The 56,199-nt window shown below is 70.3% G+C and carries 52 protein-coding genes and 2 pseudogenes (2 of these 54 cut by a window edge); 39 read left to right on the plus strand and 15 right to left on the minus strand.

Annotated features, from left to right (window positions below; all coding sequences use genetic code 11):
• The 14 genes from CAL24_RS11175 to CAL24_RS11240 all read left to right on the plus strand — a co-directional run.
• Positions 1-1,616, plus strand: partial view of an ATP-binding cassette domain-containing protein gene (locus CAL24_RS11175; protein WP_094806736.1) — the 3' portion only. The gene continues 1,084 nt to the left of window position 1, outside the view; only the last 1,616 of its 2,700 coding nucleotides appear in the window; its start codon lies beyond the left edge, outside the window; it ends in the stop codon at positions 1,614-1,616.
• A 154-nt stretch (positions 1,617-1,770) separates the two neighbouring features.
• Positions 1,771-2,514, plus strand: a complete 744-nt coding sequence (locus CAL24_RS11180; protein WP_051439570.1) for a BON domain-containing protein — start codon at positions 1,771-1,773, stop codon at positions 2,512-2,514.
• A gap of 36 nt (positions 2,515-2,550) precedes the next feature.
• Positions 2,551-2,979: a PRC-barrel domain-containing protein gene (locus CAL24_RS11185; RefSeq protein ID WP_038853986.1), complete on the plus strand. Its 429-nt coding sequence runs from the start codon at positions 2,551-2,553 to the stop codon at positions 2,977-2,979.
• A 91-nt stretch (positions 2,980-3,070) separates the two neighbouring features.
• On the plus strand, positions 3,071-3,799 hold the full coding sequence (locus CAL24_RS11190; RefSeq protein WP_028356140.1) for an SDR family oxidoreductase: 729 nt from the start codon (positions 3,071-3,073) through the stop codon (positions 3,797-3,799).
• A complete protein-coding gene (locus CAL24_RS11195) occupies positions 3,790-4,380 on the plus strand; it encodes a D-glycero-alpha-D-manno-heptose-1,7-bisphosphate 7-phosphatase (RefSeq protein WP_094806737.1) in 591 nt (196 codons plus the stop codon). Before CAL24_RS11190 ends, CAL24_RS11195 begins: the two co-directional genes overlap by 10 nt.
• The gene (locus CAL24_RS11200; protein ID WP_094806738.1) at positions 4,377-5,492 is read left to right on the plus strand and encodes a glycosyltransferase family 9 protein; all 1,116 of its coding nucleotides are present in this window, start codon (positions 4,377-4,379) and stop codon (positions 5,490-5,492) included. The genes CAL24_RS11195 and CAL24_RS11200 overlap by 4 nt, the downstream gene beginning before the upstream one ends.
• A 28-nt stretch (positions 5,493-5,520) precedes the next feature.
• Positions 5,521-7,257 (plus strand): carbamoyltransferase family protein, encoded by a 1,737-nt coding sequence (locus CAL24_RS11205; protein ID WP_094806739.1) that lies wholly within the window; start codon positions 5,521-5,523, stop codon positions 7,255-7,257.
• Positions 7,254-8,243, plus strand: coding sequence for a glycosyltransferase family 2 protein (locus CAL24_RS11210; RefSeq protein WP_094806740.1), 990 nt, complete (start codon positions 7,254-7,256; stop codon positions 8,241-8,243). Before CAL24_RS11205 ends, CAL24_RS11210 begins: the two co-directional genes overlap by 4 nt.
• Positions 8,240-9,310, plus strand: coding sequence for a glycosyltransferase family 9 protein (locus CAL24_RS11215; protein WP_094806741.1), 1,071 nt, complete (start codon positions 8,240-8,242; stop codon positions 9,308-9,310). The genes CAL24_RS11210 and CAL24_RS11215 overlap by 4 nt, the downstream gene beginning before the upstream one ends.
• Positions 9,297-10,265: a glycosyltransferase gene (locus CAL24_RS11220; protein ID WP_094806742.1), complete on the plus strand. Its 969-nt coding sequence runs from the start codon at positions 9,297-9,299 to the stop codon at positions 10,263-10,265. The genes CAL24_RS11215 and CAL24_RS11220 overlap by 14 nt, the downstream gene beginning before the upstream one ends.
• Complete coding sequence (locus tag CAL24_RS11225; RefSeq protein WP_094806743.1) at positions 10,262-11,260, plus strand: UDP-glucuronic acid decarboxylase family protein; 999 nt, start codon at positions 10,262-10,264, stop codon at positions 11,258-11,260. Before CAL24_RS11220 ends, CAL24_RS11225 begins: the two co-directional genes overlap by 4 nt.
• A gap of 9 nt (positions 11,261-11,269) precedes the next feature.
• Entirely contained in the window at positions 11,270-11,971 is a 702-nt protein-coding gene (locus CAL24_RS11230; protein WP_028356134.1) for a PIG-L deacetylase family protein, read from the plus strand.
• Positions 11,972-11,991: 20 nt separating this feature from the next.
• Positions 11,992-12,828 (plus strand): glycosyltransferase family 2 protein, encoded by an 837-nt coding sequence (locus CAL24_RS11235; protein WP_432759294.1) that lies wholly within the window; start codon positions 11,992-11,994, stop codon positions 12,826-12,828.
• Between the two features lie 16 nt (positions 12,829-12,844).
• Complete coding sequence (locus tag CAL24_RS11240) at positions 12,845-13,447, plus strand: hypothetical protein (protein WP_094806744.1); 603 nt, start codon at positions 12,845-12,847, stop codon at positions 13,445-13,447.
• A gap of 8 nt (positions 13,448-13,455) precedes the next feature.
• Here CAL24_RS11240 and ligD read toward each other — a convergent pair.
• A pseudogene (ligD, locus tag CAL24_RS11245) lies at positions 13,456-15,991 on the minus strand (DNA ligase D); the annotation flags it as partial.
• Positions 15,992-16,003: 12 nt separating this feature from the next.
• Positions 16,004-16,936, minus strand: coding sequence for a Ku protein (locus CAL24_RS11250; RefSeq protein WP_094806745.1), 933 nt, complete (start codon positions 16,934-16,936; stop codon positions 16,004-16,006).
• A gap of 174 nt (positions 16,937-17,110) precedes the next feature.
• Here CAL24_RS11250 and CAL24_RS11255 point away from each other — a divergent pair, with 174 nt between their 5' ends.
• The gene (locus CAL24_RS11255) at positions 17,111-17,368 is read left to right on the plus strand and encodes a hypothetical protein (protein WP_094806746.1); all 258 of its coding nucleotides are present in this window, start codon (positions 17,111-17,113) and stop codon (positions 17,366-17,368) included.
• Positions 17,369-17,386: 18 nt separating this feature from the next.
• Here CAL24_RS11255 and CAL24_RS11260 read toward each other — a convergent pair whose 3' ends face one another.
• On the minus strand, positions 17,387-18,436 hold the full coding sequence (locus CAL24_RS11260; RefSeq protein WP_051439567.1) for a DNA topoisomerase IB: 1,050 nt from the start codon (positions 18,434-18,436) through the stop codon (positions 17,387-17,389).
• Positions 18,437-18,446: 10 nt separating this feature from the next.
• Between CAL24_RS11260 and CAL24_RS11265 the strand changes: the two genes are divergently transcribed.
• A complete protein-coding gene (locus tag CAL24_RS11265) occupies positions 18,447-18,998 on the plus strand; it encodes a type 1 glutamine amidotransferase domain-containing protein (RefSeq protein ID WP_028356128.1) in 552 nt (183 codons plus the stop codon).
• A gap of 22 nt (positions 18,999-19,020) precedes the next feature.
• Here the strand turns inward: CAL24_RS11265 and CAL24_RS11270 are convergent, their stop codons facing one another.
• Genes CAL24_RS11270 through CAL24_RS11280 form a run of 3 tightly spaced genes read right to left on the minus strand, consistent with a single transcriptional unit; the run spans position 19,021 to position 21,626 of the window.
• Positions 19,021-19,731 (minus strand): nicotinamide-nucleotide amidohydrolase family protein, encoded by a 711-nt coding sequence (locus tag CAL24_RS11270; protein WP_081760483.1) that lies wholly within the window; start codon positions 19,729-19,731, stop codon positions 19,021-19,023.
• Positions 19,732-19,744: 13 nt separating this feature from the next.
• Positions 19,745-20,503, minus strand: coding sequence for an alpha/beta hydrolase family protein (locus CAL24_RS11275; protein ID WP_028356127.1), 759 nt, complete (start codon positions 20,501-20,503; stop codon positions 19,745-19,747).
• The gene (locus CAL24_RS11280; protein ID WP_094806747.1) at positions 20,487-21,626 is read right to left on the minus strand and encodes a DUF3182 family protein; all 1,140 of its coding nucleotides are present in this window, start codon (positions 21,624-21,626) and stop codon (positions 20,487-20,489) included. The genes CAL24_RS11275 and CAL24_RS11280 overlap by 17 nt, the downstream gene beginning before the upstream one ends.
• A gap of 347 nt (positions 21,627-21,973) precedes the next feature.
• Between CAL24_RS11280 and CAL24_RS11285 the strand changes: the two genes are divergently transcribed.
• The 10 genes from CAL24_RS11285 to CAL24_RS11330 all read left to right on the plus strand — a co-directional run bounded on the left by CAL24_RS11285 (position 21,974) and on the right by CAL24_RS11330 (position 32,197).
• Positions 21,974-22,702 carry a TerC family protein gene (locus tag CAL24_RS11285; RefSeq protein WP_094806748.1) on the plus strand — a complete coding sequence of 243 codons (729 nt, stop codon included), beginning with the start codon at positions 21,974-21,976 and terminating at the stop codon, positions 22,700-22,702.
• Positions 22,703-22,881: 179 nt separating this feature from the next.
• Positions 22,882-23,466: an NADPH-dependent FMN reductase gene (gene ssuE / locus CAL24_RS11290; protein WP_094806749.1), complete on the plus strand. Its 585-nt coding sequence runs from the start codon at positions 22,882-22,884 to the stop codon at positions 23,464-23,466.
• 18 nt (positions 23,467-23,484) lie between these two features.
• On the plus strand, positions 23,485-24,438 hold the full coding sequence (locus CAL24_RS11295; protein WP_094806750.1) for a sulfonate ABC transporter substrate-binding protein: 954 nt from the start codon (positions 23,485-23,487) through the stop codon (positions 24,436-24,438).
• 34 nt (positions 24,439-24,472) lie between these two features.
• On the plus strand, positions 24,473-25,645 hold the full coding sequence (ssuD, locus tag CAL24_RS11300; RefSeq protein WP_094806751.1) for an FMNH2-dependent alkanesulfonate monooxygenase: 1,173 nt from the start codon (positions 24,473-24,475) through the stop codon (positions 25,643-25,645).
• On the plus strand, positions 25,645-26,430 hold the full coding sequence (gene ssuC / locus CAL24_RS11305; RefSeq protein WP_094806752.1) for an aliphatic sulfonate ABC transporter permease SsuC: 786 nt from the start codon (positions 25,645-25,647) through the stop codon (positions 26,428-26,430). The genes ssuD and ssuC overlap by 1 nt, the downstream gene beginning before the upstream one ends.
• Before the next feature lie 23 nt (positions 26,431-26,453).
• Entirely contained in the window at positions 26,454-27,353 is a 900-nt protein-coding gene (locus CAL24_RS11310) for an ATP-binding cassette domain-containing protein (protein WP_094806753.1), read from the plus strand.
• A 29-nt stretch (positions 27,354-27,382) separates the two neighbouring features.
• Positions 27,383-27,598, plus strand: coding sequence for a TOBE domain-containing protein (locus tag CAL24_RS11315; RefSeq protein ID WP_028356119.1), 216 nt, complete (start codon positions 27,383-27,385; stop codon positions 27,596-27,598).
• A gap of 118 nt (positions 27,599-27,716) precedes the next feature.
• Positions 27,717-29,021 (plus strand): sulfite dehydrogenase, encoded by a 1,305-nt coding sequence (gene soxC / locus CAL24_RS11320; protein ID WP_094807249.1) that lies wholly within the window; start codon positions 27,717-27,719, stop codon positions 29,019-29,021.
• Positions 28,999-29,610 carry a c-type cytochrome gene (locus CAL24_RS11325; protein ID WP_094806754.1) on the plus strand — a complete coding sequence of 204 codons (612 nt, stop codon included), beginning with the start codon at positions 28,999-29,001 and terminating at the stop codon, positions 29,608-29,610. The genes soxC and CAL24_RS11325 overlap by 23 nt, the downstream gene beginning before the upstream one ends.
• A gap of 169 nt (positions 29,611-29,779) precedes the next feature.
• A complete protein-coding gene (locus CAL24_RS11330) occupies positions 29,780-32,197 on the plus strand; it encodes a mechanosensitive ion channel domain-containing protein (protein ID WP_094806755.1) in 2,418 nt (805 codons plus the stop codon).
• A 16-nt stretch (positions 32,198-32,213) separates the two neighbouring features.
• Here the strand turns inward: CAL24_RS11330 and CAL24_RS11335 are convergent, their stop codons facing one another.
• Positions 32,214-32,993: an IclR family transcriptional regulator gene (locus tag CAL24_RS11335; RefSeq protein ID WP_094806756.1), complete on the minus strand. Its 780-nt coding sequence runs from the start codon at positions 32,991-32,993 to the stop codon at positions 32,214-32,216.
• On the minus strand, positions 32,990-33,793 hold the full coding sequence (locus CAL24_RS11340) for an IclR family transcriptional regulator (RefSeq protein WP_094806757.1): 804 nt from the start codon (positions 33,791-33,793) through the stop codon (positions 32,990-32,992). The genes CAL24_RS11335 and CAL24_RS11340 overlap by 4 nt, the downstream gene beginning before the upstream one ends.
• Before the next feature lie 157 nt (positions 33,794-33,950).
• Between CAL24_RS11340 and CAL24_RS11345 the strand changes: the two genes are divergently transcribed.
• The 11 genes and pseudogenes from CAL24_RS11345 (at position 33,951) to CAL24_RS11395 (ending at position 46,764) form a co-directional block, all read left to right on the plus strand.
• Positions 33,951-35,117, plus strand: coding sequence for an acyl-CoA dehydrogenase family protein (locus CAL24_RS11345; protein ID WP_094806758.1), 1,167 nt, complete (start codon positions 33,951-33,953; stop codon positions 35,115-35,117).
• A gap of 58 nt (positions 35,118-35,175) precedes the next feature.
• A pseudogene (locus CAL24_RS11350) lies at positions 35,176-36,148 on the plus strand (Bug family tripartite tricarboxylate transporter substrate binding protein).
• A gap of 12 nt (positions 36,149-36,160) precedes the next feature.
• Complete coding sequence (locus CAL24_RS11355; RefSeq protein WP_094806759.1) at positions 36,161-37,132, plus strand: tripartite tricarboxylate transporter substrate binding protein; 972 nt, start codon at positions 36,161-36,163, stop codon at positions 37,130-37,132.
• 5 nt (positions 37,133-37,137) lie between these two features.
• Positions 37,138-38,334, plus strand: coding sequence for an acyl-CoA dehydrogenase family protein (locus tag CAL24_RS11360; RefSeq protein WP_094806760.1), 1,197 nt, complete (start codon positions 37,138-37,140; stop codon positions 38,332-38,334).
• A complete protein-coding gene (locus tag CAL24_RS11365) occupies positions 38,331-39,329 on the plus strand; it encodes a YhdH/YhfP family quinone oxidoreductase (RefSeq protein WP_028356110.1) in 999 nt (332 codons plus the stop codon). The genes CAL24_RS11360 and CAL24_RS11365 overlap by 4 nt, the downstream gene beginning before the upstream one ends.
• 20 nt (positions 39,330-39,349) lie before the next feature.
• Entirely contained in the window at positions 39,350-41,449 is a 2,100-nt protein-coding gene (locus tag CAL24_RS11370) for an acetate--CoA ligase family protein (RefSeq protein ID WP_094806761.1), read from the plus strand.
• A gap of 59 nt (positions 41,450-41,508) precedes the next feature.
• A complete protein-coding gene (locus tag CAL24_RS11375; RefSeq protein ID WP_094806762.1) occupies positions 41,509-42,183 on the plus strand; it encodes a heavy metal response regulator transcription factor in 675 nt (224 codons plus the stop codon).
• Positions 42,180-43,562, plus strand: a complete 1,383-nt coding sequence (locus tag CAL24_RS11380; protein ID WP_094806763.1) for a heavy metal sensor histidine kinase — start codon at positions 42,180-42,182, stop codon at positions 43,560-43,562. Before CAL24_RS11375 ends, CAL24_RS11380 begins: the two co-directional genes overlap by 4 nt.
• 46 nt (positions 43,563-43,608) lie before the next feature.
• A complete protein-coding gene (locus CAL24_RS11385) occupies positions 43,609-45,351 on the plus strand; it encodes a copper resistance system multicopper oxidase (protein ID WP_094806764.1) in 1,743 nt (580 codons plus the stop codon).
• Between the two features lie 109 nt (positions 45,352-45,460).
• Positions 45,461-46,258: a copper resistance protein B gene (locus tag CAL24_RS11390; protein WP_051439600.1), complete on the plus strand. Its 798-nt coding sequence runs from the start codon at positions 45,461-45,463 to the stop codon at positions 46,256-46,258.
• 23 nt (positions 46,259-46,281) lie between these two features.
• Entirely contained in the window at positions 46,282-46,764 is a 483-nt protein-coding gene (locus tag CAL24_RS11395; protein ID WP_419670711.1) for a DUF411 domain-containing protein, read from the plus strand.
• 43 nt (positions 46,765-46,807) lie between these two features.
• Here CAL24_RS11395 and CAL24_RS11400 read toward each other — a convergent pair whose 3' ends face one another.
• The 7 genes from CAL24_RS11400 to CAL24_RS11430 form a co-directional block, all read right to left on the minus strand.
• Entirely contained in the window at positions 46,808-48,205 is a 1,398-nt protein-coding gene (locus CAL24_RS11400) for a M20 family metallopeptidase (RefSeq protein WP_094806765.1), read from the minus strand.
• Positions 48,202-49,173, minus strand: a complete 972-nt coding sequence (locus CAL24_RS11405; protein ID WP_038854038.1) for an oligopeptide/dipeptide ABC transporter ATP-binding protein — start codon at positions 49,171-49,173, stop codon at positions 48,202-48,204. The genes CAL24_RS11400 and CAL24_RS11405 overlap by 4 nt, the downstream gene beginning before the upstream one ends.
• The gene (locus tag CAL24_RS11410; RefSeq protein WP_094806766.1) at positions 49,173-50,153 is read right to left on the minus strand and encodes an ABC transporter ATP-binding protein; all 981 of its coding nucleotides are present in this window, start codon (positions 50,151-50,153) and stop codon (positions 49,173-49,175) included. The genes CAL24_RS11405 and CAL24_RS11410 overlap by 1 nt, the downstream gene beginning before the upstream one ends.
• A 2-nt stretch (positions 50,154-50,155) precedes the next feature.
• Positions 50,156-51,073, minus strand: a complete 918-nt coding sequence (locus CAL24_RS11415; RefSeq protein ID WP_028356100.1) for an ABC transporter permease — start codon at positions 51,071-51,073, stop codon at positions 50,156-50,158.
• A 3-nt stretch (positions 51,074-51,076) separates the two neighbouring features.
• Complete coding sequence (locus CAL24_RS11420) at positions 51,077-51,994, minus strand: ABC transporter permease (RefSeq protein ID WP_094806767.1); 918 nt, start codon at positions 51,992-51,994, stop codon at positions 51,077-51,079.
• 21 nt (positions 51,995-52,015) lie between these two features.
• Complete coding sequence (locus CAL24_RS11425; RefSeq protein WP_094806768.1) at positions 52,016-53,569, minus strand: ABC transporter substrate-binding protein; 1,554 nt, start codon at positions 53,567-53,569, stop codon at positions 52,016-52,018.
• A gap of 78 nt (positions 53,570-53,647) precedes the next feature.
• Positions 53,648-54,400, minus strand: coding sequence for a GntR family transcriptional regulator (locus tag CAL24_RS11430; RefSeq protein ID WP_094806769.1), 753 nt, complete (start codon positions 54,398-54,400; stop codon positions 53,648-53,650).
• A gap of 217 nt (positions 54,401-54,617) precedes the next feature.
• On the opposite strand from CAL24_RS11430, the gene CAL24_RS11435 reads away from it, so the two are divergent.
• Together CAL24_RS11435 and CAL24_RS11440 are read left to right on the plus strand one after the other, a co-directional pair.
• Positions 54,618-55,820 (plus strand): pyridoxal-phosphate-dependent aminotransferase family protein, encoded by a 1,203-nt coding sequence (locus tag CAL24_RS11435; protein ID WP_094806770.1) that lies wholly within the window; start codon positions 54,618-54,620, stop codon positions 55,818-55,820.
• Positions 55,821-55,823: 3 nt separating this feature from the next.
• Positions 55,824-56,199: the start of a serine hydrolase domain-containing protein gene (locus CAL24_RS11440; RefSeq protein WP_094806771.1), read on the plus strand. The gene runs 674 nt beyond the window's last position; the window shows 376 of its 1,050 coding nt (coding positions 1-376); its start codon is at positions 55,824-55,826; its stop codon lies beyond the right edge, outside the window.

Genomic DNA, 56,199 nt, shown 5'->3' on the forward strand with positions numbered 1-56,199 from the left:
AGATCCTGTGGGATGTCGACTTCAGCGTGCCGGCCGGGGCCACGGTGGCCGTGGTCGGCGGCAGCGGCTCCGGCAAGTCGACGCTGGCGCGCCTGCTGTTCCGCTTCTATGACCCCGACGCCGGGCGGGTGCTGATCGACGACCAGGACCTGCGCTCGGTGGACCAGAAGAGCCTGCGGCGCGCGCTGGGCATCGTGCCGCAGGATACGCTGCTGTTCAACGAGACCATCGCCTACAACATCGCCTACAGCGACCCCGGGGCCAGCCGCGAGGCGGTAATCGAGGCCGCGCGCGGGGCGCGCGTGGACGAGTTCATCGCCAGCCTGCCGGCCGGCTACGACACGCAGGTCGGCGAGCGGGGCATCAAGCTTTCCGGCGGCGAGCGCCAGCGCATCGCGATCGCGCGCGCCCTGTTGAAGAACCCGCCCATCATGGTGTTCGACGAGGCGACCTCGGCGCTGGACACCCGCACCGAGCGCGCCATCCAGGCGGAGCTGATGCGCATTTCGCGCGGCCGCACCGCCCTGGTGATCGCCCACCGGCTGTCGACCATCGTCGATGCCGACCGCATCCTGGTCGTGGATCACGGCCGGGTGGTGGAGCAGGGCACCCACGAGGAGCTGCTGGCGCGCAAAGGCATGTATGCGCAGATGTGGGACCTGCAGCGCCAGCAGAGCGCGCTCGAGGCGGCCGCCACGCGCATCAGCCGCCAGCCGGTCAACCTGGTGACCCTGGTGGCGGCGGTGCTCGACGCGGCGCGCCCGCTGCTCGAGGCCAAGGGGGTGAACCTGTACACCTTGCTCAGCAGCGAGGCGGCGCGCATCACCGGCGACCCCAGCGCGTTGCAGCAGCTCATCTGGGATTTGTACGCGCACGCCGTCGCGGTCACGCCGCCCGGCGGCCGGGTCGAATTGCGGCTGGACCGCGCCGGCCCTGCGACCCGGCTCACTATCACCGACGGGCGCCCGCCGCACGATGAGGCGGCCGCGCAGGCGCCGGCGGACGGCGAGCCGGAGGTGCTGCGCAGCATGGCAGCGCTGGATCCGGCCCGCGCGCAGGCCGAGGCCGAGCGGCTGGGCGGAACGCTGCGCGTGGTGCCGGCGGCGGCCGGCGCGATGGCCTACACGCTCGAGTTTCCCTTGCGCGCCATCGACGAGCTGCCGGCTTCGGCGCAACCCGCCGCCATCGACCTGGCCGGCCGTTCGATCATGGTGGTGGATGACCAGGAGGACGCGCGCGGGCTGGTTGCCGAGGTGCTGGCCGATTGCGGCGCCGCGGTGCAGACATGCGCCAGCGGCGGCCAGGCGCTGGGCGTCCTGCAGCAAGGCGCGCCCGGGGACTGGCCGGACTTGCTGGTTTGCGACATCGCCCTGGGCGATATGGAAGGCTACCAGGTCATACGCCGCATCCGCGCCCTGGAAGCCGAGCGGGACGCGCCGCTGGGAGACCGCATGCCGGCCATCGCGCTGTCCGGCCATACCGGCGCGGAGGACCGCTTGCGCGCGTTGCTGGCGGGCTTCCAGGTCCACATTGCCAAGCCCGTGGATCCGCGCGAGCTGCTGGCCACCGTGGCAAGCCTGCTGCGGCCGGCGCAGCGGCGGGCTGCTTCTTCCTAGCGGCGCGGGCGCCGGCTTTCTTACTGTCAGGTGTAAGAAGTGCTTCGCCGCGGCGGCGGGCCGGGATGGGCCGCCCGTGGCACAGCGTTTGCGTAGCCCCTGGGACCGGCGGACCGGATTCTCCGGCGCCGGAGAGGCATGCAGGAGGCGAGCCATGCGTAACCGAAATCAGTCCCCGGAGCGGTATTACGCCGACGACTTCGATCGGCCGCGACGCGATTCGGGCGACGAGCGCGATGACGCGCATCAATACCGGCGCGAGCACTACACGCGGCAGAGCGGCCGCTGGGGCGCCGAAGAGCCGCCCTATGGCAGGCGCTATGGCGAGCGGCCGCAGGAGCAGGCCGGCACCGGGCGCCCCAACCGCCGGGGACCGCAATACGAACAGGGCGGACAGTATCCCGGCACCCGCGCCACCGGGCCGTTCGAGGGGCTGCGCAGCCGCAGCGCCGACCCCGGACAGAGCAGCTATGGCGGCTTTCGCGACGAGGACCCGCGCTGGCAGCGCCAGCAGCTCGACTACGGCGATGAGCCGTCCTATGGCGAATTCGAGGGCCAGTCGCACGACTGGAACTATGGCGAGCGCCGCGGCGACCCCTATGGCTGGCAAGGCCAGCCCCGCAGCAAATCGCAGCGCATCACCCCCAAAGGCTACGTGCGCAGCGACGAGCGCGTGCGCGAAGACTTGTGCGAGCGGCTCAGCCACAGCGGCCTGGACGTCAGCGACGTGTCGGTGGACGTCAGCGACGGCGTCGTCGCGCTGGAGGGCACGGTGCCCGACCGCCGCACCAAGCACGCCATCGAAGACTGCGCGGACGATTGCCTGGGCGTGACCGACATTCAGAACCGCATCCGCGTGGCGAGCGGCAATCATCCGGGCATGACTCGCATGGAGTGAGCCCGGCACACCCACCCGATATCGACGGAGATCACCATGAGCAATGAAACCATCGGCCAGCCCGGCGCGGACCAGCAGACCCGCATCGTCGGCAAGGGCAAGGCCACCGCGGACGGCCCGGGACCGGAGATCATGGCCGCCGACACCTTGACCGGCAATGACGTGTACAACCCCGCCAACGAGAAGCTCGGCACCATCCAGGACATCATGCTGGACGTTCCGCACGGCCGCATCGCGTATGCGGTGCTGTCGCATGGCGGCGTGCTAGGCATGGGCGACAAGCTGTACGCCATTCCCTGGAGCGCGCTGGTGCTGGACACCGACCGGAAATGCTTCGTGCTGGATGTCGGCAAAGACCGCCTGAAGAACGCCACCGGCTTCGACAAGGACCATTGGCCCAGCATGGGCGACCGCCAGTGGGCCCAGGAACTGTACGAGTACTACGACCAGCCTCCGTACTGGTAAGGGCCGTGCGCCCGCGGCGCCGCGCGGCGCCGCTTTCGATCCCGGCGGGCGCGCGGCGCCCGCCGTTCCTCGGTACTACGGAGCAACGACGATGATGGAAAACGAAACGCTGGCCGGGCGAGCAGTCCTGGTCACGGGCGGGGGCAGCGGCCTGGGCGCCGCCATTTGCGGCATGCTGGCGGCCGAGGGCGCCAGCGTCATGGTGGCGGACCTGGACGAGTCGCGCGCGCACCAGGTGGCGCGCCGGCTGGCAGAGGGCGGCGCGGCCGCGCGCGCGGTCGTCATGGATGTGGGCGACCAGGCCCAGGTGACGGCCGCGCTCGATGCAACCGTGCAGCATTATGGCAAGCTCGACGCGGTGGTCAACAACGCGGGCATAGACGTGACCGCGCCGATCGACGAGCTGGACGTGGCCGCCTGGGAGCGCGTGCTGCGCACCAACCTGACCGGCCCGTTCCTGATGGCCAAGCTGGCCAAGAGCCGCCTGGCGCCGGGCGGGCACATCGTCAACATCGCGTCGACCGCCGCGCGGCGCGCCTGGCCCAATGCCAGCGCCTATCACGCATCCAAATGGGGGCTGATGGGCTTGTCGCACGCGCTGCACGCGGAGCTGCGCGGCATGGGCCTGAAGGTGAGCGCGGTGATCGCCGGCGGCATGCGCACCCCGTTCCTGCTGGACCGGTTCCCCGATATCGACACGAGCTGCCTGCAGGACCCGGAGAACGTGGCGCGCGCCGTGCGCTTCGTCCTGACCCAGCCGGCCGAGACGGTAGTGCCGGAGGTCATGGTCCTGCCCATGAAGGAAACCTCATGGCCCTGACGCCCGCGGTCTTTCTCGACAAGGACGGCACGGTCCTGGCCGACGAGCCCTACAACGTCGATCCGGCGCGCATGAGCTATGCGCCGACGGCATTCGACGGCCTGCTGCGCCTGGGCGCGACGGGCCTGCCGCTGATCGTGATCAGCAACCAGCCCGGCGTGGCGCTGGGCTATTTCGATTGCGCCGCGCTGGCCGGCGTGGAACAGCGCCTGGCCGCCATGTTCCGGGCCGCGGGCGCCCGCCTCGCGGGCTTTTATTGGTGCCCGCACCATCCCGAAGGCTGCGTGCCGGGCTACGCGCGGGCCTGCGCGTGCCGCAAGCCGCGGCCCGGCCTGCTGCTGCGCGCGGCCCGGCAGCAGGGCATCGACCTGGCGACTTCCTGGTTCATCGGCGACATCCTCGATGACGTCGAGGCCGGCAATCGGGCCGGCTGCCGCACGTTGCTGCTCGACGTGGGCAGCGAAACCCAATGGCGGCCGGGCCCCTGGCGCACGCCGACGGCCCGGGCCGGGGGGGGGCTGGGGCAGGCGGCGCGGCATGTGGTCGACGCCATGCGCGGCGTGCAGCGGGAGGCCGCATGAGAGACGATGCCGCCACGGCCTGGAAGAGCGCCCGTCACATCGTCTGCGTGCGCCTGGACAACCTGGGCGATGTGCTGATGACGACACCCGCGATGCGCGCCCTCAAGGCGCTGCCGGGACGGCCGCGCTTGACATTGCTGGCCAGCTCGGCCGGCGGGCAGGCGGCGCCGTTCCTGCCGGAGGTGGACGAGGTGCTGCGCTACGACGCCGCCTGGGTCAAGAACGACGCGCACGGCAATAGCCAGGACCTGGAACTGCCCGCGCGCCTGCGCCAGCTGCGGGCGGATGCCGCGGTCATTTTCACGGTCTACAGCCAGAGCCCGCTGCCGGCCGCGATGTTGTGCCACCTGGCGGGCATTCCGCGCACCCTGGCGCATTGCCGCGAGAATCCCTATCGGCTGCTCACCGACTGGGTGCGCGAACGCGAGCCCGAATCCGGCGTGCGGCACGAAGTGCAACGGCAACTCGACCTGGTGGCCGCGGTCGGCGCGCGCGCGGCCGACACCTCGCTGTCCTGGCGGGTAAGAGACGTCGACCGCGCCGCGCTGCGCCAGCGCCTGCATGAGCGCGGCGTCACCGAGCCGGATGGGTGGATCGCGGTGCATAGCGGCGCCAGCGCCGCTTCGCGCCGCTATCCCGAGGAGCAGTTCGCCGAGACCGTGGCCGCCTTGCGCGGCGAGGGGCGCCGCATCGTGCTGCTGGGCACGGCGGCCGAGCGCGGGCTGGGCGGCGCGCTGGCCGCGCGGCGGCGCAGCGCGCCGGGCCTGGTCGACCTGTGCGGGGAACTGTCGCTGGGCGAGCTGGCGGCGGCCATCGAAGGCGCCGCGGTGCTGATCTGCAACAACAGCGGGCCGGCGCATATCGCCGCCGCGCTGGGGGTGCCGGTGGTCGACCTGTATGCGCTGACCAATCCGCAGCACACGCCCTGGCAGACGCCGAGCCGGGTGCTGTACCACGACGTACCGTGCAAGTACTGCTACCGCAGCATCTGCCCGCAAGGCCACCACGCCTGCCTGGCCAAGGTCGAGCCGGCGCGGGTGGCGGCCGCCGCGCGCGAACTGCTGGCGCATCCGGCGCCCGCGCCAGCGCCCGTTGCCCCGTTGGCCACCTGAGCGCAAACCGGAAGAAGAGGAAACGACTATGTACTCGTTGGGAATCAATGCCGCTTTTCACGACTGCTCGGCCACGCTGGTGCGCGATGGCGTGGTGCTGGCGGCGGCGGAAGAAGAGCGGTTCACCCGCATCAAGCATGGCAAGCGCCCGGTGCCGTTCTCGACATGGCAATTGCCGTATCACGCCATCGACTACTGCCTGGCCGAAGCCGGCATTGCCTTGAGAGACGTCGACCAGTTGGTCTATGCCTTCGACCCGGCGCTGCTGCCGGACCCGCCCCAGGCCGACGGCCACATCGTCCTGCCGCTCGAGCCGTCGCGCGCGACGGCGCGGCCCCACGAGGGCTCGCCCTGGGACCCCTTGTTCACCTCGTACGTGCTCAACGCGCCGCGCCAGTTGCTGGACGGCGCGCCCCACCACCTGAAGGCCCGTTTCGAAGGCCTCACGCTGGATCATATCCTGTCGCGCTGGACCTTCCTGGACCACCACCTGAGCCACGAAGCCAGCGCCTTCCTGGCCGCGCCGTGCGAGGAATCGGCGGTGCTGACGCTGGACGGCCGGGGCGAGCGCACCAGCACCAGTTTCGGCCTGTTCCGCGACGGCCGCTATACCCGCCTGAAGCAGATCGAGCTGCCGCATTCGCTCGGGCTGCTGTACGAGGAGGTGACCCGCTACCTGGGCTTCCTGCATTCCTCGGACGAATACAAGGTGATGGCGCTGGCCTCGTTCGGGCAGCCGGAGTACCTGCGCCAGTTCCGCGAGATCGTGCGGCTGGAAGAGCAGGGCGGCTACCGCCTGGAGCCGGCGCGGCTGGAGCAGCGTTTCGGTCCCGCGCGCAAGCGCGGCGCGCCGTTCGAGACGCGCCACAAGAACCTGGCCAGTTCCCTGCAGCACGTGCTGGAGGAGACCGCCTTGCACATGGCCGGATGGCTGCATCGCGAGACCGGCGCGGCCAATCTCTGCATGGCGGGCGGGGTGGCCCTCAATTGCGTCATGAATGCGCGCCTGAGCCGGGATGGGCCGTTCGACAGCGTCTGGGTGCAGCCCGCCGCGGGCGATTCCGGCACCTCGCTGGGGGCCGCGCTGCACGTGGACCACCAGCGGCGCGGCGGGCCGCGGCGCTGGGCCATGGAGCACGCCTATCTCGGGCCCGCCTACGACGATGAGGAGATCGAGCGCTTCTTGTACCGTTCCAGGCTGGCGTTCCGCAAGCTCGACGACGTGGCCGAAGAGGCGGCCGAGTTGCTGGCCCAGGAGAAGATCCTCGGCTGGTTCCAGGGCCGCATGGAGTTCGGGCCGCGCGCGCTGGGCGCGCGCTCCATCCTCGCCTCGCCGCTGGACAGCGGCATGCAGGCCCGCCTCAACGGCCTCAAGGACCGCGAGGATTTCCGGCCGGTGGCGCCGGTCGTGCTGGAGGACCGCGCCCATGAATGGTTCGATGCGCGCGGCGAACAGCCGCTGTGCGCCCCGTTCATGCTGTTCGTCTATGACGTGCTGCCGCATCGCGCGGCGCAGATCCCGGCCGTGCGCCACATCGACGGCACGGCGCGCGTGCAGACCGTGCGCCGCGACCAGAACGCGCGCTATCACGACTTGCTGGCGGCATTCGAACGGCGCACCGGCGTGCCGGTGCTGGTCAATACCTCGTTCAACACGCGCGGCGAACCGGTGGTGTGCTCGCCGCGCGACGCGGTGGAGTGCTTCTGGACGTCGCCGCTGGGCGCCCTGGTCATCGGCTCGTACTTGCTGGAGAAACCCCGATGAGCACGCAGGCAGAGCCGATCCTCGTGTCGGTGGTGGTGCCCACGTACCGGCGCCCGCAGTTGCTGGAGCGCTGCCTGCAGGCCTTGCTGGCCCAGGACTTCCCGGCCGATGCCTACGAAATCATCGTCTGTGACGACGCGGACAGCCCGCAGACGCGCCGCCAGGTGCGCGAGCTGGCCGCCGCCGCCGGCGGCGCGCCAGCCTTGCGCTACCTGGCCGCCACGGGCACCCGCGGCCCGGCGGCGGCGCGCAACCTGGGGTGGCGCCATGCGCGCGGCCGGATCATTGCCTTCACCGACGACGACACGATCGCCGATCCCGACTGGCTCGGCCAGGGCGTGCTGGCGCTGCGGCCCGGCATCCAGGCGGCGGCCGGCCGCACCGACATGCCGATCCCGGAGATCCCGACCGACTATGAGCGGGACGCCGCGGGCCTGACCCGCAGCGAGTTCATCACCGCCAATTGCTTCGTGCGGCGCGGCGCGCTGGAAGAGGTGGGCGGCTTCGACCAGCGCTACACAATGGCGTGGCGCGAAGATTCGGACCTGTTCTTCGCCTTGCTGGAACGTGGCATGGAAGTGGTGCGGGCGCCGGCGGCGCGGGTGCTGCATCCCTTGCGGCCGGCGCCGTTCGCGGCCGGCCTGGGGATGCAGAAGAAGGTCATGTTCGACGTATTGCTGTATCGCAAGTACCCGCGGCTCTACCGCGCCCGGGTGCGGCAGGGACCGCCCTGGTTCTACCTGTCCGTGGCGCTGTCCCTGGTTGCGGCGCTGGCGGCGGCCGCGGCCGGCTACTGGATCGCCGCGGCCGTGCTGGGCGGCATCTGGCTGGCCTTGACGGGCTACTTCTTCGCGCGGCGCCTGGCCGGCGTCTCGCACGCCCCGTGGCACGTGGCCGAGCTGGCATTGACCTCGGCCGCCATTCCGCTGCTGTCGATCGGCTGGCGCCTGGTGGGCGCGGCGCGCTACGGCGCGAGGTTTCCATGAGCGCGTCCCCCGACATCGGCGAACGGCCGGCCCGCATAGCGGTGTTCCGGGCCTTGCAGCTGGGCGACATGCTGTGCGCCGTGCCGGCGCTGCGGGCCTTGCGGCAGGCTTTTCCGGCGGCCTGGATCACCCTGATCGGCCTGCCCGGGGCGCGCGGGTTCGTGCAGCGGTACCGCCATTATGTCGACGAGCTGCTGGAGTTTCCCGGCACCGCGGCGTTTCCGGAGCAGGCGGCGCGCGAACAGGCCTTGCCGGCCTTCTACGAACAGGCGCGCCGGCGCCGCTTTGACGTGGCGCTGCAGTGCCACGGCAGCGGGCAGCATTCCAACGATATCGTGCGTTGCCTGGGCGCCCGCCAGTGGGCCGGCTTCGTGCCCACCGAGGCCGAGGCCGTGCCCGGCTGCCGTATGCCCTGGCCCGACCGGCTGCCCGAGCCGCTGCGCTACCTGGCATTGCTGCGCTACCTGGGGATCCCGGCGTTCGATTCTTCGCTCGAACTGCCCTTGACCGAGCAGGAAGAGCAGGGCGCCGAGGCGCTGCTGCGGCAGGCCGGCCTGGATCCCGCCCGTACCGTGCTAGTGCATCCCGGCGCGCGGCTGCCGTCGCGCCGCTGGCCGGCCGCGCGCTTCGCCGAAGTGGCGGCGGCCCTGGCGGAGCAGGGGTGGAAAGTGGCGCTGACCGGAACCGATGAAGAGGCGGAGTTGGTCTGCGCCGTATGGCGCGACTGCGGCGGACGGGCCGTCAACCTGTGCGGCCGCACGTCGCTGGGCGAGCTGGCGGCGCTGGTGCGGCGCTGCCGCCTGGTGGTTTGCAACGATACCGGCATGTCCCATGTGGCCGCCGCGGTGCGCACCTGCAGCGTGGTGATCGCATCGGGCAGCGACGTGCGGCGCTGGGCGCCGCTGGACAGCCGCCGCCGCACGGTCCTTGCCATGAACATGCCGTGCCGGCCCTGCAGCCATGCGGTCTGCCCGATCGGCCATCCCTGCGCGCTGGGCGTGACAGTGCCCGAGGTGCTGGCGCGGGTCCGGCGACAACTCGAAGAGGCGCAACATGTCCCGTCCTGACATCGCCGCTGCGCGGCGCCTGCGCGTGCTGGTCTGGCACGTGCACGGCAATTATCTTCATTCCCTGACGCAGGCGCCGCACGACTTCTACGTGCCGCAGCGCGAGGGCGGCGGCCCCGGCTATGGCCCGCTGGGCAGGAAGATTCCCTGGGGCGACAATGTGCACGCGGTGCCCGCCGAGCAGGTGCGCGACCTGCCGCTCGATGTCGTGGTGTACCAGTCGACCCACAACCTGGCGGACGCGCCCGCGCTGCTCTCGCCGGCGCAACGGCGCCTGCCATGCGTCTACATCGAGCACAATCCGCCCGCCCCGCTGGCCGCCGAGACGGTGCATCCCTTTCGGCACGATCATGGGCTGCTGGTGCACGTGACGCACTACAACGCCGTCATGTGGGATGCGGCGGACATGCCGCAGTGGGTGGTCGAGCATGGCATCGCCGACCCCGGCCACCTGTATCGGGGCGAGCTGGCGCGCGGCATCGTGGTCGTCAATCACCTCATGCGCCGCGGCCGCAGGGTCGGCGCCGACCTGTACGCCGAGGCCGCCGCCGAGCTGCCGCTGGACCTGATCGGCATGGAGTCGGCCGAAACCGGCGGCCTGGGGGAGATTCCCAACATGGAAGTGGCCGCCTTCATGGCGCGCTACCGCTTCTTCTTCAGCCCGGTGCGCTATGCCAGCCTGGGCCTGTCGCTGGTCGAAGCGATGATGTGCGGGGTGCCGGTAGTGGGGTTTGCCGCCACCGAATTGCCGTGCGTCATCACCAGCGGCCGCGACGGCTATGTGGACACGCGGCCCGGCCGCCTGCACGAAGTCATGCGCCAGCTGCTGCATGAACCGGCGCTCGCGCGTGAATGGGGCGACGCGGGCCGGCGCACGGCGCTGGAGCGGTTTTCACTCGACCGGTTCATCGATGACTGGAACCAGGTGTTCGCCACGTTGACGGAGGCAACATGAAAGACAACCACACTGCATCGCAGCGGATACTCGTGGCCGGCGGCGCCGGCTTCCTGGGGGCACACCTGTGCCGCCGCCTGTTGCTGCAAGGCAACGAGGTCATTTGCGCGGACAATTTCCACACCGGCCGCCGGGAGAACCTGGCGGCCCTGGCGGCGCATCCGCGCCTGACCGTGCTGCGGCACGATATCGCCCAGCCGCTGCCGGACGATATCCAGGTCGACCGCATCTACAACCTGGCCTGCCCGGCCTCGCCCGTGCATTACCAGGCCGACCCCGTGGCCACGCTGCGCACCTGCGTGCAGGGCGCGACCCAGCTGCTGGAACTGGCGGGACGCACCGGCGCGCGGATCCTGCAAGCCTCCACCAGCGAGGTCTATGGCGACCCGCTGGAGCACCCGCAGCGCGAGGCCTACTGGGGCCACGTCAACCCCGTCGGCCCGCGCTCCTGCTATGACGAGGGCAAGCGCTGCGCCGAGACGCTGTTCATGGAATACGGCCACCGTCGCGGCGTGACCGTGAAGATCGCGCGCATCTTCAACACCTATGGCCCGCGCATGGCGGCCGACGACGGCCGCGTGGTGTCCAATTTCATCGTGCAGGCGCTGGCGCGCCGGCCGCTCACCATTTATGGCGACGGCAGCCAGACCCGTTCGTTCTGCTATGTGGAAGACCTGATCGATGGGCTGGTGCGGCTGATGGAAAGCCCGCCGGAGCTCAGCCAGCCGGTCAACCTGGGCAACCCGGCCGAGATCACGGTGCGGCGCATGGCCGAGCTGGTGCGTGAGCTGACCGGCTCGAACGTGCCCCTGCAATACCGCGAGCTGCCGCAGGATGACCCGACGCAGCGCTGCCCCGACATTGCGTTGGCGCGCACCCGCCTGGGCTGGCAGCCCGTGACGCCGCTGGCGGTCGGGCTGCGGCGCACGGTCGAGTATTTCCAGGCCCTGGCCGTGGCGTCGCCCGAACGCGCGCCGGCATTGAGCGCCCAATGAGGCTGGAACATGGACTTGTCCGGTAGCGTCGTCGCCATTTCGCCGCATTTCGACGACGCCGTGTTCAGTTGCGGCAACTTGCTGGCGGCACGACCGGGCAGCACGGTGCTCACCGTCTACTCGGCGGTGCCGGGCAGCGCCACGCCGGCGCCCGACTGGGACCGGCGCTGCGGCTTCGAGCGGGCCGATCAGGCGGTGCTGGCGCGCCACGAGGAGAATCGCGCCGCCATGGCGGTGCTCGGCGCGCGCGGGCTGGGCCTGGACTTGCTGGACGACCAGTATGGCGGGCCGCGTGCCGAAGCGGGCCGGCTCACCGGCGCGCTGGCCGCCGCGTTGAACACCCTGGCGCCCGACGTGGTGCTGTTGCCGCTCGGATTGTTCCATCGCGACCACTTGCGCACATCGGATGCGGCGTTGACGGTCTGGCGCTTGTTCCGCGACGTCATGGACACCGCCTGGCTTGCTTATGAAGAGGCGCTGTACCGCTGCAAGCCGGGCCTGGTGCAAAAGCGGCTGGCGGAACTGCGCGAGCAGCGCGTGCTCGCCACGCCGCTGAGCGGCCCGGCGCCGGTCGATCCGGACCGCAAGACGCGCGCCGTGGCGGCGTACGCCAGCCAGCTCCAGGCGCTGGGCCTGGTGCCGGGCAAGGGCGACGATGCCGCGCCGGAACGGTACTGGCGGCTGCAATTGGCGGAAGGGGAAAAGCAGTGACCGTACCGGCCCGTGTGTCCGTGGTGGTGCTCACACACAACCGGCGCGAGGAGTTGATGCGCACGCTCCAGCGGCTGGCCCGCCTGCCGGGCCGGCACCCCGTCATCGTGGTCGACAACGGCAGCACGGATGGCACGGCGCAAGCGGTGATGCAACAATTTCCCGGCATCGAACTGGTGCGCGCGCCGGCCAACCTGGGCGCCGCCGGCCGCAACCTGGGCGTGCGCGCGGTCGGCACCGAATATGTGGCGTTCTGCGACGACGATGCCTGCTGGGAGCCCGGCGCGCTGGAGACGGCGGTGCGGATCATGGACGCCACGCCGGAAATGGGCGTACTGGCCGCCCGCATCCTGGTGGGCGAACAAGGGCGTCCGGACCCGGCCTGCGGCGTCATGGAGGAAAGCCCCTTGCCGGAACAGCCCGGGGTCGGGCCGGGCCTGCTGGGGTTCATGGCGGGCGCTTGCGTGATGCGCACCGAGGCCTTCCGCCGCGCGGGCGGCTATTGGCCGCCGCTCCTCATCGGCGGCGAGGAACACCTGCTGGCATTGGACATCCTCGAGCACGGCTGGCGCATTGTCTACGCGCCGGCGGTATGCACCCGCCACTGGCCGTCCACGGCCCGCGACGCGCCGCTGCGGCGCCGGTTGCTGGCCCGCAATGCCGTGTGGACGGCCTGGCTGCGCCTGCCCGCCGGCATGGCCTGGCGCGCCACGCTGCGCGAGTTCCGGCTGCAGCCCACGGCGCGCGCGCGCCTGCGCCTGGCGCGCGACGTGAGCCGGGGCCTGGCCGCCGTGCTGGCGCGCCGGCGGGTCGTGTCGCCCCGGGTACGGGAATTGCTCGCCTGTGTCGAGCATTGATCTCCCTGGAGGCTATATGTCATTGATTGTTGCAGCCCGCTTTCAGACCTTCGACCAGGCCGAGGCGGCCGCGCGCAGCCTGTTCGGGGCCGGCTTCCGCGACGAGGATATGCATACCTTCTATGTGAACATCGCCGGCGAGCACGCCCGCTATCCGGTGGGAGGCGACCGCAAGGCCGATCCCGATGCGCGCGGCGCCTCGATCGGGGCGGTGGTGGGCGCGGCGGCGCTGGGCATCGGGTTCGCGCTGATATGCGCCGTGATTGCCTGGCAGATCGATCCCTCGGCCATCGCGGTCACCGCGGCCGGCGGGGTGGGCGCGTACATCGGCGCGCTGGCCGGCGCCTTGTGGGTCACCGGCCAGGGCCGGCGGCTGCGGCGCGGCGCGTGGGCGCGCGATGTCCATCCCGAGGTGCGCCAGGCGGGCGTACTGCTGGCCGTCCATATCGCGCCCGACCAGGAGGGCCGCGCAGTGGCCCTGCTGCGCGAAGCGGGCGGCGTGGATGTCGAGCGCGCCAATGGCCGCTGGATGAACGGCAAATGGGAGGACTTCGACCCCCTGACGCCGCCGCAGCGCGAGCCGGCCCAGCCGGGCTCGGCGTCGGCGCGCCAGGCCTGAGGCGCCGGTCAGCGTTCCAGCCTGGCCACCATGCGCGGCCCCAGCGTGCGGCGGCGCGATGCGTAATCGCGCCAGGGGTCGGGCCCGGCTTGCAGCGTGTCCAGCGCGTTGCGGATGTTGAACACCGCGCCGCGCAAGTCGTTGTCCTCGTCCAGGGTTTCCCAGGCGATCGGCATGGAGACCGGGGCGCCGGCGCGCGCGCGCACCGCGAACGCGGCCACGGCGGTAGCGCCATTGCCGTTGCGCAGATAGTCCACGAAGATCTTGCCGCGCCGCCGCGCCTTCGACATGTTGGCGGTGAAGTCGGCCGGCGACTCGCGCGCCAGCTGCGTGGCCAGGGCCTGGGCGAACGCCTTGACCGTATCCCAGGGCTGGGTCGGCCGCAGCGGGGCGACCACATGCAGCCCTTTGCCGCCGGTCGTCTTCAGGAAGGGCACCAGCCCCACGTCCTCGAGCAGGGCCTTGGCGCGTCGGGCGCCTTGCACCACTGCGCGCCACGATACGCCCGGACCCGGATCGAGGTCCAGGGTGATGCGGTCCGCCTTGTCGTGGTGGGGCGCGCGCGCCCCAGGTGTGGAATTCGATGGCGCCGTACTGCACCAGGGCGAGCAGCCCCGCGACTGATTCGATGATCAGGCCGGTATCGTCCGCCGCCACGCCGTCGGGCAGGGTCGAGCTCAGGTGCTTCTGGAAGAAGCAGGTGGCGTCGGCGCCTTCCGGACAGCGCAGCAGCGCCACGCGCCGGCCTTCCAGATGCGGCATCATGTGGGCGCCGATGGCTTCGTAGTAGCGCGCCAGGTCGCCCTTGGTGGTGTCCGGCTCGTGCAGGACCACGCGGTCCGGATGGGTGATGGTCACGCCGGCATGGCGGCTGCGGGTCTTGGCCACGGAGTCTCCTTGGGCGGCGCGCGGCGCCACCTGGTCGACCGGCCGGGCGATCTCGGCCCCCGCCTGGCTGGCCGGCTTGTCTTCGCGCAGGCCCAGGAACACGGCCTGGCGCAGCAGTTTATCGCGCGTCCAGCCGGCATAGCGTATTTCCGCCACCAGTTCCGGTTGCACCCACGTGATGTCGCGCTGCGCCGCGCCGTGGAAACGCTGTCCGGAGCGGGGCGCTTGCGCAAACGGACTGGTGGCGCGGCGCAGGGGACGCAGGCGGCGGGCCAGCATGTCGAGCGTGCGCGAGTCGAACCCGGTGCCGACCCGTCCGGCATAGTCCAGGCGCTTGCCCTGGCGCAGCCCCAGCAGCAGCGAACCCAGGTGCGAGCGCGAGCCCGCCGGCGCGGTATAGCCGCCGATCACGAATTCCTGGCGGGGCTGGCATTTGAGCTTGAGCCAGGTGCTCGACCGCCCGGCGACATACGCGGAGTCCAGGCGCTTGCAGATCAGGCCCTCCAGGCTGAGGCGGCAGGCCTCGGTCCAGGCCGCCGCCCCTTCGGTGTCGTCGGCGACTTCGAGGCGCTGCGTCAGCAGCAGCGGCGCATCTTCGGGCAGCTCGGCCAGCAATGCCTCCAGCATGGCCTGGCGCTCGGCCAGGGGCAGGCGGCGCAGGTCGCGGCCGTTCCAGTAGGGCAGGTCGAAAGCCACGAAACGCAGGCCCTGTCCGTCGCCGTCCAGCGCGTTCTGCAATGCCTGGAAATCGGAGATACCGCGCTCGTCCAGGCAGACGACCTCGCCATCCAGCCAGCCTGCGCCGAGTTCCAGGCGCCCCAGCGCCTCGGCCAACGGCTTCATCCGGGTGGTCCAATCGTTGGCGTTGCGGCTGGCCAGGCGCGCCGTGCGCCCTTGCAGCGCGCACATGATGCGGTAGCCGTCGTACTTGATTTCATATGACCAGCCGGAGCCGCTGGGCGGGCGGTCGACCAGGGTGGCCAATTGCGGCGCGAGATCGCGCGGCATGGCGGCGGCGCGGCCGGGAGGCCGCGTCTTGGCGCCGGACTGGCGCGCCGCCTTGGCGCTGGCGCCGCTTTTGCGCGCCGTGGCCGCCTTGCGCGGCGCGGCGCGCTTGCGCGGGCGGCCGGCGGCGGCCGGCGCGCCCGCCTCGGCATCGTCGCCCGGCACAGTATGCGCGTCGTCGAGCTTGCGCAGCAGCCACTGGTCTTCCTCTTTGCTGATCCGCAGCAGCACCCAGCCGCCCTGCAGCCGCCCACCTTCCAGTTCAAAGCGCAAATGACCGCGCGCGAGGCCCCGCGCCGGATCGCCGGAGGGCTTCCAGGTGCCGCTGTCCCAGATATCGACATGGCCGGCGCCGTACTGGCCCTTGGGGATGTCGCCTTCGAAGCCGCCGTACTCGAGCGGGTGGTCCTCCACATGCACCGCCAGGCGCTTGACTCCGGGATCGCGCGATGGCCCTTTGGGCACGGCCCAGCTGACCAGCACACCATCCAGTTCCAGGCGGAAGTCATAGTGCAGGCGGCGCGCCTGGTGACGCTGCACGACGTAGGCAAGCGGCTGGTCGCGCGACCGGCGCGCGCGCGCCGCGCCGGCCGGCTCGCCGGTCGAGCTGAAATCGCGCTTGTCGCGGTAGCGGGTCAGCGACCGGTCCACGGCCATGCCCCGTCAGGCCGCCTTGCGGCGGCTGCTGGCCGCGCTGCTCTTGCGCGCGGCCGTCTTGCGGGCCGGCGTCTTGCGTGCGGTCTTGCGCGGCGCGCGCTTGGCTGCCTTCTTGGCCGTCTTCTTGGCCGGCGCGGCCTTGCCGTCGCCGCCGCGGCGCTCGATGCTCTGCTTGAGCATCGACATCAGGTCGATGACCTTGGCCGAGCCGCGCGGCGCTTCCTCGCCCGGTTCGGCCAGAGCGTGGGTCTTGCCCGATTCGATCTTGCGGTCGATGGCGGCGAGCAAGTCGTCGCGGTATTCGTCGCGGTAGCGCTCGGGATCCCAGCTTTGCGTCATGTCGTCCACCAGGCGCAGCGCCATCTCCATTTCGCGGGCGCCGGGCGCGTGCTCCTTGCCGTGCGGCAGGTTCAGGTCGTCGGCCGCGACGATCTCGTCCGCATAGCGCATGGTGATGAGCATCAGCGCATCCCCCAGCGGCAGCAAGGCCGCCAGGTACTGCCGCGTGTGCAGCACTACCTGGGCCAGCCCCAGCCGGCCGCTTTTGCGCAGCACTTCGCGCAGCAAGACATAGCCTTTCTCGCCGCGCCGGTCCGGCGCCAGGTAGTAGGGCGTGTCGAAGTAGTACAGCGGCACCTCGGCCGCCTCGACGAAGTCCAGCACATCGACCGTCTGCGTCGCGGCCGTGTTGGCCTGGCGGAAGTCCTCGTCGTTCATGAAGACATATTCGCCTTTTTCGTATTCGTAACCCTTGACGATGTATTCCGCATCGATGGCCTTGCCGGTGCGCTTGTTGATGCGCTGGTAGCCTACCGGCGCATTGTCGCGCCGGTCGATCCAGTCGAAGTCCAAGCGTCCCGAGCGCGCGGCGGCATATACCACCACGGGAACATGTACCAGGCCGAAGGTGATGGCGCCTTTCCAGACTGTACGCGGCATGTTTGCTCCTTGCGGGCCGCCGGCCGGGAGCCGCGCGGCGCGTGATCTGCCGGCTCGCCAGCAATTTCCGGGCCCGCCTCGCCGCGATGGCATCTCTGCTTGCAAAATGCGCGACAAGGTCGCATTTCGCGGCGTGCCGGCGTACTACCATGCACATATGGTCAGGAGAATCCCATGACGACACGCAAACCCGCCAGACCCGCCCCGGCGCGGCAAGCGGCCCATCGCGCCGACGCCCCGGAAGGCGGCAAGATCCTGCCGCCGCGCGATCCCGTGGATGTGCCGCGCCAGCCGCCCAGGCCGGACGCCAGTACGCCGGACGAGGCCGCCAAGGACAGCCGTCCCGTGCGCGACAATCGCGACGACTCGAACTGGGCCGACGGCTCCAAGCCGCGCCCGCACGCCAAGAATACGCGCACGCATTTGCTGTAGCCCGGCCGCCGCGCCCCGTCAGCCGGCGCGCAGGAAATGCCACAGGCGCCGTTCGTCGGCGTTGAGCCCGCGCGGGCCGGCGGGCGCCGCGCCGCGCGGCGGCAGGCGCGCTTCCTGGTAGGCCGCCAGGATGGCCGGATGGATATAGCAGCGGCGGCATACTGCCGGCGTGTTGCTCAGGCGCCGCGCGACCTGCTTGACGACCTCGACGATGACGCGCCTGGCTTCGGTTTCGCTGGCGGCCGGCTGTCGCTGCAGCAGCGCGAACGCCATGACGGAGCCGGCCCAGGTGCGATAGTGCTTGGCGGTGAAGGCGCCGCCGCCCGCCTGCTTCAGATAGGCATTGACCAGTTCCGAGCGGATCGCGCGCGGTTCGCCGTCGGCGTCGCGGTAGTGGAACAGTTCCTGGCCGGGCAGGTCCAGGCAGCGCTTGACCGTACGCGCGATGCGCGCGTCCGTCACGGTCACGTCATGCGCCACGCCGCTCTTGCCGGTGAAGCGCAGCCGCAGCTTGTCGCCGGCCACTGCTGTGTGGCGCCGTTTCAACGTGGTCAATCCGTACGAGCCGTTGGCGCGCGCGTACTCGCGCGTGCCGATGCGTATCAGGGTGATCTCGAGCAGGCGCACCAGCACGGCCAGGACCTTTTCCTGCGACAGCGCGGGGCGCGCCATGTCGCGCTCGACCTGCTTGCGGATGCGCGGCAGGCAGGCCGCGAACTCTGCCAATTGGTCGTATTTGCCGGCATCGCGCAGTGCGGTCCAGTCGGGGTGGTAGCGGTATTGTTTACGGCCCCGGGCGTCGCGGCCGGTGGCCTGCAGGTGCCCGTTCGCCCGCGGGCATATCCAGACATCCGTATAGGCGGGCGGAATGGCCAGCGCGTCGATGCGCCGGATCACGTCCCGGTCGACGATGCGCCGTCCGCGCGTGTCGAAGTAGTGGAATTTGCCCGTGCGGCCGCGGCGCCGGCTGTAGCCCGGCCGGCGGTCGTCTACATAGACCAGGCCGGCGTCGCTGGGCGCCGGGTATGGAGGTTGCTGCGCGTCAGGTTGTTGCGAAGCTGTGGACACGGAGGTTTTTATGGAAGGTTCCCTGAAAGATATGACCGTGGCGATTCTGGCGGTCGACGGTTTCGAGCAGGTCGAGCTGACCGGCCCGCGCGATGCGCTGCAGCGGGAGGGCGCGCGCACGGCGCTGATCTCGGCCCGCCGCGAACCGGTGCAAGGCATGCACCATGACCGCAAGGCGGACCGGTTCGACGTCGACCTCAGTTTCGCCGAGGCCCAGCCGGCCGAGTTCGACGCCGTGCTGTTGCCCGGCGGCGTGGTCAACGCCGATGAAATCCGCATGCACCCCAAGGCGCGTGAATTCGTGCGCGCCATGCACGAGCAGGGCAAGCCGATCGCCGTGATCTGCCATGGGCCGTGGCTGCTGGTGTCGGCGGACCTGGTGCGCGGGCGCACGTTGACGAGCTGGCCGTCGCTGCAGGACGACCTGCGCAATGCCGGCGCCCACTGGGTCGACCAGGAGGTGGTTGTCGACGGCAAGCTGGTCAGCAGCCGCAAGCCGGACGACATCCCGGCGTTCAACCGCGAAATGCTGCGCGTCTTCCAGACGGCGGCGGCCCGCTGAGCCGGACGCGGCGCGCGCCACGCTATGAGCGGCGCGCGCCCGCGCCGCGGTTGCGCTGGCTTTGCTGGTCCTGGCCCGAGCCGACCTGCGTGGCGTGGCCGTCCTTTTTCGAACGATTCTGGGCGTCGCCGTGGCTTTTCTGCGCTTCGCGCGGGGTATCGTCCCGGGTGGCGGGGGAGGGCTGTGATTGCGATTTCATGGTGGGCTCCTTGGCTGGCTGCGCGGGAGCAGGAGGCTCGCCGGCTTGCCAGGCTTGGTAGTAGTGCGGCAGGCGCGACAGCGCATAGCGCGCGCTGGCCTGGCGGATAACATTGCGGCCGCCGGAAAACCGGCGGGTCTCGGTATAGACGGTAGGCCGCGCATCGGCCGCGCCGGCACGGAACAGCCATGCGTAGCACTGGGTGCCGGGCGGAATCCCATCGGCCGTATCGTCGGTGACGCCCGTATTGGCGATCGCGACCGAGGCGGGGCTGAGGCGGCTCGCTCCCAGCGCCATGGCGCGCGCTACCGCCTCGCTGGTGAGATTGCAGCGCTGCAGGAGTCCGGCGTCGATGCCCAGGCAGCGGATCTTCGCCTGCGGGGCGTAGGTGACGAATGCACAATCGAGCAGTTCTCCGGCGCCAGGCACATCGGCCAGCGTCGCGGCGATCAGGCCCGCCGTGCAGGATTCGGCGGTCACCAGCACCAGCGAGTGTTCGGACATGAAGCGGGCAACGCGTTCGACTTCGTTCATGGCGGATGCTCCGTTAGCGCGCGGCCTGGTCGCCGCCGGTGCGGGCGCCGACGATCATTTCCGTGGCCCAGTTCAGCAGGATGGACGTATACGAGCGTTGCGCCGATTTATCCGTCAGGGCGTGGTCCGCGCCGTCGACGATCCGGTGCGTCATCGAGTGCGCCTGCCGGAACGCCGAGCGGTAGTTCATGATGGTGGAGTGGGGAATGAAGGCATCATGTTCGGATTCCACGATCAGCACATCTCCTGTAAAAGCTTCGCAAGCGGCCAGGGCGCGGTTCTCGTCAGGCCCCACCCGCGTCAGGCGGTAGGCCTGCAGGCTTTCGCGGCTCAGCGAACCCTTGGGACGGTCCCATTCCTCGTCGCGATACAGTGCCGGCACGTGCAGCGCCAGCCACTTCACTGGCCGCAAGGTCGAGAGGATGGCGGCCAGGTAGCCGCCGTAGCTGCTGCCGACCACCGCCACCTCGCTGGCGTCGATGGCCGGATGCCGCAGCAGGCAGTCGTATGCCGACACGACATCGCGCAGATTGTCGGCGCGCGACACGCGCGAGCGCTGCGCCTCGGTGGCGGCGTGGCCGCGCAGGTCGAAAGTCAGGCACACGCAGCCCAGCCCGGCGATGCTGCGGGCGCGCACCAGGTCGAAGGCTTGGCTGCCGCCCCAGCCATGCACGAACAGCACGCCGGGGATCTTCGCCTCGGGAGCCAGGAATGTGCCCGACAGCCGCTGGCCTTCCACCGGGATCGAGACGGACTCACTGTGTGTCGCCATGTCCCACCACTCCTGCCGATTTGGCGATGCGGCCGACCGTCGGGTCCTCGTCGTCGAACACGATGCCGGCGCCCGCGGGATGGGCCTGGCCGGCGCCGTAGCTCTCGGTGGTGCGCGCGCGCACCCGGGGCAACGACGGGTCGTCGCGCAGCGCTTCCAGCGCGCAGATTTCGGCCATGCTGGCGCCGCCGGCCCGCCAAGACTGTTCCAGCACGCCGCACCGGCAATCGCCTTGCGGACCCCGGCCTTCGGCCACGTCATAGTTGCGGCGCGAGGCGAAAAAGCCTGCGTAGCAGTCGGCGACGGCGCCATCGTAGCGGCGCGCCAGCCCGATGGCGCGCTGCAGGGGGGCAGGCCAGTGCTGGGCCGCGAGGTTGTCCAGGCCGCCCCGCACGAACAGGATGTCGGAGCCGCCGTAGACTGGCTTGCCGGCGTTGTCGCGGGTCAGGTGCTGGGTGCCCACGTAGCTCGCGGCCATGACCGGCAGCCGCACGGTGCCGACGCTGTAGGTGGTGACTGCATCGAGATGTTCCTCCAGCACCAGCCCGCAGCGCGCGATGTCGTCGGCATTCTGGGCCCGGATCGCTTCCTGCAGTTCGGTGGCGTCCCGCACGGTGCGCTGGCCGCGGCCCGCCGTGGCCTCGACCGGCTTGATGCGCACGGGGCCGGCGCGCAGCAGCAGGTGGCCGGCCAACTGGGCATCCTCGGGAGAAAACACCGTGTAGCCGGCCAGCACCGCGCCCTGCAGGCGCGCTTGCAGCCGGGCGGACCAGCCGGCTGGCGGCGCGGTCCGGGCGTTGGGCGGCGTGGGATGGGTAATGGCCTTGGTGGATACGAAATCGTAAGGAACCACGCCGCCGTACAGGTCGGCCTCGCCGGCGATCCCCAGGCGGGTCGCGGCCGCGGCGCCCAGCGTCATGGCCGGTACGTAGTAAAGTCGGCGCGCCGCGCCGGCCGGGTGGGCGGGCGGCTCGTAATCGACGTCGCAGGCGCAGCCCAGCAGTCCCGCCAGCCGCCTGGCCAGTTCCTGGTGGCTGGCGGTTTCATGGGCGGATGCGCCAAGCCGGCGCGGATAGGCGACGACCAGATCGGGGCGGGCAACGGCATCGGACGAGCGGAGCATGGACGGCCTTGCAAGAATCAGACGACTGGCGCTACGCACGCCGCGTGCCTGACCGGATCAGCCGTTCAGCCAACGCATGAACCAGGCCAGCAGGGCCAGCAGCAATGCGGCGACGGCCCATACCCGGGCGACTTCCCAGACTCTCTTCAGTCCCCGATTTTTCATGCGCAACTCCCTGTTTTAAAAAGGAAAAATTCTTGTCACGATTGTCGTGAACGGGTGCGCGACGCAGATTTCATGCCCGCCCGGGGCGCGGCCGGGGAAAGAAATAGGTTACAGGGATGTTCAGCTTGCTGTAAGAAATGCTAAAACACGGGTTTCGTCTTATTTGCCACCACGGAGATTGCATGCTCGAGTTTTTGCAGACCCTTAGTTGGGCCGCCGTTTTTCAGATCATTCTCATCGACATTCTGCTGGGCGGCGACAACGCCGTGGTCATCGCGCTGGCCTGCCGCAATCTGCCGCCCAAGCAACGCATGCAGGGCATCCTGTGGGGCACCGCCGGCGCCATCGGCCTGCGCGTGGTGCTGATCGGCTTCGCGCTGACCTTGCTGGCGATTCCGTACCTGAAGATCGTCGGCGCGCTGTTGCTGCTGTGGGTCGGCATCAAGCTGCTGATCCCGGAAGAAGACGCCCATGGCAACATCCAGGGCGCCTCGTCGATCTGGGCGGCCGTCAAGACCATCATCGTGGCCGACTTCGTCATGAGCCTGGACAACGTCATCGCGATCGCCGGCGCGGCGCAGACCGCCGACCCGTCGCACCAGATCGGCCTGGTGATCTTCGGCCTGGTGGTCAGCGTGCCCATCATCATCTGGGGCAGCACGCTGGTGCTCAAGCTGATCGATCGCTATCCGCTGGTGGTGACGTTCGGCGCGGCGCTGCTGGGCTGGATCGCGGGCGGCATGCTGGTGACCGACGTGGTGATCGTCGAGCACTTCGGCGAAGTGTCGGGCGCGATGAAGATCGCCGCGGAAGTGGTGGGCGCGCTGCTGGTGGTGGGCCTGGGCCGGCTGTTCGCCGCGCGCAAGAAGGCCGCCGCCCCGGCGCCGCAGGTGAGCCGCCAGGAAGGCTGAGCTCGCGCGCCATCGTCGTGCCGCACGCCGGCACGGCGCCGTACAACGCCTTCGGGCATTGCGCGGCGCCGTGCCGGTTTTTTTTGCGGCGCATAACCACATATCGACTAAGTATTTTTCAGGCGCCGCGCGCCGATGACAGAATCGGTCCGTTGTTCACTGCACGGGCGATTCCGATCATGACCATCCTGATGCTGGCGGGCAGTCCTTCGCGGCAGTCGCGCTCCTCGGCTTTGCTGCGCTACGCGGCGCGGCGCCTGGCCGCGCGCGGGCTGGCCAGCGGCGAACTGGGCCTGCATGACCTGCCGGCCGAAGACCTGATCGAAGGACGCCACGACGGAGCCGCCGCCGCTGCGCTGCGCCGGCGCGTCGCCGCGGCGCAGGCGCTGCTGATCGCCACGCCGGTCTACAAGGCTTCGTTCGCGGGCGGCCTGAAAGCCATTCTCGACCTGCTCGACGAGAAGGCGCTGGCCGACAAGGTCGTGCTGCCGATCGCCACCGGGGGCACCAGCGCCCATCTGCTGGCGGTGGAATACGGCCTGAAACCCGTGCTGTCGGCGCTCGGCGCGCACCACATCCTGGCTGGCGTATACGCCACCGACCGGCAGGTGGCCCTGCAGGGCGAGGAGGTGGCTATCGACGGCGATGTGCGGTTGCGGCTGGACACCGCCGTCGACCATCTGTGCAGCCAGCTGGCGAGCGGGCCGCCGGCCCAGGGCTACGACCTGGGCTATCTGGCCTTGAAGGCCCGATTCAGCATCTGACCCTGGAGGCTTGCTCCAATGACTGCTTCATCTGTTCGTTTCCTGCGCCGCGCCGTCGCGCTATTGCTGGCCGGGCTGGCTGTCGCACCGGCGTTCGCCCAGGACGCCGCGACCTTGCGCATCGGCTTCCAGAAGTACGGCACGCTGACCATCCTGAAGGCGCTCGGGACGCTCGACAAGGCGCTCGCCGCGCAGGGCATCGCGGTCAAGTGGACCGAGTTCCCGGCCGGCCCGCAATTGCTGGAAGGCCTGAACGTGGGGTCCATCGATTTCGGCACGGTGGGCGAAGCGCCTCCGATCTTCGCCCAGGCCGCCGGCGCGCCGCTGGTGTACGTGGGCAACGAGCCGCCGGCGCCCGACAGCGAAGCGATCCTGGTGCCGAAGGATTCGCCGGTCCGGTCGGTGGCCGACCTGAAGGGCAGGAAAGTCGCCTTGAACAAGGGCTCCAACGTGCATTATCTGCTGGTCAAGCTGCTGGAGCAGGCCGGCGTGGCTTACCGGGATGTGAACGTGGCCTATTTGACGCCGGCCGATGCGCGCGCGGCGTTCGAGCGCGGCGCAGTCGACGCCTGGGTCATCTGGGATCCGTTCCAGGCGGCCGCCGAACTGCAGCTGGGCGCCCGCGTGCTGGCCGACGGCAAGGGCGTGGTCAACAACTATCAGTTCTTTCTTGCCTCGCGCGCCTATGCGGACCGACACCCGCAAGTGATCCGGACCGTGCTGGAGGAAATCCGCAAGGGCGACCTATGGGCGCGTGAAAACCCCGCGCAGGCCGTCGACCTGCTGCAGCCGGTGCTGGGGCTCGAACGGCCGATCGTGGAGCTCGCCGCGCGGCGCCTGGCGTACGGGGTGCAGCCGGTCACGCGCGAGGTGCTGGCGCATCAACAGGATATCGCCGACGCCTTCCACGCGCTCAAGCTCATTCCCCGCAAGCTGGACGTGTCGCAGGCCGCGCCGGCGGGCCTCCGCTAACGCCCATCCACCTTCATCCCATCCGGAATTCCGCATGAATGTCTTCTGGTTCATTCCGACGCACGGCGATTCGCGCTACCTGGGCACTACCCATGGAGCCCGCGCCGGCAGCCATGATTACTTCCGCCAGGTGGCTGTCGCGGCCGACACCCTGGGCTATGACGGCGTGCTGCTGCCCACGGGGCGTTCCTGCGAAGACGCATGGGTCGTGGCGTCGAGCCTGATCGGCGCGACCCGGCGACTCAAGTTCCTGGTCGCCATCCGCCCGGGCGTCAGTTCGCCGCAGTTCGCCGCGCGCATGGCGGCAAGCTTCGACCGCATGTCCGAAGGCCGGTTGCTCATCAATGTGGTCACCGGCGGAGACCCGGCCGAGCTGGAGGGCGACGGCCTGTTCGTCGGCCACGACGAACGCTACGCCATCACGGCGGAGTTCCTGCAGATCTGGCGCGGCATCCTGCAGGCCAGCCACCGCGGCGAGGCGTTCAGCCTCGAGGGCCGCCGGCTGGTGTCCAAGGGCGGCAAAGTCATCTACCCGCCGGTGCAGCGGCCCTATCCGCCGCTGTATTTCGGCGGCTCTTCCGAGGCCGCCCACGAGCTGGCCGCCGGGCAGGTCGATGTCTATTTGACCTGGGGCGAGCCGCCCGGGGCCGTCGCCGCCAAGCTGGCGGACATGCGCGCCCGCGCGGCGCGCCATGGCCGCACGCTGAGGTTCGGCATCCGCCTGCATGTGATCGTGCGCGAAACCGAGCAGCAGGCCTGGGCGGCCGCCGACGACCTGATCCGGCATCTGGACGACGATACGGTGGCCGCGGCGCAGGCCGCGTTCAGCCGCATGGACTCGGAAGGGCAGCGGCGCATGGCCGCCCTGCACGGCGGCCGCCTCGGCGATGCGCGGGGCGGCCGGGCTCACCTGGAGATCGCGCCCAGTCTGTGGGCCGGCGTCGGCCTGGTGCGCGGCGGGGCCGGCACGGCGCTGGTCGGCAGCCCGCAGATCGTGGCGCAGCGCCTGCGCGAGTACGCGGACCTGGGGATCGACACCTTCATCCTGTCCGGCTACCCGCACCTCGAGGAATCGTATCGGTTCGCCGAACTGGTGTTTCCGCTGCTGCCCGGCAGGGCGCGCGCGCAAGCCGCGGCGGGGCTGCTGAGCGGCCCGTTCGGCGAGGTCATGGCGACCGGCCTGGCGCCCGCCAGGGCGGCGGGCTGATGGCGCGCCGCATGGCTGGCGGCGACTGGCGGCGGCGCGCCTGGCCCTGGCTGGTGCCCTTGGCGGTGCTGGCGTTGTGGCAATGGTCGGCGCAGGTCGGCTGGCTGTCCTCGCGCTTCCTGCCCGCGCCATCGGCCGTGGCGCGCGCCGGTTGGGAACTCGCGGTGTCCGGCGAGTTGTGGGAACACCTGCGCATCAGCGCGCTGCGCGCCTTGTGGGGGTTGCTGCTGGGCGGCGGGCTCGGCCTGGCGCTGGGGCTGCTCAACGGCGCCTCGCGGCTGGCCGAGACGCTGCTGGACACCAGCCTGCAGATGGTCCGCAACATCCCGGTGCTGGCGCTGATCCCGCTGGTGATCCTGTGGTTCGGCATCGAGGAAGCCGCCAAGCTGTCGCTGCTGGCGCTGGGCGTGTTTTTTCCCATGTACCTGAATACGTTCCACGGCATCCGTTCGGTGGACCCGGCATTGATCGAGATGGGGCGCTCGTACGGGCTGAGCGGCTGGCGCCTGTATCGCGACGTGATCCTGCCCGGCGCGCTGCCCTCGATCCTGGTGGGGCTGCGCTTCGCGCTGGGCCTGGTGTGGGTGATCCTGATCGTTACCGAGACGATCTCGGCGCAGTCGGGCATTGGCTACATGACCATGAACGCGCGCGAATTCCTGCAGACCGACGTGGTGCTGCTGGGCATCCTGCTGTATGCGCTGCTGGGCAAGCTGGCCGACCTGTGCGCGCGCGGGCTGGAGCGGCGCCTGTTGCGCTGGAACCCTGTGTACCGCGCGGCCTGAAGGCGCGCCAACGGAGAGCCGGCATGTTCGTCAACCTGAATGAATTCGAAGTCCTGCAATACCTGGACGCCGCGCGGCGCGATCCGCCGGATCCGCCGGCGCCGTTGCCGGCGCCGGCGCGCGCGGGCGTGGGCATCGGCCTGCGCGGCCTGTACAAGCGCTACGGGGCGCGCCCGGTGCTGGACGGACTGGCGCTGGACATTGCGCCCGGCGAGTTCGTCGCGGTCGTGGGGCGCAGCGGTTGCGGCAAGAGCACGCTGCTGCGCCTGCTGGCCGGCCTGGAGCCGCCCAGCGCCGGCCCCGCCGGGGCCGGCGATCCCGCCGCCGCGATCCGCCTGGACGGGCAGGCCCGGGTGAACGCCGACGAGCGGGTGCGCATCATGTTCCAGGATGCCCGCTTGCTGCCCTGGCGCTCGGTGCTGGACAACGCCGCCATCGGCATGCCGGCCAGCGCCCGCGGCGCGGCCGCGGCCGTGCTGCGGCAGGTAGGCCTGGGCGAGCGCGCGGGGGAATGGCCGGCGGCGCTGTCGGGCGGGCAGAAGCAGCGCGTGGCGCTGGCCCGCGCGCTGGTGCACCGGCCCGGCCTGCTGCTGCTGGACGAGCCGCTGGGCGCGCTGGATGCGCTTACGCGCCTGGAGATGCAGCAACTGATCGAGGACCTGTGGCGGCGCGACGGTTTCACGGCGGTGCTGGTGACCCATGACGTCGAGGAGGCGGTGGCGCTGGCCGACCGCGTCCTCGTGATCGACGCCGGCCGCATCGTGCTGGACCAGCCCGTCGCGCTGGCCCGGCCGCGCCGGCGCGGCAGCGCCGCCTTCGCCGCGCTGGAGGCGCGCGTGCTGGACGCGGTGCTGGACCGCGGCACACCCGCACCGGCGCCGGCGCCCGTCATTTCCATCGGCCATCTGAGACTGGCTGTCTAGCACTGCACACCACTGAAAGGAGCATCGCCATGGGCATTCAATCCATCAACGCGCGCAACCAGTTCCGCGGCCGCATCAAGGAGATCATCCTGGGGCCGGTATTGTCGGAGGTCGACGTGGACACGCCGGCCGGCACGGTGACCTCGGTCATCACCACGCGCTCGGTCAAGGAGCTGGACCTGCAGGTCGGCACCGAGGTGCTGGCGTTCGTGAAGGCGACCGAAGTCTCGGTGGCGAAACTGTAGCCGGGCGGCCTGCTTGCACGATGTGCCGCGGTGGCGTTCAATGGAAGCCTGGACGCCGATCCGGCTGGCCGGGGTCGCGCGGTGGCTTCATTGGCTTTCCATGCCCGAGGTATTGCACATGCAAGCACGCTTCGATCCTCCGCCGGAGTCCGGCGCCGACGAATCCCCGGCGCAGCCGAACCCCCGCCGCGATTTCCTGCGGCGCGGCGCGGCAGCCGGCGGCCTGCTGGCCGCCACCGGCATCGGCGCGGCGCGCGCCGCGGCGGCGGACGCCGACGCGCCGCTGGCCGTTCCGCCCTGGACCCGCGCGCCCGGCGCGCCCACCGGGGGGCAGCCCTACGGCCAGCCATCGGCCTTCGAGAAGCACGTGGTGCGCCACCTGCGTCCCAACGACAAGCAATACATCTCGTCGTCGACGCGCTCGCCGCTGCAGGAGCTCGACGGCATCATCACGCCCAACGGGCTGTTCTACGAGCGCCACCATGGCGGCGTGCCGGCGATCGACCCGGCCGAGCACCGGCTGGCCGTGCACGGGCTGGTCGACTCGCCGCTGTTGTTCACCGTCGACGATCTGCGGCGCTTTCCGTCCGAGTCGCACATCTATTTCCTGGAATGCTCGGGCAACCCCGGCTACAACGTCTACGGCAAGACCGCCGCCGAAGCCAATGGCCTGGTCAGCTGTGCGGAATGGACCGGGGTGCCGTTGCGCACGGTGCTGGCAGAGGCGGGCGTGCAGTCCCAGGCCAAGTGGGTGGCGGCCGAAGGCGCCGACGCGGCGGCCATGACGCGCAGCATTCCGCTCGAGAAGTGCCTGGACGACGCGTTGCTGGTGTATGGCCAGAATGGCGAACGCCTGCGGCCCGAGCAAGGCTATCCGCTGCGCCTGCTGCTGCCCGGCTACGAGGGCAACATGAGCATCAAGTGGCTGCGGCGCCTGCACGTGACCGATGCGCCCGTGTATTCGCGCGAGGAAACCTCCAAGTACACCGACCTGATGCCGGACGGCAGCGCGCGCCGTTTCACGTTCTACATGGAAGCCAAGTCGATCATCACCGCGCCGTCGGGCGGGCAGCGCCTGGCGCAGCAGGGCTTTCACGAGATCCGCGGCATCGCCTGGAGCGGGCGCGGCAAGATCGCCCGCGTGGAAGTGTCGGTCGACGATGGCGCCACATGGCACGATGCCGCGCTGCAGGAACCGGTGCTGTCGCGCGCGATCACCCGTTTCCGCTTTCCCTGGAACTGGCAGGGCCAGGCCACCGTGATCCAGAGTCGCGCCACCGACGAGACCGGCTATGTGCAGCCCACGCTGGAAGCCCTGGTCGCGGTGCGCGGCGTCAACGGCGTTTATCACAACAACGCGATCACGCCCTGGCGCGTGGCGGCAACCGGAGAGATCACCAATGCGCGCATCAAGGCAACCTGAGGCGCCCGCGGGGCGCTTCGCGCTGGCCGGCCGGGTCGTGGCGGCATTGTCCTGTGCCTGGGCGGCCGCCGCGGCGGCCCAGCAGGCGCCGGCGCCCGGCCGCTACGGCATCGGCACGCCCTTGAGCGAGGCGCGCCTGGCCCCCTGGAACATCGACATCGCCCCGGACGGCCGCAGCCTGCCCGCCGGGCAGGGCAGCGTGGCGGCGGGCCGCACGCTGTATGCGGCGCAATGCGCGGCCTGCCATGGCGCCAAGGGCGAGGGCGGGCAGGGCGACCGCCTGGCCGGCGGCGCCGGCACGCTGGGCAGCGCCAAGCCGGTGCGCACGGTCGGCAGCTACTGGCCCTACGCGACCACGCTATACGACTACATCCGGCGCGCCATGCCGCTGCACGCGCCGCAGTCGCTCAGCAACGACGAGGTCTATTCCGCCACGGCCTATGTGCTTCACCTGAACGGGCTGCTGCCGGAAGACGCCACCCTGGACGCCGCCGCGCTGCGCGGCATCCGCATGCCCAATCGCGACGGCTTCGTCGACGATCCGCGGCCCGACGTCGCGGCCGCGGCGCTGCCGGCCCCCGGCAAGTAGGTGGCCGGCGCCGCCGCCGGGTTTGGCGCGGCGCCGGGGCGGCCTATATCATGGCGTCGGCGCCTTAACGGGCGCCGCGTTGCGGCGGCCCGCGCACGAGTGGCCGCACGTCTCTCGCCAAGGAGGTCGCCACGTGGCCGTGCCAGCAAGTTCAGCCAGGTCTTTGGGTATGTATTTGGATTCGGCGCTGCCGCGTGCGCGGCTGGCCGTGCCCTGGGCGATGCTGGCGTGCTGGATGGCGCTGCTGTTCGCCTTGTGCGCGGTCCCGGTCGCGCATGCCGCGACAGCCGGGACCGCCGCGCCCGCCGGTCCGGCCACCGAGCTGACGCCGGATCGCCTGGCCGATCTGCTCGCCGACCCGGCGGCGCGCGACCAGATCATCGAGCGGTTGCGTGCCGAAGCGCCCGCGTCCGGCCGCACGACGGGATCCACACAGGCGCCGGCCGAAGCCCCGTCGCTGCCCGCCCGCATCGCGCATGGCGCGCAACTGTTCCTGGCCGGCATGGCCGCGCACGCCGAGCGCGCAGTCGACGACCTGAGCGCGCTGGCGCGCGGCGAAGGCATGTCGCCGGAACGTCGCGACCAGCTGGCCGCCACGCTGCTGGGGCTGGCCGTCGTGGCCGCCGCCACCATCGCGGTGTTCCTGTTGTTGCGCGCGATTGCGGCGCGCGCCTACGCGCGCATCGACGCCTGGACGGCGCAGCCGGCCGCCGCGCCGCGCGGCTCCCATCGCGCGGGCGGTCTGGCGCTGGCCGGGCGCCGCGCGGGCGCCATGCTGGGCGCGCTGGCCATCGACCTGGCCATTGTGCTGCTGGCGGGCATGGCCGGCTATGTGGTCGCGCTGTACGGCACCGGCACGCGCGGCACGGTCAGCACCGCCCAGTCCTTGTTCATCAATGCCTATGTGGCGGTCGAGATCGCCAAGGCGCTGATCCGCGGCGTATTCGCCACGCGTTATCCCAGGCTGCGCCTGTTCACCATGGCCGACGACGTGGCCCGCTACTGGAACGACCGCCTCGGGCGCATGGCGGCCGCGTTCGGCTATGGGCTGATGCTGGTCGAGCCGCTGGCCAAGTCGCTGCTGACGCCGTCGATCGGCGAACTGGCGGGCTTGGTCATCATGCTGGCGGCCTATGGCTACGCGGTGCGCGTCGTATGGCGCAACCGGCAGATACTGCGCGAGCGCCTGGAACAGCGCGCCGAACGCGCCTCGGCAGGCTATTTCGGCACTCGCTTCCGGGTCCTGGCGCGCACCTGGCACGTGCTGGCGATCGGCTACTTCACGGTATTGCTGGTGGTCAGCCAGGTCGACCCGGAGCGCGCCCTGCCGTTCATGGTGCAGGCCACGCTGCAGTCGCTGGCGGCGCTGGCGGCCGGCGCGCTGCTGATCATGCTGCTGGCCGGCGCATTGGCGCGGCGCATCGCGCTGCCCGAGGACCTGCGCCGCAAGCTGCCCATGCTGGAAGCGCGCGTCAACGCCTATGTGCCGGCTGCGCTGCGCGGCCTGGGCATCCTGATCCGCATTGTCGTGGCCTTGTTCGTGCTCGACGCCTGGCGCGTGTTCGACCTCTCGACCTGGATCGTATCGGATGCCGGCGCGGCGGCCGTGCGCGTGGTGGTCAATGTCGCCATCGTGCTGCTGATCGCGGCGGTGGCCTGGACGATCATCGCCAGCATCATCGAGCACCGCCTGAGCCTGAGCGAGGGCGGGGCCATGCCGACCGCCCGCGAACGCACGCTGCTGTCGCTGTTCCGCAACGCGGCCCTGATCGTCATCGTGACCATGACGGTGCTGGTGGTGCTGTCGCAGATCGGGGTCGACATCGCGCCGCTGATCGCCGGCGCGGGGGTGGTCGGCCTGGCCATCGGCTTCGGTTCGCAGAAGCTGGTGCAGGACATCATCACCGGCGTCTTCATCCAGCTCGAGAACGGCATGAACCAGAACGATGTGGTGCAGGTCGCCGGCATCTTCGGCACGGTGGAAAAGATCACCATCCGCTCGGTGGGCATCCGCACGCTCGACGGGGGCTATCACCTGATTCCGTTCTCTTCGGTGGACGTGGTGTCCAACCACATGCGCGACTTCTCGTACCACCTGGGCGAGTACACCATCGCCCACCGCGAGAGCGTGGACGACGCCGTGCAGCACCTGCGCAACGCCTTCGACGAGCTCATGCAGGACGAGTTGCTGGCCCCCGAGGTGCTGGAAGATATCAGCATCCCGGGCGTCACCGCGCTGAACGAGAAAGGCGTCACCATCCGCGTGCTGATCAAGACCACGCCCGGCATGCAATGGGCCGTGCAGCGCGGCTACAACCGCCTGGTCAAGAAGCACTTCAACGCCGCCGGCATCGAGCTGCCGTATCCGCACACCGTGGTCTATTTCGGCCAGGACAAGAGCGGCTACGCGCCGCCGGCCAATGTGTTCATGCAGCCGGAGCGTCCCGACGAGGGGCGCGATGCCCGCGCGGCCGGCCATACGCGCCGCCGGCTGTCGCGCGAGCAGGGCACGGCGTCCGAGGATGTGCTGGGCAATGAGCTCGACCGGGTGGCGGAGGACCCCGACGCCCGGCCGCAATCGGCGTAGGGCGGTCGCGCTGGCGCTAGCGCATGCCGAGCAGCCGCTCGACCTCGCGCGCCAGCGTCACCAGCCGCGGACCAAGATCGGCGGCCCGGGCCTTGTACGGGCCGTCGCACGACGGCACGCCGCAATTGAAGACGTACAGCAAAGATTCGTGCTGGCGGTACAGCGGCACCGCGAAGCCATAGGCATCGGGGCGCCACTGCAGGTTGTTGCCGCAGTATCCCTTGCGCTCCAGGTCGCGCTGCGCGCCCGCCAGGGCGGAAACGTGCCGTTCGAATTCGCCCGGATTGGCGACGCGCAACTGGTTCAGCACCGCGACGCGCTCGGCGTCCGGTACGCGGCTCAGCCAGGCCATGCCGGCCGCGCTGGCCAGCATCGGCAGCGCGGCGCCGATGTCGGGGCGCGTTTGCAGACGCTCGTTCGAGCGCGCCGTTTCCACATAGACCATTTGCAGCCGGTCCCGCACCACCAGGGATACGGCGCCGCGCGCATGGTCCGCCAGCTGCTTCATCAGGGGTCGGGCGACCTGGCGGATCTGCATGCTGGCGAGCAGCGGATGGCTCATGGCCAGCACCGAGGCGCCCAGCCGGTAGCGCGCGGTAGCGGGATCGCGCTGCAAGAAACCCAATTCGACCAGTGTGTGCGTCAGGCGGGCGACGGCGCTGCGCGATAGCCCGGTCTGGTGCGCGAAGTCCTTGTTGGCCAGCTCTGGCTTGTCGGCCTTGAAACAGGCCAGGATGTCGATGCCATGCGCCAGGGTGCTGGCGAACTGGGTGTCGCGCTCACTGGAGGAACTCATGCGCCGCGCTCCGCCCGTTCGAGCAGGACTTCGACCCGCGCCACCAGTTGCGCCAGCCGTGGGGCAATGCGGCCTTCCAGCTCGCCGGCTTTGAGGCGCGAAGCCGGCAAGCCGCAATTGAACACCAGAACATGGCCGTCTATCGGGCGGCGCAACGGCACCGCGACGGCATGCACGTCCGAATGCCAGTCGCCCGCGGACAGGCAATAGCCATGCCGCGCATAGTCGCCGCGGGCGCGTTCCCAGGCCGGCGCATAGCGCTTCCAGCCTGCCGGATCGCGGCTGCGCAAGGCTTGCAGGATAGGCGTCGCGGTGGCGCTGTCGCACTGGGCCAGCCAGGCGCGCCCCATCGCCGAGGCGAGCAGCGGCAACAAGGCGCCGATATCCGGCCGGAAAGCGATCGCATCGTGCCCGCGGCAGGTTTCCAGGTAGACCATGTGCAGGCCGTCGCGCATGCCCAAGGATGCGGAGCCGCCCGCCTGGTCGGCCAGGCGCTTCATGAGGGGCCGCGCCAGCTGGCGGATTTTCATGCTGGCCAGCAGGGGATAGCTCAACGACAGCACCGCCGGCCCCAGCCGGTAGCGCCGCAGTCTGCCGTCATAGAGCAACAGGCCGCGCTGCAGCAGCGTATAGGTCAGGCGCGATATGGTGGCCTTGGACAGCCCGGTGCGTTCGGCCAGCTCTTTGTTGCTGAGCGCTGGTTCGCCGTGGCGGAAGGTTTGCAGCACCGACAGGCCATGGGCCAGGGTAGTGGCGAAAGCGGGGTCCGGGTGGCGCCCGGAAGCGGTGGGGGGTGTCATTGCCAGGCTGGCCCGGGAGTTCTCCTGCCTGGAATGATAGCCGCCGCGCGCGTCGTTGTGTTCAAGATATCAAAACAACCGTCTCGGATCTGCACGCGTTTTGATAGTCTGCCAGGCATCGACGCCACCGGCGCTTGCCGCCACAGGACCAGGCAGAATGATCAGAGATCCCGACAGCTTTTCCGCATTTCTCGACTCGTTGCGGTGCTTCGTGCGCGAGCGCCTGGTGCCGCGCGAAGCCGAAGTGGCGCGCGCCGACGCCGTGCCGGACGACCTGGTGCGCGAGATGGCCGGCCAGCACATGTTCGGCTATTCGATTCCGGCCGAGTACGGCGGCCTGGGGCTGACCACCGAGGAGCTGGTGCTGGCGGCGCTGGAGCTGTCGCAGTGCTCGGTGGCGTTCCGCGCCCGCGTCGGCACCAACACCGGTATCGGTTCAGAGGCGCTGGTTGCCGACGGAACCGCGCAGCAGAAGGCGCGCTATCTGCCGCGCCTGGCCTCGGGCGAAATCACCGGCTCGTTCGCCCTGACCGAGCCGCAGGCCGGATCGGACGCCACCGCGCTGCAGACCACGGCCCGCCGCGACGGCGATGCCTATGTGCTGAATGGCGAAAAATGCTTCATCACCAATGCGCCGCTGGCCGGCCTGTTCACGGTGATGGCGCGTACGGACGCGTCGCAAGCCGGCGCCGCCGGGATATCGGCGTTCCTCGTCGAGCGCGGCACGCCCGGCCTGGCCACCGGGCCGGCGTACGACAAGATGGGCCAGGCCGGCTCGCCCGTATCCTCGGTGCATTTCAGCGATTGCCGGGTGCCGGCCGGGAATCTGATCGGCGGCCAGGAAGGCATGGGCTTCAAGACCGCCATGAAAGTCTTGAACAAGCAGCGCGTCCACCTGGCGGCGCTGTGCGTGGGGCCCGCCATACGCATGCTGGACGACGCGATGGCATTTGTGGCCGAGCGTCGCCAGTTCGGCCGGCCGCTGATGGATTTCCAGTTGATCCAGGCCATGATCGCCGATTGCCAGACCGAGATCCACGCCGCGCGCGCATTGGTGCTGCAAACGGCGCGCGAGCGCGACGAGGGAAAGGATGTCACGCTCGCGGCGTCGATGTGCAAGTACTTCGCATCCGAAATGTGCGGCCGCGTGGCCGACCGCTGCGTCCAGATGCACGGCGGATATGGCTATGTCGCCGACTACGCGGTGGAACGCTTCTATCGCGATGTCAGGCTGTTCCGCCTCTACGAAGGCACCAGCCAGATCCACCAATTGACGATTGCCCGGCAGACGCTGACGCGCGCCGGATACTCGCCGGCCCGCTGAGCGGCATCCAGGGGCCGCATCCACGACATACAAGACGGCCCTCCACCAGGAGACAAGCATGAAAAGATTGGCAAAATGGGTTGCCGGCACCGCCGTGGCGCTGTCGGCGGCATGGCCCGGCCTGGCCGCCGCGGCCTATCCGGAGCGTCCCATCCGTTTGATCGTGCCGTTTGCGCCGGGCGGCTCGACCGACATTCTGGGGCGGCTCCTGGCGGACGCCTTGCCGCCCATCCTGGGCCAGCCCGTGATCGTCGAGAACAAACCGGGCGCCGGGGGGCAATATCGGCGGCGACATCGTGGCGCGGGCCGAACCGGACGGCTACACGCTGCTGCTCGCAGCCGCGGGCCCGACCGTGATCAATCCGAGCCTGTACCGGGACATGCCGTTCGACCCGGCCAGGGACCTGGCGCCGATCAGCTGCATCACCCGCGAACACAACCTGATGGCGGTCGGGCAGTCGGTGCCCGCTGCGACGCTGGGCGAGTTTCTCGATTATGCCCGCTCCAACCCCGGCAAACTGTCGTTCGGCTCGCCCGGCAACGGCTCGCCGGCGCAATTGGCCGGCGAATTGCTCAAGCAGAAGACCGGCATCCAGATGGAACATGTGCCCTACAAGGGCACCGGCCCGGCCGTGACGGACCTGATCGCCGGCCATATCGCCGTCATGATCGACAACATGCCGGCGCTGTTGCCGCACGTCCAGGCCGGACGGCTGCGCGCGCTGGCGGTGCCCAGCGATACGCGGGCCGCCGCCGCGCCGGATATCCCGACGTTCCAGGAAGCCGGCGTGCCGGATTTCGTGGTCATGGCGTGGAAGGGCTTGATGGCGCCGGCCGGGACACCGGACGCGGTGGTCGAGCGCCTGAGCGCCGCGATTTCCCAGGCGCTGGCCGACCCGAAGCTGCGCGAGCGACTGCAGGCCATGGGCGCGGAGCCGCTGGGCAGCACGCCGCAGCAGTTCGCCCAGCAGATCGCGTCGGAAACCGCCTGGTGGCGCGAGCTGGTGCAATCCACCGGGACCCGGATCTAGTAAGGGGCACGCATGAGACTCTCGCGATTCAAACCCTGGGCCTTGGCCTGCGCGGGGCTGTTGCTGGCGGCGGCCGGCAGCGCCGCCGCCGCGTATCCGGAGCAGCCGATACGGCTCATCGTCCCTTATGCCGCCGGCGGCGGCACCGACACGGCGGCGCGCATGCTGGCCAAGAAGCTTGCGCCGCGCCTCGGGCAGCCCGTCCTGGTCGAGAACAAGCCCGGCGGCGCCACCCAGATCGGCACGGCCTATGTGGCGCGCGCCAGGCCCGACGGCTATACCTTGTTGATGGGCACCGCCAATCTGGCGACCAATGCCGTGCTGTACCGGAACCTGCCCTACGACGTCGCCCGGGACTTGACGCCAGTGGCCTGGGCGACCGATGTGCCGGTGTATGTGCTGGCACTGGCCGGCGCCGGCATTGTCGACCTGGCCAGCCTGCGGCGGGCCGCGGGCCAGGGCACGGGCCTGGCTTACGCCACCGCCGGAGTCGGCAGCATCCCGCATCTGGCCGCCGAGATGTTCGCGCACCAGTTCGGGATGCCATTGCGGCACATTCCGTACAAGGGTAGCGCCGAGGCCGTTGCGGCGCTGGCCGGCGGCCAGGTGCCGCTCAGCTTCGACAACCTGCCGCCGGTGCGCGCGCAGATCGAGGCGGGCCGCGTCGTCCCGCTGGCCATCGCCGCCGCGCGGCGCAATCCGCTGCTGCCCGAAGTGCCGACGCTCGCCGAGTGGGGATACCCGCTGGAGGCGTCGTCCTGGTGGGGCGTCATGGCGCCGGCTGGCACGCCCGCGGACATCGTCGAGACCTTGAACCGGCACATCGACGCGGTACTGGCCGACCCCGAGGTCCGCGAGTACTTCGTGCAGCAGGGCATGCAGCCCATGGGCGGCGCCCCCGGCGAGTTCGGCCGGCACATTGTGGAAGAGACGCGCAAATGGCGCGCAGCCGTCGAGCAGGCGGGAGTGCGGGTGACGCAATGAACGGGATGAAAACCACGACAGAGCGGGGCTACGCCGGCGATATCGACCAGTTGCGGGCGCGCGTGCGCCGCTTCGTCGAGGAAGCGGCCATTCCGCTCGAATCGCCGGCGTTGGCGCACGATGTGGCGGCCCTGGATGCGGCTATCGCGCAGTTGCGCAAGCGGGCGCGCGATGACGGCATCTACGCGCCGCAGTTGCCGCCGCGCTGGGGCGGCCTGGGACTGGACTGGCGACAGTGCGTCGCGGTTCTGGAAGAGGCGGGGCGCGGGTTCCTGGCGCCGGCGGCCATGAACTGCGCGCCGCCGGACCAGCCCAACATGCTGACCTTGCTGGCCATTGGCAGCGCGGCGCAGCAGGCGCGCTACCTGGGGCCGTTGGCGCGCGGCGAAGCCCGCGCCTGTTTCGCCATGACCGAGCCGTCGCCGGGCGCGGGTTCTGATCCCGCCATGCTGGCTACCCGGGCCGAGCGGCGGGGCGGCCGCTGGGTGCTCAACGGCCGCAAGATGTTCATCAGCGGCGGCGTGGGCGCGGCCTTTGCCCTGGTGCTGGCGCGCACCGATGCCGGCGCGAGCCTGTTCATCGTCAACGCCGATGCGCCGGGCTATCGCGTGGTTCGCGATATCGGCATGGCGACCGGATACCAGGTGGGCGGCCATGCCGAGATCCTGCTGCAGGACTGCGAGGTAGGCGACGAGGCTCTGCTGGGCGAGCCGGGCAGGGGCTTCGAGTATGCCCAACTGCGGCTGGAGCCGGCGCGGCTGTCGCACTGCATGCGCTATATCGGCCGCGCCGCCCGGGCGCTGGAGCTGGCGCAGGGCTACGTGCAGCAGCGGGAATCCTTCGGCGCCCGGCTGGCCGACCTGCAGCAGGTGCAGGCCATGGTCGCCGATTCGCACATCGACCTGCATGCCAGCCGGCTCATGACAGCCGATTGCGCGGCGGCGCTGGACGCCGGCCGCTCGGTCAAGCACTTGTCGTCGATGACCAAGGTCTTCGTGTCCGAGGCCGTCAATCGCGTCGCCGACCGGGCCGTGCAGATGATGGGCGCGCTGGGCGTTTCCGACGAGACACCGGTGTCGATGATCTGGCGCGAATTACGGCCGTTCCGCATCTATGACGGCGCCAACGAACTGCACCGGGCGACCCTGGCGCGGCGCATCCTGCGCCCGGCGTCGCCGCTTCTCTCCACAGGAAAATCATGAGCATCCCGCCGTTTCTCGCCTACCGGTTGCATGCGCCGGCCTCCGGCACGCGTCCGGCCGGCCGCTTCGAGACCCTGGGCATCGATGATCTCTCGCCGGGCGAGGTCGTCATACGGGTGGCGTATGCCGGCCTCAATTACAAAGACGCCCTGGCCGCGGCGGGAGAGGGGCGCATCATCCGCGCCTATCCGCGCATCGGCGGCATCGACCTGACCGGGCGGGTGGTCGCCTCGGGCAGCGACGCCGTGGCGACGGGGCAGGAAGTCATCGTGCACGGCTTCGGCATCGGGGTCGATTGCGACGGCGGCTACGCCGAATATGCCCGCGTGCCGGCCGACTGGGTCATGCCATTGCCGCCGGGCCTGGGCCTGCGCGACGCCTGCGTCCTGGGCGCCGCCGGCTATACCGCCGGCCTGGCGTTGCACTGGATGGAACACAGCGGCCTGGCGCCGGCGCAAGGCGAGGTGCTGGTAACCGGCGCGACCGGCGGGGTGGGCAGCATCGCGGTCGACATGTTCAGCCAGTGCGGTTATCGCGTATGCGCCATGTCGGGCAAGCCCGATGCCGTCGAGTACTTGCGGGGTCTGGGCGCCGCCGAAGTGCTCGCGCCGGCGCCCGCGCCGGCGTCCGGGGCCAAGCCGCTCGACAGCGCGCGCTGGGCCGGCGTGGTCGACTCCGTGGGAGGCGAGGTGCTGGCGCGCGCCCTGAGCGCGCTCAAGCCCGAGGGCATTGCCGCGGCCTTCGGGAATGCGGGCGGCATGCAACTGCCGACCACTGTGCTGCCGTTCATCCTGCGCGGCGTCAAGCTGCTGGGCATCAACGCCAATAGTCCCATGCCCCTGCGCCGGCAGGTCTGGGGCAAGATCGCCACCCGCTACCGGCCCGCCCGCCTCGACGCGATCGCGCATGTCATCGAGCCCGCCGCGTTGCCGCAGTCGCTCGACGCCATGCTGCGGCGAGCCAGCCGCGGCCGCACTGTCGTCGATTTTTCCTGAAACCGATTCCGCCACCAGCCATGACCTCGCGCGCAGAGCTTTCCCGTCTATTTCATCCTCGCAGCATTGCCGTCGTCGGCGCGTCCGCCGCGCCCAACAAGATCGGCGCGATGCCGCTGACGCTGCTGCGCCGCCACGGCTATGCGGGGCGCATCGTGCCGGTGAACCCGCGCGGCGGGACCATTCTGGACTTGCCCGCATGTCCGGACCTGGCCGCTCTGGCCGAGCCGGTGGACTTGGCTATTCTGGCCGTGCCCGCGGAGCACGCCGCCGACGCGCTGGCCCGGGCGCGCCCGGGCCAGGTGGCGGGGGCAGTGGTGTTCACCTCCGGCTATGCCGAGACCGGCGAGGCGGGCAGGGCCCGCCAGGCGCGCCTGGAGGCCGTCGCGCGCGAGCGCGGCATCCGCTTGCTGGGGCCCAACTGCCTGGGCTTCATGAACGTGCGCGAGCAGGTTTACGCGACCTTCTCGCCGGCGCCCATGAACGGCACCGTCGCCGCCGGCGACATCGGCATGGTTTCGCAGAGCGGCGCGTTCGGGGCCTATGCCTACAGCATGGCGCGGGAACGCGGGCTGGGGCTGTCATACTGGATCAGTACCGGCAATGAAGCGGATCTCGACGTGTCGGACTGCATCACATGGCTGGTCGACGATCCCCATACTCGCGTCATCATGGTGTACATGGAAGGCTGCCGTGACGGCGCGAAGCTGCGCCACGCCCTGGCGGCGGCCAGCCAGGCCGGCAAGGCCGTGGTGGTGGCGAAGATCGGCCGCACCGCCGCCGGCGCCCAGGCGGCAGCCTCGCACACGGCCGCCCTGGCCGGCGACGACGCGGTCTACGACGCACTGTTCCGCCAATACGGCGTGGCGCGCGCGCACACGATCGACGAGTTCTTCAACCTGGGCTACGCGCTGAGCGCCTGGCCGCAGCGGCCGGCCGGCCGCCGGCTGGGCATCATCACGATTTCCGGCGGGGTGGGCGCGCTGATGGCCGATGACGCGCAGGACGCCGGGCTGATGTTGCCCGAGCCAGCGCAGTCCGTCCGTGACCGGCTGTTGGCGCGCGTGCCTTTCGCCAGCGCGCGCAACCCGGTGGATGTGACCGGCCAGGCAGTGGCCGAGCCCGGCCTGTTGCTGGAGACGGCCGACGGGATGCTCGCCGGAGGCACCTATGACGCCCTGGCGGTGTTCCTGGCGGCGGCGGGCTCGCTGGATTCGCTATGGCCGACGTTCGAGTCGTTCGCGCGGGAACTGCGCGAGCGTCATCCCGCAGTGCCGCTGTCACTGTGCGCGATCTTCCCGCAGGTGCGGCGGCAGGCGCTGGAGGCGCTGGGATGCCCCGTCTTCACCGACCCTAGCGCCGCCATCCGGACCTTGGGCGCCGTGGCGGTCATGGAAGACGCGGCCGAGCCCGTCGTCATGCCTGAGCGGCAGGCAGCGGCCGCGGAACTGCCCGCCGGCTCCGGCCCGCTCAACGAAATCGAGGCGCTGGCGCTGGTCCGCCAGGCTGGGATCCCGACGGTGGACGCGCGTCTCGTCGCCAGCGCGGACGAGGCGGTGGCCCAGGCCGATGCCGTGGGCGGCCCGGTGGCGCTCAAGATCGTGTCGCGCGACATCCTGCACAAATCGGACGTGGGAGGCGTCCGGCTGGCCCTGCAAGGGGCCGGCCAGGTGCGCGGCGCGCATGCCGGCATCATGGCGGCGGTCGGGCAGCAGGCTCCCCAGGCGCGCATCGACGGGGTGCTGGTCGCCCCGATGGCGCCGGCCGGGGTGGAGTGCATCCTGGGCATGCACCGCGACCCGGTGTTCGGGCCAGTCATCATGTTCGGCCTGGGCGGCGTGTATGTGGAGATCCTGCGCGACATCAGTTTCCGCCTGGCGCCGTTCGGGCATGCCCAGGCCCGCGCCATGATCGCCGGGCTGCGAACATACCCGCTGCTGTGCGGCGCGCGGGGTGCGCCGCCCTGCGACGTGGAGGCCCTGGCCGACGCCCTGGTGGCGTTCGCCGCGCTGGCGCACGCGGCGCCGGACCGCATCGAGTCGATCGAGATCAATCCGTTGCTGGCGCTGCCGCGCGGACAGGGCGTACTGGCGCTGGATGCGGTGGCCGTCGCGAGCTAGGAGCACTGCAAAAATCGCGGCGCCGGATTACATTCACGGCAAATGTATGAAGGCGAACCATGCGAATACTGGTCATCGAGGACGAGCGCAAGCTCGCGGACTATCTGCAGAAGGGCCTGGCCGAACAGAGCTTCGTGGTCGACGTGGCGCGCGACGGCGTCGAAGGCTGCCATGCGGCGTTGGAGTTCGACTACGACGTGGTGGTGCTGGACGTGATGCTGCCGGGCCTGGATGGCTTCGAAGTGCTGGCGCGCCTGCGCCGCGGCAAGAGCACGCCGGTGCTGATGCTGACCGCGCGCGACCGGGTCGAGGACCGCGTGCGCGGCCTGGAGGGCGGCGCCGACGACTACCTGGTCAAGCCATTCGCGTTCTCCGAGCTGCTGGCGCGGGTGCATGCGCTGCTGCGGCGCGGGCGCGGCCAGGAGCCGGCCGTGCTGGCGCTGGACGACCTGGAGCTGGACCTGGTGCGTCGCAAGGCCAGCCGGGCCGGGGTGCGGCTCGACCTGACCGCCAAGGAATTCACGCTGCTGGCCTTGCTGCTGCGCCGCCAGGGACAGGTGCTGTCGCGTACGCTGCTCGCTGAGCAGGTCTGGGACATGAACTTCGACGGCGATACGAATGTCATCGAAGTCGCGGTGCGGCGCCTGCGCGCCAAGCTGGACGATCCGTTCGACCGCCGGCTGCTGCACACGGTGCGCGGCATGGGCTATGTGCTGGAGCGACGCGAGCCATGATGCGTCGCCCCGCGTCCATCGAGCGGCGGCTCACTTTGCTGCTGGGCGCCATCGCCCTGGCCGTGTCCAGCGTGGCCGGCTGCACGCTGTTCTGGGCCTTGCAGCGCGAGGTGCAGCGCCAGCAGATTACCGAGGTGGCCGGCAAGCTGGAACTCATCGAACACCTGATCGGCATGCAGGCCGGGCCGGAGCCGTCCGGGCACCTGGCCACCACGCTGGACAATATCCTGGCCGGCCACGGCCAATTGCGCGCCTGGATCATCGGCGCCGACGGCCGGCCCCATTACGGAGGACCGGCGCCGCGTGTGCTGCGGGCCGGCCCGGGCGACGAAGTCCTGCTCGAGACCGGCGACGGCCAGCGCATGCGCGGCCTGCGGGTGGCCCTGGAGGCGGGGCCGTTCGACCGCGCCGCGCTGACCGTGGCCATCAGCACGCGGCCCGGCGGGCAATTCCTGTACACCTACGCGACTGCGCTGCTGCTGGTTTGCGCGCTGTGGGTGGGGGTGACCGTGGCCCTGGGCGCATGGGCGGTGCGGCGCTCGGTGGCGCCGCTGCGGCGTCTGTCGGCGCAGGCGGCACGCATCGGTCCCGGCAACCTCGCGGTGCGCCTGCCGCAGCCGGACGGCGATGCCGAGCTGCACGAGTTCGTCCGCACCTTCAACCAGCTGCTGGACCGGCTGCAGGCCGCCTACCAGCAACTGGAAGGCTTCAACGCCGACGTGGCGCACGAACTGCGCACGCCGCTCGCGACCCTGATCAGCGGCACGGAGATCGCCCTGGGCAGCGAGCGCAGCGCCGCCGAGCTGCGCGAGGTGCTGGCCTCCAACCTGGAAGAGCTGGAAAGCCTGCGCGCCCTGGTCAATGACATGCTGTTCCTGGCGCGCGCCGACAGCGGCGAATTGGCCCAGGACCTGCAGCCGGTCGACATGCGCGGGGAAATCGCGCGGGTCGCCGATTATTACGAGGCGGCGCTGGAGGCGGCCGGCCTGGCGCTGCGCATCGAGGGGCAGGGCGACGGTGCGGCGCTGGCCAATCCGCGGCTGCTGCGCCGGGCGATCGCCAACCTGGTATCCAACGCGATCAAGGCCGCGCCGCGCGGCAGCGTCATCCGCGTCGCCTACGCGGCCGAGGGCGCCGGCATGCGGATCAGCGTGCGCAACACCGGCCCGGTCATCGCGCCGTCGGCCCTGCCGCGCATCTTCGACCGCTTTTACCGCGGCGATGGCGCACGCGGCGGGCGCTCCGCGGGACACGGCCTGGGGCTGGCCATCGTGCGGGCGGTTGCGCGCATGCACGATGGCCGCGCGTTCGCCGCTTCCGACACGGACGGGACCGAAGTCGGCTTCAGCATCGGCACGCGGCAGATTACAGAAACGTAATCTGGCCGACAGCTTGGCGTCGGTCATGCGCGGCTAGAGTGTCCGCATGACTGCATTGTTCGATACCGCGGGCCGGAAGCCCGCCTCGGCGCCGCGGCGCCGTTTCGTCCAGGGCCTGGCCGCCGGCGGCCTGCTGGCCGGGGCCGGGCTGCGCCATGGCGGCGCCTGGGCCGCGGCCGCGCCGGCAGTGTTGTCCGGCACACAGTTCGACCTGGAAATCGGCGAGTCGCCGGTGAACTACACGGGGCGGGCGCGCCGCGCGACCACGGTCAATGGCCAGCTGCCCGCGCCGGTGCTGCGCTGGCGCGAGGGCGATGACGTCACCTTGCGGGTCACCAACCGCCTGCGCGAAGACACCTCGATTCACTGGCACGGCATCCTGCTGCCGAGCGGCATGGACGGGGTGCCGGGCTTGAGCTTCGCGGGGATCCGGCCGGGCGAGACCTTCACGTACCGGTTCCCGGTGCGCCAGAGCGGCACGTACTGGTACCACAGCCATTCGGGCCTGCAAGAGCAGACCGGCCTGTACGGCGCCATCGTGATCGAGCCGCGGGCGCCCGCGCCGCCGCCGGCGGACCGCGACTACGTCGTGCTGCTGTCGGATTGGACGGATGAAGACCCGGCCGAGGTGTTCCGCAAGCTGATCGTGATGCCGGACTACTACAACCGCAATCGCCCCACGCTGGGCGACCTGGCGGCCCGGGCCGGGCAGGCCGGCTGGCGGCAGGCCTTGGACGAGCGGCTGATGTGGCAGCGCATGCGCATGGACCCGACCGACCTGGCCGACGTATCGGGCGCCACCTATACCTACCTGACCAACGGCCGCTCGCCGGCGGGCAACTGGGCCGGGCTGTTCCGGCCCGGCGAGCAGATCCGGCTGCGCTTCATCAACGGCTCGGCCATGACCTACTTCGACGTGCGCATTCCCGGCCTGAAGCTGACCGTGGTGGCGGCCGATGGGCTGCCGGTGCGGCCGGTGGAGGTGGACGAGTTCCGCATTGCGGTAGCCGAGACCTACGATGTGATCGTCGAGCCGGACCAGGCGCGCGCCTATACGATTTTCGCGCAGGCCATGGATCGCTCCGGCTATGCGCGGGGCACGCTGGCGCCGCGGGCCGGCATGCAGGGCGAGGTGCCGCCGCTGGACCGCGTCCAGGTGCTGGGCATGGCGGACATGGGCATGCGCCACGACATGGCAGGCATGGGCCACGGCGCACACGGCGGGCATGGTGGCGGGCATGGCGGCGCGGCCGGCGGCGGCATGGTCGAAGCGCGGCATCCGTACCCGGCCGAGCGCGGCGTGGCGAACTCGATGCTGCCCGATGTGGTGTCGACCCGGCTGGACGATCCGGGCGTAGGGCTGCGCGGCAACGGCCGCCGCGTGCTGACCTACGCGGACCTGCGCTCGGCCGCGGTCCCGGCCGACGAGCGGCCGCCCACCCGCGAGATCGAGCTGCACCTGACCGGCAACATGGACCGCTACCTGTGGTCGTTCAATGGGGTGAAGTTCGCCGATGCCAAGCCCATCGTGCTGCGCTACGGTGAACGGGTGCGCTTCGTACTGGTCAACGACACCATGATGACCCATCCTATCCACCTGCACGGGCTATGGAGCGACCTGGAATCTCCCGACGGCGCGTTCCAGGTGCGCAAGCACACCGTCAGCCTCAACCCGGCGCAGCGCATCAGCTATCGCGTCAGCGCCGATACGCGCGGCAACTGGGCCTACCACTGCCACCTGCTTTATCACATGGAAGCCGGCATGTTCCGGGCCGTGGTCGTGGAGTAGGCGCATGAAACATTGTTCCTTCATCCGCGCCGGCAGGTGGGCGGCAGGCTTGCTGGGGCTGCTGCTGGCCTGGCCGGTCGGGGCGCAGTCGGGCCACGCCGGCCACGGCATGGACCATGGCGGCGCGGCAGGACAGTCCGCACCCGCGCCGGCCGGGGAGCACGCGGCCATGCCCGGCATGACGCACGGCGCGGCGCCGGCGGGCCGCCTGCCGTCCAGCGATGGCGCGGGCGCGCGCGGCTACGAGGCTTACGGCATTCACGCCGGCATGATGGACGGCATGGCCGCCAGCCAGTTGCTGTTCGACAAGCTCGGCCTGGCGCACGACCGGGCCGGCCGCACCGGCCTGCAGTGGGACGGCGAATTCTGGCTCGGGCGGGGCCGGGACCGCTTGTGGATCAAGAGCGAAGGCGAACGCATCGGCGGCACCTCGGCGGCCAAGGTCGAGGCGTTCTGGAGCCGCGCCGTCTCGCCTTATTGGGACGTGCAGCTGGGCGCCCGGCGCGATTTCGGCGCCGGCCCGAAGCGCGACTGGCTCGCGCTCGGCCTGCAAGGCGTGGCGCCATACGAAATCGAGACCGAACTGACCGCCTATATGGGCAAGGCGGGGCGCACGGCGCTGGGGCTCAAGGCGGAGTACGATCTGCTGCTGACGCAGCGCCTGGTGTTCACGCCCGAAATCGAGGCCAGCCTGTATGGCGAAGACGATCCGGCACGCGGGGTTGGCGCCGGCCTGGCCGACGCCGCGCTGACCCTCAGACTGCGCTACGAAATCACCCGCCAGTTCGCGCCCTATGTCGGTGTATCCTTCGGCCGCAAGTTCGGCCAGACGGCGCGCTATGCCAGCGAGGCCGGCGAGAGCCGCTCGGAACGCGCGCTGCTGGCCGGGCTGCGCCTCTGGTTCTGAATGCCGCCACGACGAGACCACTCATCATGCCAATCGATATTTCCCGTCCCTTGTCCACCCGCCGCCGTCTGCTGGCCGGCCTCGCGCTCGCGCCGCTGGCGGCCCGGGCCGCCGCCCCGGGCGCCACGGTGCGGGTCTGGAAGACGCCGACCTGCGGTTGTTGCCAGGATTGGATCGCCCACCTGCGCGACCACGGTTTCCAGGTGGAAGTCAGCGAAGTCGACGACACCTCGGCGATCCGCGAGCGGCTGGGCATTCCCAGGGAGTATGGCTCGTGCCATACCGGCCTGGTGGCCGGCTATGCCCTGGAAGGCCACGTGCCGGCGCGGGACATCCAGCGCCTGCTGCGCGAGCGCCCGGCGGCGATCGGCCTGGCCGTGCCCGGCATGCCGCTCGGCTCGCCGGGCATGGACGGCCCCGAGTACGAGGGCCGCAAGCATCCCTATGAAGTCCTGCTGGTGCGGCGCTGGGGCCTGACCTCGGTGTTCCAGGCCTATCCGGCCTAGAAGCCTGTTCACCCTCCGGGCCGGCCGGGAACCGGGCGGCAGGCTAGGCGCGGGCCCGGGCCGGCGTATCGCCCGCGCCCAGGTCCCAGTACAGGCCGGTCATCAGAGTCAGGGCCTCGCGCAGCAGCTCCGGCGGCAGATGTTCATTCGGCGCGTGCTGCGAGCAGCCCGGATACGAATGCGGCACCCACACCGTGCGCAAGCCCAGCACGTCCGTGAAGATGTCGTTCGGCAGCGAGCCGCCCAGGTTCGGCAGCACGGCAACTTTCTTGCCGCTGGTGCGCTCCAGCGAAGCCACGGTCCAGCGCACCCACGGATCGTCGGGGTCGATGCGCGTGGCCTTGAACATGGTTTCCCGCGTGGTCTGCACCCGCACCATGGGAAAGCCCTGGCGGTCCAGGTGGCGGCGCAGGGCGGGCAGCAGCGCGTCCGGGTCCACGCCCACCACGAAGCGCAGCTGGCAGCGGGCCCAGGCGCGGGGCGGAATGGCGTTGACCGGCGTGTCGGGGTTGCCCGTCTTGTAGGCCAGCACCTCGAACGAGCACCAGCCGAACACGCGCTCGGCCGGCGACAGGCCGGGCTCGCCCCAGTCGGGCTCGATTTCCGGGCCGTCCGCGCCGCCGTCGACTTCACAGTCGGCCAGCGCGCGCCGCACCGCCGGCGGCAAGCCGGCCGGCACCCATTCGGGCACCCGGATCTGGCCGCTGGGCGACACCAGGGTGGCAATGGCGTGGGCAAGCTGGATGCCGGGGTTGGAGATCAGGCCGCCCCAGTTGCCGGAGTGATGCCCGCCGGCACGCGCCTCGATGCTCAGGTCGAAGTTCAGGCTGCCGCGCGCGCCCAGGAACACGGTGGGCCGCTGCGGGCTCAGGCGCGGGCCGTCCGAGGCGATCAGCAGGTCGGCGGCGAACCTGTCGCGGTGCTGTTCGCACAGTTCGCGCAGGCCCGGCGAGCCCGTCTCTTCGCCCATTTCGAGCAGGTACTTGACGTTGAAGCCGAGTTTGCCGCGGGTCTGCAGCACCAGCCTGAGCGCCTCGATGTTGATACTGTGCTGCCCCTTGTTGTCGGCGATGCCGCGCCCGTACCAGCGGCCGTCGCGCTCGGCCAGCGTCCAGGGCGACAGGCCGGCGTGCCATTCCGGCTCCAGCCCGCGGATCACGTCGCCGTGGCCGTAGCCGAGCACGGTGGGCAGGGCCGGGTCCTCGATGCGCTCGGCGAACAGGAAGGGCGCGCGCGCCTTCTCGTGCGTGAGGATGCTGCATTCGAACCCCATGGCCTCGAACGCCGGCCGCATCTCCGTTTCCAGGTAGGCGGACAATTCCCCCGCGCGGCCGGGGTTCTGGCTTTCGGTGGGAATCGCCAGGCGGCGCGCGAGCAAGTCGCGGAAGGCGCCGGAATCGAAACATTGCTCGGCGCGGGCGATGGCGGTTGAGCGGCTCATGGCTGGACGGCTCCTCGGGACGATGGCGGATAGAGATGGCAGGCCACCAGCGCGCGCTCCTGCGGCAGCAGGGCGGGGCGCTCGTGGCCGCACTGCGGCATGGCGTGCCGGCAGCGTGGATGGAACGGGCAGCCCGGCGGCGGCTTGAGCGGGTCGGGGAACGACAGGCCCAGGCCCGTGTCCGGAATGCCCAGGCCCGGCTCGGGTGTCAGCACCGAGGCCAGCAAGGCCTGGGTGTAGGGATGGCGCGGCTGGCGGAACAGCTCGGCGGCGGGCGCGGATTCGACCACGCGGCCCAGGTACATGACGGCCACGTCGGTGGCGATGTGTTCCACCACCGCCAGGTTGTGGCTGATGAAGACGTAGGTCAGGTCGAACTCGCGCCGCAGGGCCATCAGCAGGTTCATGATCTGCGCCTGCACCGATACGTCCAGCGCCGAGGTGGGCTCGTCGCAGATGACGATTTCCGGGTTCATGACCAGCGCCCGCGCGATGGCCACCCGCTGGCGCTGGCCGCCGGACAGCTGGCCGGGCGTATTGCCCGCCAGGCGGGCCGGCAGCCCGACCCGCTCGAGCATCTCGATGGCCTTGTGCTGGCGCGGGTTGGCGATGCCGTGCACTTCCAGCGGCAGCGACACGATCGAGGCGATGGTGCGGCGCGGGTTCAGCGAGGAGTACGGGTCCTGGAATACCGGCTGCACGCGCCGCGCCAGCGCGCGGCGCGACAGCTCGCGGATGTCCCGGCCCTCGATGCGCACCGCGCCGCCGGTGGTCGGCAAGAGGCCCAGCAGCAGCCGCGCCAGCGTCGACTTGCCGCAGCCGGATTCGCCCACCACCCCCAGCACGCCGCCGCGCGCGACCGCCAGGTCCACGCCGTTGACGGCGTGCAGGGTGCGGCGCGGCTGGAACATGCCGGTCTTGACGGTGAAGCTGCGGCTGACGTCCTGTGCCTGGATGAGCGCGTCCATCAGCCGGCCTCCGTGCGGATGCAGCGCCATTCGTGGCCGGGCGGCGCCCGATGCAGCGGGACGTCCGACCCGCAGGCGGGCCGGGCGTGGCGGCAGCGTTCCCGGAAGGCGCAGCCGGACAGATCGCCGACCAGTGCCGGCACCACGCCGGGAATGGTGCCCAGCGGCGTGCCGGGCGGGGTGCGGCCAGGCACCGGGATGCAGGCCAGCAGGCCCTGGGTGTACGGATGGCGCGGCCCGGCGAAGATGTCCGCGACGGGTCCCTGTTCGACGACCTGGCCGGCATACATCACGGCCACCTGGCGGGCAATGCGGGCCACCACGCCCAGGTCGTGGGTGATCAGCACCATGGCGATGCCCAGTTCGGCCTGCAGGTCCGCCAGCAGGCGCAGGATCTGCGCCTGGATGGTCACGTCCAGCGCCGTGCTGGGCTCGTCGGCGATCAGCAGTTCCGGCCCGCACATCAGGGCCATGGCGATCATCACGCGCTGCCGCAAGCCGCCCGACAGCTGATGCGGGTATTGCCCCAGGCGCTGTCCGGCCGAGGCAATGCCGACTTTTTCCAGCAGTTCGACGGCGCGTTCGCGCGCTTGCGCGGCGCCCGCGCCGCGGTGATGGCGATAATGCTCGGCCAGCTGCTCGCCAATGGTATAGGCCGGGTTCAGGGCGGTCATGGGCTCCTGGAAGATCATCGCCATCTTGTTGCCGCGCAGCGCGTTGACGCGGCGGCGTCCGGTGCGCGACAAGTCTTCGCCCAGCACGGCCAGGCGGCGGGTGCTGCGCCGCGCCGCAGCCGGCAGCAAGCCCATGATGGCCAGCGAGGTCATCGATTTGCCGCAGCCGGATTCGCCCACCAGGCACAGCGTCTCGCCGCGCCGGACCTGGAAGGACACCCCGCGCACCGCGTGCAGGGCGCCGCGCGGAGTGTCGATGGCGACCCGCAGGTCCTGCACGTCCAGCACGATTTCCGCAGCATTCATCGTCAGGCCCTGTCGTCCGGAGTGAGCCACTGGTGCAGGCCGTCGCCGGCCAGGTTGATGGCGAAGATCAGCAGCGCCAGCGCGCTGCCGGGAATGGCGATCAGCCAGAAGGAAAAGAACATGTAGGCCTTGGCTTCCGAGATCATCAGGCCCCAGGACGGCAGCGGCGGCTGCACGCCCAGGCCCAGGAACGACAGCGCCGCCTCCAGCAGGATGGCGCTGGCCGCTTCCAGCGTGGCGATGACGATCAGGTGCGGCACTACGTTGGGCAGCACCTCGCCGCGCACGATGCGCCAGGTCGAGGCCCCGGCCGCCTGCGCCGCCGACACGTATTCCAGCGCACGCACCTGCTGGGTGGCGCTGCGCATCACGACCGCGAAGCGGTCCCATTTCAGCAGCCCGAGCACCAGGATCACCACCCATAGCGAACCGCCCACGATGGCGACCGTGGCCAGCGCCACCAGGATGACGGGCATCGACAGCCGGGTGGTCACCAGGAACGACACCGCCATGTCGATCTTGCCGCCGAAATAGCCGGCCGCCATGCCCAGCGCGGTGCCGATCAGCCCGGAAATCAGCGCCACGCTGGCGCCGATCAGCAGCGAGATGCGCGCGCCATAGAACAGGCGCGACAGGTAGTCGCGGCCCAGCTGGTCGGTGCCCAGCGGATGCAGCCAGGTGCCCTTGTCGTACCAGACCGGCGGCGCCGTGCGGTGCGTCAGGTCCTGGAAATACGGGTCGTGCGGCGACAACCAGGGCGCGAACAACGCGATCAGCACGATCGCCAGCAGGATCGTCCCGCCCGCCAGCAGCGCCTTGTTGCGCCGCAGGCGGCGCCAGGTCGGCCGGCCCGGCGCGGCCGTGCCGGCGGCCGCGGGCGCCGGCACCTCGGCCAATACGGGAGGAAGGGGCGCGGCCATGATTCAGGACACCCTGATGCGCGGGTCCAGCCACGCGTTGGCGATGTCGGCGGCCAGGGTCAGCAGCACGTACAGCACCGACAACAGCAGGACGATGAGCTGCATGACCGGGTAGTCCTTGAAGGTGATGCTCTGGTAGGCCAGGTAGCCCAGCCCGTCCAGCGCGAAGATGGTCTCGATGACCACCGAGCCGCCCAGCAGGTAGCCCAGCTGGACGGCGGCCAGCGCCACCACCGGCACGATGGCGTTGCGCAGCGCGTGCTTGAAGATCACCGTGCCGGTGGGCAGGCCCTTGGCGCGCGCGGTGCGGATGTAGTCCGCGCCCAGCACTTCGATCATGCCGGCCCGGATCAGCCGCATGAACGCCGGCGCCACGTAATAGCCCAGCGCGATGGCGGGCATCACGAAGTGCTGCCAGGTGCCGCTGCCGGAGACCGGCAGCACGCGCAACGTGATCGAGAACAGCATGATCAGCAGCAGCGCGAAGAAGAAGTTGGGCAGCGCCTGGCCCAGCACGGCCACCGCCAGACACAGTCGGTCGGCCAGGCTGCCCTTGTACAGCGCCGCCAGCACTCCCAGCGGGATGGAGATGAACAGCGCCACGCCGAGCGCGGCCAGGCCCAGCAGCAGGGTGGTCTGGAGCTTGGAGAAGATCAACGGCCCGGCGTCCGTCTTGAAATACACCGAGGTGCCGAAGCGGCCGTTGAGGATGTTCCACAACCAGTCCGCGTACTGCACGGCGATGGGCCGGTCCAGTCCGTAGGCCTTGCGGATCATGTCGATGTCGGCCTGGCGCGCGCCTTCGCCGGCCAGGGCCACCGCCGGGTCGCCCGACAGGTGCAGCAGCAGGAAGGCCAGCACCGACACCGTCAGCGCCACCAGCACGGCCAGTCCCAGCCGCCTGATCAGGAACCCGAGCATGGGCGTTCTCCGTGTCGCGGGTTATTTCCAGCTCATGTCCCAGAAGCGCACCAGCTCGTCCGGGTAGGTCTTGAACTCCAGGTCCTTGCTGGCCACGTAGTAAACCGGCAAGGTCCACAGCGGCGCGGCGTAGGCGTGCTCGGCGATCAGGGTCAGGGCCTGCTTGTAGGCGGCGTTGCGGGCCTGGCTGTCGATGGTGTGGTCGCCCTTGTCCAGCAGCTCGCGCACTTTGGGGTCGCGCGTGATGTCGTCGTTGCCGAAGGCAAAATACACCGGCGTCGAGGCCGAGACATCATTGACCAAGTTCGAGCCCCAGGTCTGGTGGGTGAGCGATGCCTTGCCGGCGCGGATCATGTCGCGCATGGCGGCGTACTGCAGGAAATTGAGCTTGGCGCGGATGCCGACCGCCTGCAGGTAGTTGATGATCGCCTCGGTCTGGTTGCGCTCGCGGTAGGCCACGATGTCGATGTCGAAGCCATCGGGATGGCCCGCCTCGGCCAGCAGCTTCTTGGCCAGCGCCGGGTCATACTTGTAGACCGGCGCGCCCTCGTCGGTGCAGCCGACCTGCGACGGGGTGCAGATGGTGTTGAGCAGCTCCGCCCCTTCGCCCACGATATTCTTGATGATGGCCTCGCGGTCGATGGCGTGCAGGATGGCCTTGCGCACGCGCTCGTCCTTCAGTTGCGGCGCGGGCGTGTTGTCCAGGATGTTCATCTGCATGAACACGATGCGCATCGTGTTGCCGCTCTTGACCTGCAGCTGGGGCAGCGTCTTGAGCTGCTCGGCCTGGTCCTTCGGCACGTGCATGATGAAATCCTCGCCGCCCGAGATCACTTCCGCCATCTGGGTCTGGCGGTCGGGGATGAAGCGGATCACCACCTTGCCGATGCGGGGCTGCGCCTTGGGCGAATCCTTGAAGTAGTCCCGGTTGGCCTCGAGCGTGATGGACTTGCCCGGCACGTACTCCGCCACCTTGTAGGGGCCGGTGCCGACCGGCTTGGCGTTCATGCCCTGCGGCCCGACTTCCGCGTAGTACTTGGCCGGATGGATGGCCACGGTGGTCGACAGGTATTCCTTGGCGCCGGGGAAGGGCTCCTTGGTGGTCAGCCGCACCTTGTATTTGCCCAGCTTCTCGACCTTGTCGATCCAGCGCACGTTCTGCTGGGTGGTGGCCTTGTTCTTGGGGTCCGACACGAAGTTCAGCGTGTACACCACCGAGTCGGCGTCGAACTCTTCGCCGTTATGGAATTTGACGCCTTCGCGCAGCTCGAACTCGAGCGTCTTGTCGTCGACCTGTTTCCAGCTCTTGGCCAACTGGCCCTTGTACTCGTTGGTCAGCGGATCGCGGTACAGCAGCGTGTCCCAGACATTGGCGGCGATGATCACGCCGATGCGCACGTTGTTGTAGTACGGGTCCACGCTTTCGGGCGCCTGGTCGTAGGCCATGCGCAGGGTGTCGTCCTGCTTGCCGGCCAGCGCCGGCTGGGCCGCCAGGGCGGCGCCGGTCAGCAGCAGCGCCGCGACCGGGAATCGAAAGGACAGCGGTGCAACGAAACTAACGCGACGTTCAGCCATGATTGGCTCCTGTAGACCGTATCGGTTGAGCGGAATACTGCGGTGTAGCGTGTATCGTTCCCGGGATGCTTGGTCGTCCTAGCCGGGGGGTGGGTCGTGCTGCGGCCGCCGCGCATGTGCCGAGGCCTTGAGGGCCGCATCGCACTTGCGCTGCAGGTGGGTTCGCATGATGGCGGCCAGGCGTTCGGCGTCGCGCGCGGCCAGCGCATCGGCCATCTCGATGTGCTCGCGCATCGCCTGGTCCCATTTCTCGCGGTTCTCGTTGGAGACGAAGCGCAGATTCTGGATGCGCGCGTTCTGCGTCTCGTAGAGCCGTGCCAGCAGGCCGTTGTGGGCCGCCTGGCTGATGCGGGCATGAATCTCGCGGTTGGTGCGGTAGTAGGCCGGCAGGTCGCGGCGCGCATGGCTGGCCATCATTTCGTAGGTGAGCGCGCGGATCTCGGCGATTTCCTGCTCGGTGGCGCGTTCGCAGGCGTAGCGGCAGGACAGGGCCTCCAGCCCGCCGATCACTTCGAACGCCTCGCGGATGTCGGCCTCGGACAGCGCCACTACCCGGGCCCCGCGGTTGGGTTCGATGCGCACCAGTCCTTCGGCGGCCAGCAGCCGGAATGCCTCGCGCAGCGGCGTGCGCGACACGCCCAGCAGCTCGCCCAGCGCCCGTTCGTTCAGGCGCGCGCCGGGCGGATATTCGCCCTGGATGATGCGTTCGCGCAGTTGCCCGGCCACGCCCGCCGGCAGGGTGCGCCCATTGCCGGCGCCGCGCGCGGGGCGGGCCGACGGGGCGGCGCCGGCGTCGGCGCCATCAGCGGGCAGGGCGGGGTTGCTGCGCATTGGTATACCAAATGGATTTGGTCTTTCGCAGACTATAAAACAGGCGATCCGTGCGTCGTCATGGGGGATACCCTGAATACTCGATATAAAACAAAGATATAGGGTTAGCCATGATAGGCCGGTCGTGGCGGGCAATTGCCCGTGCCGGACGGCTTGCGTATGATGCTTGGACGCGTTTTCTAGTTGTATACCAATTCTGCCGACTAGAGGCCTACCCATGATCTCCCTGCACGGGCATCCGTCCGGCCGTCATTTCCTGCAGATACCCGGGCCGACCAACGTGCCGGACCGCGTGCTGCGCGCCATGCACCGCGCGACGATCGACCACCGCGGCCCCGAGTTCGGCGGGCTGGGGCGGGCGGTGCTGCAAGGCATGCAGTGGGTCTTCCAGACCCGCTCGCCGGTGATCATCTATCCATCGTCCGGTACGGGCGCCTGGGAAGCCGCGCTGGTCAATACCCTGTCGCCCGGCGATCGCGTGCTGATGGCCGAGACCGGCCACTTCGCGGCGCTCTGGCAGCGCCTCGCCACCCGGCTGGGGCTGGACGTGGAGATCCTGGAGGGCGACTGGCGGCACGGCGCCGACCCGGCCCGGATCGAAGCCCGCCTGGCCGCCGATGCCGGGCATCGCATCAAGGCGGTGTGCGTGGTGCACAACGAGACCTCCACCGGCGCCGTCACCGACGTTGCGCAAGTGCGCCAGGCCATCGACCGCAGCGGCCATCCGGCGCTGCTGATGGTCGACGCCATATCTTCGCTGGGGGCCATGGATTATCGCCACGATGAATGGGGCGTCGATGTCGGCGTGGCCGGTTCGCAAAAGGGCCTGATGCTGCCGCCCGGGCTGTCGTTCAACGCGCTGAGCGAGCGGGCGCTGCGGGCCGCGGCCAGCGCGCGCCTGCCGCGCTCGTACTGGGATTGGTCGGCCATGCTGACGCTCAACGAGGGCGGGTACTTCCCCTATACACCCGCCACCACCTTGCTGTACGGGCTGCACGAGGCGCTGGACATGCTGCGCGCCGAGGGCCTGGAGCGGGTCTTCGCGCGGCACCGGCGGCTGGCGCAGGCGACGCGCGCGGCGGTCCGGGCCTGGGGGCTGGAGCTCGTCTGCCAGGACCCCGCCGCGTGCAGCAATGCCCTGACCGCCGTGCTGATGCCCGACGGGCATAGCGCCGACGCGCTGCGCAAGGTGATCCTCGACCGCTACGACATGTCGCTCGGCCAGGGGCTGGGGCGCTGGTCGGGCAAGATATTCCGCATCGCCCACTTGGGCGATTTCAACGATCTGTCGCTGTGCGGCGCGCTGGCCGGCGTGGAAATGGGCCTGGCCGCCGCCGGCGTGCCGCACCGGCCGGGCGGCGTGCAGGCCGCGCTCGATTACCTGGCCCGGCCCGCCGCCGGCCGTCACGAAAAGGGGTAGGAGATGAACGAAGCATTGATGCAGCAGGCGATCCAGTTCGCCCAGGAACACGAAACCGACTGGGACCGCGAGGTCGACGGCGTATGGGGCGTGCACCAGCAGGACCCGCCGCCCTGGAACCGGCTGCTCGGCCCGGTGCACGGCCGCGGCCCCGTGACCGGCCTGGTGGTGGTGGACGGCCGGACGGTCGCGTCCTGGGGCGAACCGCAGCGGGCCGACCTGACCTTCAGCGTGGCCAAGCTTTACCTGGCGCTGGTGGCCGGCGTGGCGCACGACCGCGGCCTGTTGCCCGACGTGGACGAACCGGTGCGCGCGCGCGTGCCCGGCATCGGGTTCGACACCGGCCGCAATGCCCGCATCACCTGGCGGCACCTGCTGC

Origin of the sequence: Bordetella genomosp. 2, assembly GCF_002261345.1 — a bacterium.
Lineage (GTDB): Bacteria > Pseudomonadota > Gammaproteobacteria > Burkholderiales > Burkholderiaceae_B > Bordetella_A.

Bases quoted from the DNA above. Each gene is read 5' to 3' on its own strand.
- CAL24_RS11180 (WP_051439570.1), top strand. From the start codon at position 1,771: ATGCGTAACCGAAATCAGTCCCCGGAGCGGTATTACGCCGACGACTTC.
- CAL24_RS11185 (WP_038853986.1), top strand. From the start codon at position 2,551: ATGAGCAATGAAACCATCGGCCAGCCCGGCGCGGACCAGCAGACCCGC.
- CAL24_RS11190 (WP_028356140.1), top strand. From the start codon at position 3,071: ATGATGGAAAACGAAACGCTGGCCGGGCGAGCAGTCCTGGTCACGGGC.
- CAL24_RS11195 (WP_094806737.1), top strand. From the start codon at position 3,790: ATGGCCCTGACGCCCGCGGTCTTTCTCGACAAGGACGGCACGGTCCTG.
- CAL24_RS11200 (WP_094806738.1), top strand. From the start codon at position 4,377: ATGAGAGACGATGCCGCCACGGCCTGGAAGAGCGCCCGTCACATCGTC.
- CAL24_RS11205 (WP_094806739.1), top strand. From the start codon at position 5,521: ATGTACTCGTTGGGAATCAATGCCGCTTTTCACGACTGCTCGGCCACG.
- CAL24_RS11210 (WP_094806740.1), top strand. From the start codon at position 7,254: ATGAGCACGCAGGCAGAGCCGATCCTCGTGTCGGTGGTGGTGCCCACG.
- CAL24_RS11215 (WP_094806741.1), top strand. From the start codon at position 8,240: ATGAGCGCGTCCCCCGACATCGGCGAACGGCCGGCCCGCATAGCGGTG.
- CAL24_RS11220 (WP_094806742.1), top strand. From the start codon at position 9,297: ATGTCCCGTCCTGACATCGCCGCTGCGCGGCGCCTGCGCGTGCTGGTC.
- CAL24_RS11225 (WP_094806743.1), top strand. From the start codon at position 10,262: ATGAAAGACAACCACACTGCATCGCAGCGGATACTCGTGGCCGGCGGC.
- CAL24_RS11230 (WP_028356134.1), top strand. From the start codon at position 11,270: ATGGACTTGTCCGGTAGCGTCGTCGCCATTTCGCCGCATTTCGACGAC.
- CAL24_RS11240 (WP_094806744.1), top strand. From the start codon at position 12,845: ATGTCATTGATTGTTGCAGCCCGCTTTCAGACCTTCGACCAGGCCGAG.
- CAL24_RS11250 (WP_094806745.1), bottom strand. From the start codon at position 16,936: ATGCCGCGTACAGTCTGGAAAGGCGCCATCACCTTCGGCCTGGTACAT.
- CAL24_RS11255 (WP_094806746.1), top strand. From the start codon at position 17,111: ATGACGACACGCAAACCCGCCAGACCCGCCCCGGCGCGGCAAGCGGCC.
- CAL24_RS11265 (WP_028356128.1), top strand. From the start codon at position 18,447: ATGGAAGGTTCCCTGAAAGATATGACCGTGGCGATTCTGGCGGTCGAC.
- CAL24_RS11270 (WP_081760483.1), bottom strand. From the start codon at position 19,731: ATGAACGAAGTCGAACGCGTTGCCCGCTTCATGTCCGAACACTCGCTG.
- CAL24_RS11275 (WP_028356127.1), bottom strand. From the start codon at position 20,503: ATGGCGACACACAGTGAGTCCGTCTCGATCCCGGTGGAAGGCCAGCGG.
- CAL24_RS11280 (WP_094806747.1), bottom strand. From the start codon at position 21,626: ATGCTCCGCTCGTCCGATGCCGTTGCCCGCCCCGATCTGGTCGTCGCC.
- CAL24_RS11285 (WP_094806748.1), top strand. From the start codon at position 21,974: ATGCTCGAGTTTTTGCAGACCCTTAGTTGGGCCGCCGTTTTTCAGATC.
- ssuE (WP_094806749.1), top strand. From the start codon at position 22,882: ATGACCATCCTGATGCTGGCGGGCAGTCCTTCGCGGCAGTCGCGCTCC.
- CAL24_RS11295 (WP_094806750.1), top strand. From the start codon at position 23,485: ATGACTGCTTCATCTGTTCGTTTCCTGCGCCGCGCCGTCGCGCTATTG.
- ssuD (WP_094806751.1), top strand. From the start codon at position 24,473: ATGAATGTCTTCTGGTTCATTCCGACGCACGGCGATTCGCGCTACCTG.
- ssuC (WP_094806752.1), top strand. From the start codon at position 25,645: ATGGCGCGCCGCATGGCTGGCGGCGACTGGCGGCGGCGCGCCTGGCCC.
- CAL24_RS11310 (WP_094806753.1), top strand. From the start codon at position 26,454: ATGTTCGTCAACCTGAATGAATTCGAAGTCCTGCAATACCTGGACGCC.
- CAL24_RS11315 (WP_028356119.1), top strand. From the start codon at position 27,383: ATGGGCATTCAATCCATCAACGCGCGCAACCAGTTCCGCGGCCGCATC.
- soxC (WP_094807249.1), top strand. From the start codon at position 27,717: ATGCAAGCACGCTTCGATCCTCCGCCGGAGTCCGGCGCCGACGAATCC.
- CAL24_RS11325 (WP_094806754.1), top strand. From the start codon at position 28,999: ATGCGCGCATCAAGGCAACCTGAGGCGCCCGCGGGGCGCTTCGCGCTG.
- CAL24_RS11330 (WP_094806755.1), top strand. From the start codon at position 29,780: ATGTATTTGGATTCGGCGCTGCCGCGTGCGCGGCTGGCCGTGCCCTGG.
- CAL24_RS11335 (WP_094806756.1), bottom strand. From the start codon at position 32,993: ATGAGTTCCTCCAGTGAGCGCGACACCCAGTTCGCCAGCACCCTGGCG.
- CAL24_RS11340 (WP_094806757.1), bottom strand. From the start codon at position 33,793: ATGACACCCCCCACCGCTTCCGGGCGCCACCCGGACCCCGCTTTCGCC.
- CAL24_RS11345 (WP_094806758.1), top strand. From the start codon at position 33,951: ATGATCAGAGATCCCGACAGCTTTTCCGCATTTCTCGACTCGTTGCGG.
- CAL24_RS11355 (WP_094806759.1), top strand. From the start codon at position 36,161: ATGAGACTCTCGCGATTCAAACCCTGGGCCTTGGCCTGCGCGGGGCTG.
- CAL24_RS11360 (WP_094806760.1), top strand. From the start codon at position 37,138: ATGAAAACCACGACAGAGCGGGGCTACGCCGGCGATATCGACCAGTTG.
- CAL24_RS11365 (WP_028356110.1), top strand. From the start codon at position 38,331: ATGAGCATCCCGCCGTTTCTCGCCTACCGGTTGCATGCGCCGGCCTCC.
- CAL24_RS11370 (WP_094806761.1), top strand. From the start codon at position 39,350: ATGACCTCGCGCGCAGAGCTTTCCCGTCTATTTCATCCTCGCAGCATT.
- CAL24_RS11375 (WP_094806762.1), top strand. From the start codon at position 41,509: ATGCGAATACTGGTCATCGAGGACGAGCGCAAGCTCGCGGACTATCTG.
- CAL24_RS11380 (WP_094806763.1), top strand. From the start codon at position 42,180: ATGATGCGTCGCCCCGCGTCCATCGAGCGGCGGCTCACTTTGCTGCTG.
- CAL24_RS11385 (WP_094806764.1), top strand. From the start codon at position 43,609: ATGACTGCATTGTTCGATACCGCGGGCCGGAAGCCCGCCTCGGCGCCG.
- CAL24_RS11390 (WP_051439600.1), top strand. From the start codon at position 45,461: ATGGACCATGGCGGCGCGGCAGGACAGTCCGCACCCGCGCCGGCCGGG.
- CAL24_RS11400 (WP_094806765.1), bottom strand. From the start codon at position 48,205: ATGAGCCGCTCAACCGCCATCGCCCGCGCCGAGCAATGTTTCGATTCC.
- CAL24_RS11405 (WP_038854038.1), bottom strand. From the start codon at position 49,173: ATGGACGCGCTCATCCAGGCACAGGACGTCAGCCGCAGCTTCACCGTC.
- CAL24_RS11410 (WP_094806766.1), bottom strand. From the start codon at position 50,153: ATGAATGCTGCGGAAATCGTGCTGGACGTGCAGGACCTGCGGGTCGCC.
- CAL24_RS11415 (WP_028356100.1), bottom strand. From the start codon at position 51,073: ATGGCCGCGCCCCTTCCTCCCGTATTGGCCGAGGTGCCGGCGCCCGCG.
- CAL24_RS11420 (WP_094806767.1), bottom strand. From the start codon at position 51,994: ATGCTCGGGTTCCTGATCAGGCGGCTGGGACTGGCCGTGCTGGTGGCG.
- CAL24_RS11425 (WP_094806768.1), bottom strand. From the start codon at position 53,569: ATGGCTGAACGTCGCGTTAGTTTCGTTGCACCGCTGTCCTTTCGATTC.
- CAL24_RS11430 (WP_094806769.1), bottom strand. From the start codon at position 54,400: ATGCGCAGCAACCCCGCCCTGCCCGCTGATGGCGCCGACGCCGGCGCC.
- CAL24_RS11435 (WP_094806770.1), top strand. From the start codon at position 54,618: ATGATCTCCCTGCACGGGCATCCGTCCGGCCGTCATTTCCTGCAGATA.